The sequence below is a fragment of the Ruegeria sp. BHSA123 genome, from assembly GCF_059613425.1.
In genome coordinates, this window is sequence record NZ_JBXWSL010000024.1 from 1 (window position 1) to 42,605 (window position 42,605).

Annotated in this window: 47 protein-coding genes and 3 pseudogenes; 22 read left to right on the forward strand and 28 right to left on the reverse strand. The window is 57.2% G+C overall.

Annotated elements, in window-relative coordinates; genetic code table 11:
- The 3 genes and pseudogenes from AC2FNC_RS12950 to AC2FNC_RS12960 all read left to right on the forward strand — a co-directional run.
- A pseudogene (locus tag AC2FNC_RS12950) lies at positions 1-98 on the forward strand (IS5/IS1182 family transposase); the annotation flags it as partial.
- Positions 99-126: 28 nt separating this feature from the next.
- Positions 127-342 (forward strand): hypothetical protein, encoded by a 216-nt coding sequence (locus AC2FNC_RS12955; protein WP_480519976.1) that lies wholly within the window; start codon positions 127-129, stop codon positions 340-342.
- Positions 335-736, forward strand: coding sequence for a hypothetical protein (locus AC2FNC_RS12960; RefSeq protein ID WP_496715546.1), 402 nt, complete (start codon positions 335-337; stop codon positions 734-736). The genes AC2FNC_RS12955 and AC2FNC_RS12960 overlap by 8 nt, the downstream gene beginning before the upstream one ends.
- Here AC2FNC_RS12960 and gyrB read toward each other — a convergent pair.
- Together gyrB and AC2FNC_RS12970 are read right to left on the reverse strand one after the other, a co-directional pair.
- Positions 659-3,076 (reverse strand): DNA topoisomerase (ATP-hydrolyzing) subunit B, encoded by a 2,418-nt coding sequence (gyrB, locus tag AC2FNC_RS12965; RefSeq protein WP_480474814.1) that lies wholly within the window; start codon positions 3,074-3,076, stop codon positions 659-661. The two genes, AC2FNC_RS12960 and gyrB, sit on opposite strands and share 78 nt — an antisense overlap.
- Before the next feature lie 114 nt (positions 3,077-3,190).
- Positions 3,191-3,763: a TetR/AcrR family transcriptional regulator gene (locus AC2FNC_RS12970; RefSeq protein WP_480555246.1), complete on the reverse strand. Its 573-nt coding sequence runs from the start codon at positions 3,761-3,763 to the stop codon at positions 3,191-3,193.
- Positions 3,764-3,863: 100 nt separating this feature from the next.
- Between AC2FNC_RS12970 and AC2FNC_RS12975 the strand changes: the two genes are divergently transcribed.
- Positions 3,864-4,430, forward strand: a complete 567-nt coding sequence (locus tag AC2FNC_RS12975; protein ID WP_496715548.1) for a carboxymuconolactone decarboxylase family protein — start codon at positions 3,864-3,866, stop codon at positions 4,428-4,430.
- On the opposite strand, the gene recF is transcribed toward AC2FNC_RS12975, so the two are convergent.
- The 6 genes from recF to mutM all read right to left on the reverse strand — a co-directional run bounded on the left by recF (position 4,427) and on the right by mutM (position 11,054).
- On the reverse strand, positions 4,427-5,524 hold the full coding sequence (gene recF, locus AC2FNC_RS12980; protein ID WP_480483966.1) for a DNA replication/repair protein RecF: 1,098 nt from the start codon (positions 5,522-5,524) through the stop codon (positions 4,427-4,429). The genes AC2FNC_RS12975 and recF overlap by 4 nt on opposite strands.
- Positions 5,525-5,583: 59 nt before the next feature.
- Positions 5,584-6,705, reverse strand: a complete 1,122-nt coding sequence (gene dnaN / locus AC2FNC_RS12985) for a DNA polymerase III subunit beta (protein WP_480483945.1) — start codon at positions 6,703-6,705, stop codon at positions 5,584-5,586.
- A gap of 224 nt (positions 6,706-6,929) precedes the next feature.
- Entirely contained in the window at positions 6,930-8,315 is a 1,386-nt protein-coding gene (dnaA, locus tag AC2FNC_RS12990) for a chromosomal replication initiator protein DnaA (RefSeq protein WP_480488104.1), read from the reverse strand.
- Positions 8,316-8,870: 555 nt separating this feature from the next.
- Positions 8,871-9,134, reverse strand: coding sequence for a 30S ribosomal protein S20 (rpsT, locus tag AC2FNC_RS12995; RefSeq protein ID WP_039541017.1), 264 nt, complete (start codon positions 9,132-9,134; stop codon positions 8,871-8,873).
- 225 nt (positions 9,135-9,359) lie between these two features.
- Complete coding sequence (acuK, locus tag AC2FNC_RS13000) at positions 9,360-10,136, reverse strand: acryloyl-CoA hydratase (RefSeq protein ID WP_480474809.1); 777 nt, start codon at positions 10,134-10,136, stop codon at positions 9,360-9,362.
- 66 nt (positions 10,137-10,202) lie between these two features.
- The gene (gene mutM, locus AC2FNC_RS13005) at positions 10,203-11,054 is read right to left on the reverse strand and encodes a bifunctional DNA-formamidopyrimidine glycosylase/DNA-(apurinic or apyrimidinic site) lyase (protein ID WP_496715551.1); all 852 of its coding nucleotides are present in this window, start codon (positions 11,052-11,054) and stop codon (positions 10,203-10,205) included.
- A gap of 86 nt (positions 11,055-11,140) precedes the next feature.
- Here mutM and ubiE point away from each other — a divergent pair, with 86 nt between their 5' ends.
- Together ubiE and ubiB are read left to right on the forward strand one after the other, a co-directional pair.
- Positions 11,141-11,893: a bifunctional demethylmenaquinone methyltransferase/2-methoxy-6-polyprenyl-1,4-benzoquinol methylase UbiE gene (gene ubiE / locus AC2FNC_RS13010; protein ID WP_480474807.1), complete on the forward strand. Its 753-nt coding sequence runs from the start codon at positions 11,141-11,143 to the stop codon at positions 11,891-11,893.
- A 3-nt stretch (positions 11,894-11,896) separates the two neighbouring features.
- Entirely contained in the window at positions 11,897-13,432 is a 1,536-nt protein-coding gene (ubiB, locus tag AC2FNC_RS13015; RefSeq protein WP_480555252.1) for a 2-polyprenylphenol 6-hydroxylase, read from the forward strand.
- A 91-nt stretch (positions 13,433-13,523) separates the two neighbouring features.
- On the opposite strand, the gene AC2FNC_RS13020 is transcribed toward ubiB, so the two are convergent.
- Complete coding sequence (locus AC2FNC_RS13020) at positions 13,524-14,699, reverse strand: acetyl-CoA C-acyltransferase family protein (RefSeq protein WP_480474805.1); 1,176 nt, start codon at positions 14,697-14,699, stop codon at positions 13,524-13,526.
- A 116-nt stretch (positions 14,700-14,815) separates the two neighbouring features.
- On the opposite strand from AC2FNC_RS13020, the gene AC2FNC_RS13025 reads away from it, so the two are divergent.
- The 5 genes from AC2FNC_RS13025 to AC2FNC_RS13045 all read left to right on the forward strand — a co-directional run bounded on the left by AC2FNC_RS13025 (position 14,816) and on the right by AC2FNC_RS13045 (position 19,497).
- Positions 14,816-15,379 carry a helix-turn-helix domain-containing protein gene (locus tag AC2FNC_RS13025; protein ID WP_480474804.1) on the forward strand — a complete coding sequence of 188 codons (564 nt, stop codon included), beginning with the start codon at positions 14,816-14,818 and terminating at the stop codon, positions 15,377-15,379.
- A gap of 110 nt (positions 15,380-15,489) precedes the next feature.
- Entirely contained in the window at positions 15,490-16,674 is a 1,185-nt protein-coding gene (locus AC2FNC_RS13030; protein WP_480606558.1) for a glycine C-acetyltransferase, read from the forward strand.
- A gap of 14 nt (positions 16,675-16,688) precedes the next feature.
- Positions 16,689-17,717 (forward strand): L-threonine 3-dehydrogenase, encoded by a 1,029-nt coding sequence (tdh, locus tag AC2FNC_RS13035; RefSeq protein WP_480476882.1) that lies wholly within the window; start codon positions 16,689-16,691, stop codon positions 17,715-17,717.
- A gap of 64 nt (positions 17,718-17,781) precedes the next feature.
- Entirely contained in the window at positions 17,782-18,666 is an 885-nt protein-coding gene (locus tag AC2FNC_RS13040; protein WP_480494561.1) for a tryptophan 2,3-dioxygenase, read from the forward strand.
- Between the two features lie 3 nt (positions 18,667-18,669).
- A complete protein-coding gene (locus AC2FNC_RS13045) occupies positions 18,670-19,497 on the forward strand; it encodes an alpha/beta hydrolase (protein WP_480555260.1) in 828 nt (275 codons plus the stop codon).
- Positions 19,498-19,563: 66 nt separating this feature from the next.
- Here the strand turns inward: AC2FNC_RS13045 and infB are convergent, their stop codons facing one another.
- The 6 genes from infB to pip form a co-directional block, all read right to left on the reverse strand.
- Positions 19,564-22,050 (reverse strand): translation initiation factor IF-2, encoded by a 2,487-nt coding sequence (infB, locus tag AC2FNC_RS13050; protein WP_480555262.1) that lies wholly within the window; start codon positions 22,048-22,050, stop codon positions 19,564-19,566.
- Positions 22,051-22,058: 8 nt separating this feature from the next.
- Positions 22,059-22,682: an RNA-binding protein gene (locus tag AC2FNC_RS13055; RefSeq protein ID WP_480474799.1), complete on the reverse strand. Its 624-nt coding sequence runs from the start codon at positions 22,680-22,682 to the stop codon at positions 22,059-22,061.
- 22 nt (positions 22,683-22,704) lie between these two features.
- A complete protein-coding gene (nusA, locus tag AC2FNC_RS13060; protein WP_496715552.1) occupies positions 22,705-24,324 on the reverse strand; it encodes a transcription termination factor NusA in 1,620 nt (539 codons plus the stop codon).
- Positions 24,324-24,914: a ribosome maturation factor RimP gene (gene rimP, locus AC2FNC_RS13065; protein WP_480606548.1), complete on the reverse strand. Its 591-nt coding sequence runs from the start codon at positions 24,912-24,914 to the stop codon at positions 24,324-24,326. Before rimP ends, nusA begins: the two co-directional genes overlap by 1 nt.
- Before the next feature lie 160 nt (positions 24,915-25,074).
- Entirely contained in the window at positions 25,075-25,896 is an 822-nt protein-coding gene (locus tag AC2FNC_RS13070) for an ABC transporter substrate-binding protein (protein ID WP_480555267.1), read from the reverse strand.
- On the reverse strand, positions 25,893-26,870 hold the full coding sequence (gene pip / locus AC2FNC_RS13075) for a prolyl aminopeptidase (protein WP_480474792.1): 978 nt from the start codon (positions 26,868-26,870) through the stop codon (positions 25,893-25,895). Before pip ends, AC2FNC_RS13070 begins: the two co-directional genes overlap by 4 nt.
- A gap of 48 nt (positions 26,871-26,918) precedes the next feature.
- On the opposite strand from pip, the gene ubiG reads away from it, so the two are divergent.
- Together ubiG and AC2FNC_RS13085 are read left to right on the forward strand one after the other, a co-directional pair.
- Positions 26,919-27,665 (forward strand): bifunctional 2-polyprenyl-6-hydroxyphenol methylase/3-demethylubiquinol 3-O-methyltransferase UbiG, encoded by a 747-nt coding sequence (ubiG, locus tag AC2FNC_RS13080; RefSeq protein ID WP_496715553.1) that lies wholly within the window; start codon positions 26,919-26,921, stop codon positions 27,663-27,665.
- Positions 27,666-27,701: 36 nt separating this feature from the next.
- Positions 27,702-28,196: a hypothetical protein gene (locus AC2FNC_RS13085; RefSeq protein WP_480474790.1), complete on the forward strand. Its 495-nt coding sequence runs from the start codon at positions 27,702-27,704 to the stop codon at positions 28,194-28,196.
- A 23-nt stretch (positions 28,197-28,219) separates the two neighbouring features.
- Here AC2FNC_RS13085 and AC2FNC_RS13090 read toward each other — a convergent pair whose 3' ends face one another.
- Genes AC2FNC_RS13090 through AC2FNC_RS13105 form a run of 4 tightly spaced genes read right to left on the reverse strand, consistent with a single transcriptional unit; the run spans position 28,220 to position 30,563 of the window.
- Positions 28,220-28,660 (reverse strand): MarR family winged helix-turn-helix transcriptional regulator, encoded by a 441-nt coding sequence (locus AC2FNC_RS13090; RefSeq protein WP_480474789.1) that lies wholly within the window; start codon positions 28,658-28,660, stop codon positions 28,220-28,222.
- A 12-nt stretch (positions 28,661-28,672) separates the two neighbouring features.
- On the reverse strand, positions 28,673-29,503 hold the full coding sequence (locus AC2FNC_RS13095; RefSeq protein ID WP_496715554.1) for a carbon-nitrogen hydrolase family protein: 831 nt from the start codon (positions 29,501-29,503) through the stop codon (positions 28,673-28,675).
- Entirely contained in the window at positions 29,503-29,760 is a 258-nt protein-coding gene (gene grxC / locus AC2FNC_RS13100; RefSeq protein ID WP_480474786.1) for a glutaredoxin 3, read from the reverse strand. Before grxC ends, AC2FNC_RS13095 begins: the two co-directional genes overlap by 1 nt.
- A 38-nt stretch (positions 29,761-29,798) precedes the next feature.
- On the reverse strand, positions 29,799-30,563 hold the full coding sequence (locus tag AC2FNC_RS13105) for a double zinc ribbon domain-containing protein (protein WP_496715555.1): 765 nt from the start codon (positions 30,561-30,563) through the stop codon (positions 29,799-29,801).
- Between AC2FNC_RS13105 and AC2FNC_RS13110 the strand changes: the two genes are divergently transcribed.
- Both AC2FNC_RS13110 and hemH read left to right on the forward strand, forming a co-directional pair.
- The gene (locus tag AC2FNC_RS13110) at positions 30,544-31,374 is read left to right on the forward strand and encodes a methyltransferase domain-containing protein (RefSeq protein WP_496715556.1); all 831 of its coding nucleotides are present in this window, start codon (positions 30,544-30,546) and stop codon (positions 31,372-31,374) included. The genes AC2FNC_RS13105 and AC2FNC_RS13110 overlap by 20 nt on opposite strands.
- A gap of 57 nt (positions 31,375-31,431) precedes the next feature.
- On the forward strand, positions 31,432-32,481 hold the full coding sequence (gene hemH, locus AC2FNC_RS13115; RefSeq protein ID WP_480555271.1) for a ferrochelatase: 1,050 nt from the start codon (positions 31,432-31,434) through the stop codon (positions 32,479-32,481).
- Positions 32,482-32,642: 161 nt separating this feature from the next.
- Here the strand turns inward: hemH and AC2FNC_RS13120 are convergent, their stop codons facing one another.
- Both AC2FNC_RS13120 and AC2FNC_RS13125 read right to left on the reverse strand, forming a co-directional pair.
- Positions 32,643-32,825, reverse strand: coding sequence for a hypothetical protein (locus AC2FNC_RS13120; RefSeq protein WP_480474781.1), 183 nt, complete (start codon positions 32,823-32,825; stop codon positions 32,643-32,645).
- 139 nt (positions 32,826-32,964) lie between these two features.
- Positions 32,965-33,564, reverse strand: a complete 600-nt coding sequence (locus tag AC2FNC_RS13125) for a L,D-transpeptidase (RefSeq protein ID WP_480474779.1) — start codon at positions 33,562-33,564, stop codon at positions 32,965-32,967.
- 169 nt (positions 33,565-33,733) lie between these two features.
- On the opposite strand from AC2FNC_RS13125, the gene dalA reads away from it, so the two are divergent.
- The gene (gene dalA / locus AC2FNC_RS13130) at positions 33,734-34,249 is read left to right on the forward strand and encodes a divisome-associated lipoprotein DalA (RefSeq protein WP_209507204.1); all 516 of its coding nucleotides are present in this window, start codon (positions 33,734-33,736) and stop codon (positions 34,247-34,249) included.
- Between the two features lie 53 nt (positions 34,250-34,302).
- Here dalA and AC2FNC_RS13135 read toward each other — a convergent pair whose 3' ends face one another.
- The 7 genes from AC2FNC_RS13135 to AC2FNC_RS13165 all read right to left on the reverse strand — a co-directional run bounded on the left by AC2FNC_RS13135 (position 34,303) and on the right by AC2FNC_RS13165 (position 39,084).
- Entirely contained in the window at positions 34,303-34,767 is a 465-nt protein-coding gene (locus AC2FNC_RS13135; protein ID WP_267363095.1) for a PTS sugar transporter subunit IIA, read from the reverse strand.
- 57 nt (positions 34,768-34,824) lie between these two features.
- Positions 34,825-35,388: a ribosome hibernation-promoting factor, HPF/YfiA family gene (gene hpf / locus AC2FNC_RS13140; protein WP_480474777.1), complete on the reverse strand. Its 564-nt coding sequence runs from the start codon at positions 35,386-35,388 to the stop codon at positions 34,825-34,827.
- A 252-nt stretch (positions 35,389-35,640) separates the two neighbouring features.
- On the reverse strand, positions 35,641-36,399 hold the full coding sequence (gene lptB, locus AC2FNC_RS13145) for an LPS export ABC transporter ATP-binding protein (protein ID WP_480474775.1): 759 nt from the start codon (positions 36,397-36,399) through the stop codon (positions 35,641-35,643).
- Complete coding sequence (locus AC2FNC_RS13150; RefSeq protein WP_480555273.1) at positions 36,399-36,890, reverse strand: LptA/OstA family protein; 492 nt, start codon at positions 36,888-36,890, stop codon at positions 36,399-36,401. The genes lptB and AC2FNC_RS13150 overlap by 1 nt, the downstream gene beginning before the upstream one ends.
- Positions 36,891-36,893: 3 nt before the next feature.
- Complete coding sequence (gene lptC, locus AC2FNC_RS13155; protein ID WP_480520011.1) at positions 36,894-37,493, reverse strand: LPS export ABC transporter periplasmic protein LptC; 600 nt, start codon at positions 37,491-37,493, stop codon at positions 36,894-36,896.
- Between the two features lie 11 nt (positions 37,494-37,504).
- Positions 37,505-38,473 carry a KpsF/GutQ family sugar-phosphate isomerase gene (locus AC2FNC_RS13160; protein WP_480474771.1) on the reverse strand — a complete coding sequence of 323 codons (969 nt, stop codon included), beginning with the start codon at positions 38,471-38,473 and terminating at the stop codon, positions 37,505-37,507.
- Positions 38,470-39,084 carry a ribonuclease D gene (locus AC2FNC_RS13165; RefSeq protein ID WP_480520013.1) on the reverse strand — a complete coding sequence of 205 codons (615 nt, stop codon included), beginning with the start codon at positions 39,082-39,084 and terminating at the stop codon, positions 38,470-38,472. Before AC2FNC_RS13165 ends, AC2FNC_RS13160 begins: the two co-directional genes overlap by 4 nt.
- Positions 39,085-39,217: 133 nt before the next feature.
- Here AC2FNC_RS13165 and AC2FNC_RS13170 point away from each other — a divergent pair, with 133 nt between their 5' ends.
- The 6 genes and pseudogenes from AC2FNC_RS13170 to AC2FNC_RS13195 form a co-directional block, all read left to right on the forward strand.
- The gene (locus AC2FNC_RS13170; RefSeq protein ID WP_480474768.1) at positions 39,218-39,475 is read left to right on the forward strand and encodes a metal-sensing transcriptional repressor; all 258 of its coding nucleotides are present in this window, start codon (positions 39,218-39,220) and stop codon (positions 39,473-39,475) included.
- 3 nt (positions 39,476-39,478) lie between these two features.
- A complete protein-coding gene (locus AC2FNC_RS13175) occupies positions 39,479-40,798 on the forward strand; it encodes an MFS transporter (protein WP_480474767.1) in 1,320 nt (439 codons plus the stop codon).
- A 52-nt stretch (positions 40,799-40,850) separates the two neighbouring features.
- Positions 40,851-41,279 carry an Lrp/AsnC family transcriptional regulator gene (locus AC2FNC_RS13180; RefSeq protein WP_480474766.1) on the forward strand — a complete coding sequence of 143 codons (429 nt, stop codon included), beginning with the start codon at positions 40,851-40,853 and terminating at the stop codon, positions 41,277-41,279.
- A gap of 72 nt (positions 41,280-41,351) precedes the next feature.
- Positions 41,352-42,050 (forward strand): transglycosylase SLT domain-containing protein, encoded by a 699-nt coding sequence (locus tag AC2FNC_RS13185; RefSeq protein ID WP_496715557.1) that lies wholly within the window; start codon positions 41,352-41,354, stop codon positions 42,048-42,050.
- 69 nt (positions 42,051-42,119) lie between these two features.
- A pseudogene (locus tag AC2FNC_RS13190) lies at positions 42,120-42,368 on the forward strand (FHIPEP family type III secretion protein); the annotation flags it as partial.
- An 81-nt stretch (positions 42,369-42,449) separates the two neighbouring features.
- Positions 42,450-42,605: pseudogene (locus AC2FNC_RS13195) on the forward strand (IS3 family transposase); the annotation flags it as partial.

The following is a 42,605-nucleotide window of genomic DNA, read 5'->3' on the forward strand; positions in this document are numbered from 1 at the left end:
TCAAAGACTGGAGACGCGTGGCAACCCGCTACGACAGGTGTCCCAAGGTCTTCCTCTCGGCCATCGCGCTCGCAGCCGTCGTCATCTACTGGTTATGAATCCTGACCCTAGTAGGGATAAGCATCTGTGGCCAATGAAAAAATCAAGACGGCTACCGAAGTTGTCACCGGGTTCATCGACGAGCAAGCGAAGGACGAAGACCTTGATCCTGACACTGTAAAATCGGTCGGCGCACTGCTTCATGAAGGCAAGCTGACCAAGGTCAATCTGCTTCGGCAGCTCGAAGTTCTGCGCAAGGCAGCGATCAATACTCAGGCAGATGAAGGCGGTGCAGATGACTAAGCTGCGTTCCCTCAAAGCCACCGGTTTCCGTGGCGCCCGGTTTGAGTTGCCGCAGAAATTCACCAAGAAACATCGAAGCCTTGCGATCTATGGAGAAAACGCCGCTGGCAAAAGCACGATCACCGACGCGCTGGAATGGTTCATCCGTGACCGGATCATCTTGCGGCATGCCGATATCGTCGGTTTTCTGGACGAAACCAAGGGACGAAAGCGCGAAGCGATAGCGCGTATTATCGGTTTTGACGAGACCATTCAGTTTCGATCAGTCATCCAGCAGTCGCGCAACACCCTGCAAAAAGACGGTTCCTACAAACCGTCAGAAATCCAGATTCTCGACGCTCAGTGCGTTTTTCTGGATAAATTCTCGACGAGGTTCGACAACATCACCCATTAGCTTGGTGAACAGATCGTCAGCTTCCACCATATCGTCAACGCGCACTTGCAGCAGCGTGCGTGCATCCGGGTCCAAAGTCGTTTCCCAAAGCTGGCCGGGGTTCATCTCTCCCAGACCTTTGTAGCGCTGCAAGGACAGGCCCTTTTCCCCTTCTTCCAGAATGGCGCGCAACAGGTCCAGCGGACCGTGGATCAATTGGCTACGATCACGGCGGATCAACGTGGCCGAAGTGTTGTAGACCTCTTGCAGGCTTTGCGTGAAGTTGCCTGTTTTGCGCGCTTCTCCCGACCGCAACATCGGGCCGTCCAAGGTGCGAACCTCTTCGACACCACGCAGAATGCGGGCCAGCCGAATTCCGTGATCCTGTGTGATCCGGCCCTGCCAGCCACGCTCATACTCCAGCGCGATCAGGTCCAGACGGGCGGCAACCTTGTCAGCCACCCCTTGCAGGTCTGCGTCCACCGCACCCGGCACAAAGGCACCTGCAACGGCGGCCTGTTCCAGGATGTGGCGCGGGTAGTGCGTCGGGAAGGCGTCCAGAACGCGTTTCAACTGGCGCGCTTCGTCCACCACGCGGGCCAGGTCCTGCCCGGTGATCTCTTCACCCGAACCCAGTTTCAGCACGGCGCCCTCGATCCCCTGGTTGACCAGATAATCGTCCAGAGCCGCCTGATCTTTCAGATAAACCTCTGATTTTCCACGCGAAACTTTATAAAGCGGCGGCTGCGCAATATAAAGATACCCACCTTCGATCAGCTCAGGCATTTGCCGGTAGAAGAACGTCAGCAGCAGAGTCCGGATGTGCGCACCGTCCACATCCGCATCGGTCATGATGACAATCTTGTGGTAACGCAACTTTTCAATATTGAACTCATCACGGCCGATACCCGTGCCCAGAGCCATGACAAGATTACCGATCTCTTGCGAGGACAACATCCTGTCAAACCGCGCGCGTTCCACGTTCAGGATCTTACCGCGCAGAGGCAGAACCGCTTGTGTCAGCCGGTCACGGCCCGTTTGCGCCGACCCTCCGGCTGAATCACCCTCGACAAGGAAGACTTCGGTTTTGGACGGGTCTTTTTCGGAACAATCCTTCAGCTTCCCCGCCAGATAGTTCACATCCATTGCCGTTTTGCGGCGGGTCAGTTCACGCGCCTTGCGCGCGGCCTCGCGCGCCAGTGCAGCTTCGATGATCTTGCCGACGATCGCCTTGGCCTCGGTCGGGTTTTCTTCGAACCACTCGGCAAGTTTTTCGTTCATCAGACCCTCGACCGCTGGGCGAACCTCGGAACTGACCAGCTTGTCTTTGGTTTGCGACGAGAATTTCGGATCAGGCACTTTGACCGACAGCACACAGGTCAGACCTTCGCGCGCGTCATCACCGGTAAAGCTGACCTTTTCCTTTTTCGCGATCCCGCTGGACTGCGCGTAGTTGTTGATCGTCCGGGTTAGGGCACCACGGAAACCCGCCACATGGGAACCGCCATCGCGCTGAGGAATATTGTTGGTAAAGGGCAGTACAGACTCGTGATAGCTGTCATTCCACCACATTGCGATTTCCACACCGATATCGTCGCGCTCGCCCTTGATATAGATCGGCTCGGACATGGCAGGGGTTTTGGACCGGTCGAGGTACTTGACGAACTCCTTGACCCCACCTTCATAGAACAGCTCGGTTTCCAGCCGTTCCGCCGGACGCTCGTCAATCAGGATGATCCGAACGCCCGAATTCAGGAAAGCCAGTTCGCGCAGGCGTTTTTCCAATGTCTCGAATGAGTATTCAAGGTTCGAGAATGTGTCGGTCGAAGCCAGAAACCGCACCTCTGTTCCTGTCCGGTCCCCGCATTCGCCAACAACCTTCAGGTGCTCAACGGTTTCGCCACCTTCAAATCGCGCGATGTGCTCTTTGCCATTGCGCCAGACGCGCAGTTCCAGCCAATCCGAAAGCGCGTTCACCACGGAAACACCCACACCGTGCAGGCCGCCCGACACCTTGTACGAGTTGCTGTCGAATTTCCCACCGGCGTGCAGCTGGGTCATGATGACCTCGGCCGCCGACACGCCTTCTTCCGGGTGGATGTCCACCGGAATACCGCGTCCATTGTCGCTGACCGAAACACTGGAATCGGCGTGAATTTTCACCGTCACATGGTCGGCATGACCCGCCAAAGCCTCGTCAATCCCGTTGTCGACAACTTCATACACCATATGGTGCAGACCCGAGCCATCATCCGTGTCCCCGATATACATGCCGGGGCGTTTGCGAACTGCCTCCAAGCCCTTAAGAACCTTGATAGAATCTGCGCCGTATTCTTGGGGGGCCTGTGCGTCTTCGGACATTCAGTCAGTACCTATATTATTTTGGTAACTTATACGTTTTCTGGTAGGGATTGTCACGCCATCCCCCAATATTTTGTGTTGTTCCGGATCGTTTTTTGCCGCCCGAAAAAGGGATCACAAACGATCGATATCAGAAGCGATATCCGCGGCAATTTCCAACGCGTCGACATCCTTGCGCTCGGCCGACAATCGCAGCCCGAGAATGTCCGACTGATACCGTGCCGCCAGTCGATCCGGATCATGTCCCGCCCCGATTTCACCGGCATCCTGAGCCCTGCGAAACAGATCAGCGAAACAGCCTTTCATTTCCGCCATGTGATGCGCCGCCTGATCCGCAAGGTCATGATCCTTCGCCTTCAACTCGGCATATGTCTTTGCCAACATGCAGGCCTTTGCCGGGGTCTCGACCGCTTCGATCACCAATCGGGGCTGCGCTTTCAGCGCCTCCTTCGGACCCAGTCTCTCTGCCAGGGCCTTTAAGCGCGCCACACCTTCTTGCGTATAACTCTCCAGCGTCAGCGCATAGAGCGCATCTTTCGACCCGAACGCCGCATAAAAACTGCCAGGCTTCAGCTTCAGTTCCCGCTCCAGATCCTTCAGCGATGTACCAGCCCAGCCCTGACGCCAGAAGATATCCTTCGCCTTCGCGATCAACACGTCACGATCGTATGCGGGTTTGCGGGGCATCAGCATCACCAATTTTTGAACGTTCACTCAAGTATATTCTTGAGCGTTCACTCAAGAAACCCTAAATACGACCCATCGCGCCAGAAACAGGAGTTCCGACATGGCCAATTTCCCGTCTCACGACCTCGAAACCGCGCCTGAAGCGTCCAAACCGCTGCTGCAAAAGTCTCAGGCCGCTTTTGGTCGCTTGCCCGGCCTGCATAAGGTCATGGCCGAAAGCCCTCAGCATCTGGAAGGCTATCAGGTTCTGCACGGCCTGTTCCTGCAAACTGATTTCGACAATGATGAGAAAACCGTCGTCTGGCAGACCATCAATGTGGAAAACGAATGCCACTACTGCGTGCCCGCCCACACCGGGATCGCCAAGATGATGAAGATCTCGGACGAGATATCGGACGCCCTGCGTAACGAAACTCCGTTGCCTTCAGCCAAACTCGAAGCACTGCGCACCTTCACCCTGCAAGTGATGGAAACCCGCGGCAACCCGACCGGCGACCAGCTTCAGGCGTTCTTTGACGCGGGCTATTCACACCGCGCGGTTCTGGATGTCGTGCTGGGTCTGGCCCAGAAAACCATGTCGAACTACGTCAACCACATGGCCAAAACCCCGGTGGACGAGGTTATGCGCGGCTTTCTGTGGGAACGCAAAGTCAGCGAACCGGCCTAAGCGGTCACGACCGAGCCCTGATCGCTATCGGTAACGATCAGCGTCTGGGCCCGGTCGCCCATTTCCGCAAACAGTTCGGGCCCGGTACCCGTCATCCAGGCCTGAGCGCCCAGCGCGCAAATCTCGTCATAAAGCGCTGCGCGCCGCCCAGCATCCAGATGCGCGGCCACCTCATCCAGCAGAACGATCGGAGGTGCGCCCAGCATCGCCGCCAGCGCCCGCGCATTGGACAGGATCAGCGACACCAAGAGCGCTTTCTGCTCACCAGTGGAACACTCCCGTGCCGGCACGCCCTTGGCCGCGAACACACCGTACAGGTCGGACCGATGCGGCCCCACCAGGGTCCGGCCCGCTGCCAGATCCCTGAACCGGCTCTCGCTCAACGCGTCTCGCAAATCTTCCGCTGTCTCGGGCATTGCGCCTTCGGTTTGCACCAACTCCAGTTCGGCAGAAGGAAAGACTGTTTCCGCCCGGTCCTGCGCCGCCCGCAGAAGATCCAGCGACCTCAACCGCGCGGTATGGATGCGGTGCCCCGTCTCGGCCAACTGCCCTTCAAGCGCCGCGTACCAATGCGCGTCCCTGATCTGCTCTTTCAGCAGACGGTTACGTTCGCGCATCGCTTTTTCATAAATCAGCGATGTTTCAGCGTGGGCCGGGTCAAAACTCAGCGCGATACGGTCCAGGAACCGACGGCGTCCCTCAGCCCCTTCAATCCACAGTCGGTCCATGGACGGGGTCAGCCAGACAACCCGCGCAAGTTTCCCCAGATCGATCTGGGTCGCCGACTTGCCATCAATTCTCACCTGTCGCGCTGCGCCGCCCTCGGACCAGGTTTCAATTTCAAACCGCTGCCCCTGAGCGTCCAGCAACCCGGACAGTTTCCAACCCAACGCCTCGGGCCGACGGGTCATCACGGCCGCGCTCGCCCGCCGCATCCCGCGACCGGGCGAAAACAACGACACCGCTTCAAGAATATTGGTCTTCCCGGCCCCGTTCGGCCCGTGAATGGCAACCGGCCGGCCGTCCAGAGTCAACCGCGCCAGCTTATGAGATCGAAAATGCGAGACCGTTAGCTCGGTCAGGGCCAATCCCATGACCCCTCCCTTCATCTTTTCAAAAATACTCCCGCCGGAGGCATCGCGCGTCCGCGCGATCAGACGCGCATCGGCATGACGACGTATACAGCGCTCAGGTCGTTGCCTTCACGCATCAATGTCGGGTCACCAGCCGAGTTGAACAGGAAAACTGCATTCTCACGATCCACCTGAGACGCAATCTCCAACAGGTATTTGGCGTTGAAACCGATCTCCAACCGCTCATCCCCGTAAGCGACGGCCAATTCCTCCTCGGCCGCGCCGCTGTCAGGAGCATTCACCGACAAGATCAGCTTGTCGCCTTCCAATTGCAACTTCACTGCCCGCGACCGTTCCGACGAAACAGTCGCCACGCGATCTACGGCCTGCGCGAATTCAGCAGCATCCACTTCAAGCTTGCGGGTATTTCCTTGTGGGATAACACGTGTGTAGTCGGGGAAGGTGCCGTCAATAACCTTCGACGTCAGCGTGATATCCGGCGTGGCAAAGCGTACCTTGGTTTCACTGACCGAAACGGCGATATCCATCTCGTCGTCATCCAACAGCTTGCGCAACTCGCCCACTGTTTTGCGAGGCACGATCACGCCCGGCATATCCGCCGCGCCATCCGGCAAATCTGCGTCAATTCTCGCTAGCCGGTGGCCATCGGTGGCCACACAACGCAACACTTTTCCACCCTCGGACCCATCCGCCACATGCATGTACACACCGTTCAGATAGTACCGGGTCTCTTCGGTCGAGATGGCGAATTTGGACTTGTCGAACAACCGGCGCAGCAATGCTGCCGACGCGCTGAAATTCGATTGATATTCCGAGGACGCCATCACCGGAAAATCTTCTTTTGGCAGTGTCGCCAGCGAAAAATTCGACCGACCCGCTTCAACTGTCAGCCGTCCTGCGGCGCTGTCAGCAGTCAATGTCACCAGCGCACCGTCCGGCAGTTTGCGCACAATCTCATGCAGGGTTGTTGCCGCGACGGTCGTCGCGCCCGCCTTTTCGACCTGTGCGGGTGCCTTATCGACCACTTCGATATCCAGATCGGTGGCACGGAACTGGACCTGATCGCCTTCGGCCTCGATCAGGACATTGGCAAGTATAGGAATGGTATTGCGACGTTCTACAACGGACTGAGCCTGCGAAACGGCTTTAAGAAGGGTGCCGCGTTCAATGCTGATCTTCATACCCTCAATTCCTCTGACTTGCGTACCGACATGGGCGGGACTGGCACGTTAGCGGTTCCACCCCGAGGCACAAGGATTTTTTACGGATTTCTGGGTTGGAATGCACCAACCGTCAAGTGCGGCGTGCCCCACACGCCTCAGTTCTGGTGCAACCGTGGATTCTTACGCACAAAAAACGCCCCGGCACAGAAGTCCGGAGCGTTTCTTAGCACTACTGGCCCGGTTCAGGCTTCGAGAGAACGGCGCAGCATTTCCACGTCTTCAGCGATCTGACCATCGGTCAGTTTCAGCTCTTCAATGCGCTTGACGCCATGCATGACCGTGGTGTGGTCGCGCCCGCCGAACCGGCGGCCGATCTCTGGCAGCGACCGGCTGGTCAGCTGCTTGCACAGATACATCGCCACCTGACGAGGGCGCGCGTAGGATCGCAGGCGCTTGGGACCGATGATATCAGACATGCGGATGTTGTAGTATTCGGATACTTTCCGCTGAATCTCTTCAACCGTGATCTTACGCTCGGATGCGCGCAGGACATCTGCCAGACAATCCTGCGTCAGCTCCATGTCGATCTCGCGTCCAACCAACGAGGCAAAGGCAAACAGACGTGTCAGAGCACCTTCCAGCACGCGGACATTGGTCGAGATACGATGAGCCAAAAATTCAAGGACGCCATCTGCAATCGTCAGGTCGGGATAGGAACTGCTATATTGCTGGACCTTGTTCTGAAGAATGCCCAGACGCAATTCATAGTCGGTCGGATGCAGGTCAACGACCAAACCACATTGAAGGCGGGACTTTACACGATCTTCCAGATCCTTGATTTCGCCCGGGGCGCGGTCGGCCGAGATGATGATCTGCTTGTTCTGATCCACCAGCGCATTGAACGTATGGAAAAACTCTTCCTGAGTAGAATCCTTTCCGGCAATGAACTGCACGTCATCGACCATCAACACATCGACCGAACGGAACAAATGTTTGAAATCCATCATCCGGCGTTCCCGCAGGGCCTGCACGAAGCGATACATGAACTGTTCGGCTGACAGGTACAGGACATTCAGTTCCGGATGCTTGGTTTTCAGCTCCCAGGCAATTGCGTGCATCAGGTGGGTCTTACCCAGACCCACTCCACCATACAGAACAAGCGGGTTGAATGTTACCGGGCCACCTTCGGACACACGGCGCGCGGCAGCATGGGCCAGCTCGTTGGGTTTGCCCACCACAAAACTGTCAAAGGTGAAACGTGAATCGAGCGGCGCGGCCTGCAACGACTCCAAAGCGTTCTGCGCACTATCCGTCGCCGCTAAGGGTACCGGCTCTGGCTGAGTTTCGGTGACCACCTTGGCTGCGGGCTTGGGACGCGCGGGAGAGTTGGCAGCAACACGGAAGTCCAGACGCTGAACGGTTTCCCCAGCCGTATTCAGCTCGTACAAGATGAGGTCCGCAAAATTCTGGCTGACGTAGTTCCCCATAAAGTTCGTTGGCACGGAAAAAACCGCCACACCATCCTGCAGCTCTTTAAATTCCAGAGGCTCGATCCATGTGGTGTAATTATTCCGACCGACAGCCTTCAGCAATTTGTTACGCAGTAGTCCCCATTTCTCTTGTGTCATTCAGCGCCTCACGCATCCCATTCTTATTGGCCTGTCGGCCTTATCATACGAAGCCGGTTGCCCGGTCTTGCATTCACACGCCCAAAGGGAACCTGTCGCCAAACCTAACGGCTTGGCGGGATTGCCCCTGAAAGTTCGGTGCACCCGGATTTTCGACGCTCAACAATAAATGAGCGTCCCGAAACTCGGGCTGCACGTCACAATCTCAATTTTCAGACAGGGCCGAGAATCCCGGATAATCCGGACTTCGCGGCAGATCGGCAGCCCAGCTTGCGCCAGTCGTCGACGAATGTTTCCTGATCGATCTGATGCCCGTCAGTCCGATCGAGTAAACAGCCTGTCCCCCCAAGCGAGTGAATCGCTGACATCAGTGGTAGCAACTTGAAATGGGGCGCGGCAACGAAACTCTGATATTGACTCGGGTCTTTGGTCGAAAGAATCTCTCGGTTTCGTGAAGGCGCGGTATTCCGGCAACACGAAAAAAGGCGCCGCAATGCGCAGCGCCTTTGACATTAGTTCAGCCTTGCTGACTTGACCTAGGGTAACCCGCAGGCTTCAACCCAGAGCTTTGACCCGGGCCGACAGGCGCGACATTTTACGCGCAGCAGTGTTCTTGTGGAACACGCCTTTGGTGACGCCGCGCATCAGCTCGGGCTGGGCGGCGCGCAGTGCTGCGGTTGCCGCATCTTTGTCACCGGATGCAATCGCTTCTTCGACTTTACGCAGGTAGGTGCGGATGCGCGAACGACGCGCTTTGTTAACAGCGAAACGCTTTTCGTTCTGACGGGCGCGTTTCTTTGCCTGGGGCGAATTTGCCATGTGTCTCTGACCTTCGTTCGGTACGGTTATCAAGGGTTGCGCGCCACGGATATATCCGCACCGGATCAGAAATCACGAGTGTGAGTCGGGCCAAGCGGGCCGCACGCGCATGTATTGCGGCGCTCATTACCGAACATTTTAAGGATTGCCAAGCCGATTCTTGGATCTCACAGACCCGGCAAAGAAAAGGCGGGCAACACCCGCCTTTCATTAATCTCTTGCGATTTACTTGTCGCGAAACTGCGCAGCCCGCTTTTCAAGAAACGCCGCCATGCCCTCTTTCTGGTCTTCGGTGGCAAACATGGAATGGAAGACCCGACGCTCAAACAGCATACCTTCACTCAGCGGAAGCTCGTAACTGCGATTGACCGCTTCTTTTGCCGCCGCTGCCGTAAGTGCCGATTTCTCGGCTATTTTTTGCGCCGCGCCGACGGCTTCTTCGATCAGCTTCTTAGCCGGTACGACCCGGCTGACCAAACCAGAGCGCTCAGCTTCGTCCGCGTCCATGAACCGCCCAGTCAGGTTCATGTCCATCGCCTTGGACTTGCCGACAAAGCGCGTCAAACGCTGGGTGCCGCCCAACCCGGCTATGACGCCAAGGTTGATTTCAGGCTGGCCGAATTTTGCAGTGTCCGCAGCAATGATGAAATCGCAAAGCATTGCCAACTCGCATCCCCCACCCAGAGCATAGCCCGCGACCGCGGCGATGATCGGTTTGCGAATAGCGGAAACCCGATCGTTTGCATCAGCAAAAAGGTTGGTTGTGTAGACATCGACAAAGCTCATCTCGGACATTTCCCTGATGTCCGCGCCTGCGGCAAAGGCCTTGTCCGATCCGGTGATGACGATGCAACGCACCTTGTCGTTGCTGTCCGCCTCTTCCAGCGCGGTACACAACTCACCCAGCAACTGGGAGTTCAGCGCATTCAACGCATCTGGTCTGTCGAGTTTGATTAGGGCGACGTGGTCTTCGATTTCGACGATGATCGTCTCAAAAGCCATGAGAAAAAAGCTTCCGGTTGTTCCGTTCAGTTACGAGTCCTTACCACGCGAATTCTCTGGATCAAGCTATCTTTGGCATTGCGCACAGTAGAAGGATGAGCGACCGGACTGGGTGATTCTCTGGATCAGACCATTGCAACCCTCGGTTCGGCAGGGCTTTCCTTCACGACCGTAGACATCAAAACTGTGCTGAAAATATCCAAGTTCTCCATCAGCTTGCCGGAAATCCCGCAGGGATGATCCGCCTGCTTGGATCGCGTCCTGCAACACCTTCCGAATGATGGGAACCAGCGATGCGACACGCGTCGCAGAAATTTGCCCTGCTTTGCGACGTGGCGACACCTTGCCGCGATAAAGCGCTTCGCAAACATAGATATTCCCCAATCCGGCAACGATTCCCTGATCCAGCAGGGCTGATTTGACTGGGGTATTCCTGCCTTTGAGCGCCTCAATCAGGTGTTGCTCGTGGAAATCATTGCCCAAGGGCTCTGGTCCCAGAACCGCCAGAAGCTTGTGATCCTCGGCTGTGGCTGTGGGCAGCAGGTCCATCGCTCCGAACCGGCGTGGATCGTTAAAGGTGATACGCGTCCCGTTGGCCATGTGAAAAACAACATGGTCATGTTTCTCAGCGGCAGGATGTTCGCGCAGGAAATGACCTAGTGGATCCCCTGACACCGTCATTCGCCCGGACATCCCCAGATGGATCAACAATGTCTCGCCGCTGCTGAGATCGGCCAGGATATATTTTGATCGCCGCCGTAACCGATCCACGCGCTGCCCGGTCAGCCGTTCTGCCATGCGTTCGGGAAATGGCCAGCGCAGATCCGGGCGATTCACATCGGCGCGTTCGATCTCGACCCCCTCCATCGCAAGGCTCAGGCCGCGTCTTACGGTCTCGACCTCGGGCAATTCTGGCATTACAGGGCTCCTATTCCAAAGGGCCGCATTGTGCCCCGCTTCCAGAGCCCTATAACAGAAGCGAAATTCGACAAACGGCAAGGCTTATGTCCGACAACAGCGACAACACCACTCATTTCGGGTTCGAAACCGTACGCGAGGCTGACAAGGCCGGGCGCGTGCAGGGCGTGTTCAACTCGGTCGCCTCGAAATATGACGTGATGAACGATGTCATGTCGATGGGTATCCACCGGGTCTGGAAAGACGCGATGATGGACTGGCTAGCTCCGCGTCCCGGTCAGCGTTTGCTGGATGTTGCGGGCGGAACCGGTGACATTTCCTTTCGCTTTCTGAAACGTGCAGGCTATGGCCATGCCACGGTTCTTGATCTGACGGAACCCATGCTGGTCGAAGGCCGGCAACGCGCCGAAGCCGACCAGATGGCCGACAGCCTGAACTGGGTGGTGGGCGATGCCATGGCCCTGCCGTTCGAGGACAACACCTTTGACGTCTACACGATCTCGTTCGGCATCCGGAACGTGACCCGCCCGCAAGAGGCCCTGAACGAAGCCTTTCGCGTGCTGAAACCCGGTGGCCGCCTGATGGTGCTGGAGTTCAGTCAGCTTCCCAATGACGGGTTGCAAAAGCTCTATGACCTCTACAGTTTCAATGTCATTCCACGCATGGGGAAGCTGATCGCGAATGATTACGACAGCTATCAGTATCTGGTGGAGTCGATCCGTAAGTTTCCTGATCAGGAAACCTTCCTGAACATGGTCCGAACTGCTGGCTTCGAAAACGCCAAATACCGCAATCTCAGCATGGGTATCGCCGCGCTGCATTCCGGCTGGAAAATCTGACACATGCGTGGCCCACATAATATCATCCGCCTGATCCGAACGGGTGCCACGCTTGAGCGCACCGGTGCCATGAATGTCGTGCTGGATGCATTCGAAGCCCCGCGCCCGCTTCGCGTCATCGCTCATGCTTTGGGCAAACCGTTTCAGTGGCTGGGCTACAAAGGCGACCCGCAGATGCCACCCGCAACCCGTGCCCTGACCGCTTTGGGTCCGGCATATATCAAATTCGGGCAGGTGCTTTCCACCCGCCCTGATGTCGTCGGCAACGAACTGGCAGAACAATTACGTGTCCTACAGGACAAACTCCCGCCTTTTTCCCGGACAAAAGCCATGGCCGAGGTTGAAAAGGAACTTGGACAGCCAGTGGCGGACGTGTTCTCTGAGTTCAGTGAACCTATTGCAGCCGCGTCCATCGCTCAGGTCCACAAAGCCAAACTGGTTAGCACAGGCGAAGATGTCGCCGTCAAAGTTCTGCGCCCGGGGATCGAGCGCGCATTTCGCAAGGATGTGGATGCATTTTATTTCGCCGCTCGCATCGTGCAGCTTTTCGCCCCCGGTGCCCGCCGTCTGAGGCCCATGGAGGTCATTGAACATTTCGACGGCGTTGTTCGGGGCGAACTGGATCTGCGTCTGGAAAGCGCTGCCGCCTCGGAATACGCGGCCAACACAAAAGACGACACAGGGTTCTGGCTGCCGCCCGTCTTGTGGTCACTGTCGGCACGGCGCGTGATGACACTCCGCTGGGCCGACGGTGTTGCATTGGGTGAAAATGACGCACTGGACGCCGCAGGCCACGATCGCCGCGACCTGGCTGAACGTGTGCTGCGTCTATTCCTTCTTCACGCCTTGCGCGACGGCTATTTCCACGCCGATATGCATCAGGGCAACCTAAAGGTCGCCGCCAACGGTGACATCATCGCTTATGATTACGGTATCATGGGCCATATCGACGAATACACGCGCCGGGTCTATGCCGAGATCCTGTTCGGTTTCATCCGCCGCGACTACAAGCGCGTGGCCGAAGTGCATTTCGAAGCCGGTTACGTTCCTGCACATCAGGACGTCGATGAATTCGCCCGCGCCCTGCGTGCGGTTGGCGAACCGATCTTCGGTATGGATGCCTCGCATATTTCGATGGGCCGTTTGCTAAGCTATCTGTTCGAAGTGACAGAGCGTTTTGGCATGGAGACACGTACCGAGCTGATCCTCCTACAGCGCACGATGGTCGTGGTTGAAGGTGTTGCCCGGTCACTGGATGACCACATCAATATCTGGGAAGTCGCCCGCCCCGTGGTCGAAGATTACATTAAACAATCCATCGGCCCGCGCGCCGCGCTTCGTGACTTTGCCAAAACCGCTTTGGTTCTGGCACGCTTTGGTCCGCGCCTGCCGACATTGGTCGAAAACGCGTTGATTGCACAGACACACAAAGAAGAACCGGAAAACTCGGGTCTTTTGCCAAAAATCCTGCCAGCCGCTCTCGGTGCAGTTGCCGGCGCAGCCATAGTTTTGTTGATCACGACACTCGGCTGGTTGTGATCCACAGCTTCATCTGGCTGAAAACATCCTCGGGGGGAATCGCGCCTTGCGCGATGGGGGGGGCAGACAGCCCCCCTTGCCCAAACCTGGATCAGAGCCGCTCGATGGCAATGGCTATCCCCTGACCGCCACCAATACACATGGTGATCAACCCTTTTGATCCACCTGTACGCTCCAACTCGTAAAGTGTCTTCATGGTAATGATGGCACCCGTCGCACCGACAGGATGTCCCAGGGCAATCGCACCTCCATTCGGGTTCACTTTCGCTGCATCCAACCCAAGCTCCTGATTGACGGCCAGCGCCTGCGCGGCAAATGCTTCGTTGCTTTCGATCACATCGAAATCTTCCACCGAAAGACCCGTCTTCCTGAGCAGGTTTTGCACGGCCGGTACCGGGCCAATACCCATGACTTCGGGGCGCACGCCAGCATGTGCATAGCCGATTACACGCGCTTTTGGCTTCAACCCGGCCTTTTCCGCCGCATCCGCCGTTGCCAGAACCATCGCCGCCGCGCCATCGTTGATGCCCGAGGCATTGCCTGCCGTTACACGCCCATCTTTCTTGAACACAGGTCGCAACCCGGCCAGCGCTTCGGCGGTCGTCGCTTTGGGATGCTCATCAACTTTGAAATCCACCATGTCCCGCTTGACCTTCACCTGAACGGGCACGATCTGGCTTTCGAAATATCCGGCTTCAATTGCGGCGGCAGCGCGGGTCTGGCTGGCAAGGGCGAATTCGTCCATCTGTTCACGGCTGATCTGGTGTTCATCGGCAACGTTCTCGGCCGTCACACCCATGTGCCCTGTGCCAAAGGGGCAGTTCAACGCACCCAGCATCATGTCCAGTGATGTGACATCACCCATTTTCGCGCCCCAGCGTGCCTGTGGAACAATGTAAGGGCTTCGCGACATGCTTTCTGCCCCACCTGCCACGGCAAAATCGGCATCGCCAAGCATCAAGGACTGCATTGCCGACACGATCGCCTGTGCGCCTGAACCACACAGTCGGTTTACATTCATCGCAGGGGTGCCGTTCGGAATCCCGGCCTGCATCGCGGCAACGCGCGACAGGTACATGTCCCGAGGCTCGGTGTTGATGACATGACCAAACACAACATGCCCGATTTGAGCACCTTCTACCCCTGACCGCTCCAAGGCCGCTTCGGTGACCACCGTCGCCAGATCAATGGGCGCGGTTGACGCAAGTGCGCCACCAAAAGTTCCAATCGCGGTGCGCGCACCATCCAACAATACGATGTCTGTCATGTCTTTCTCCTCTTGGAATCGTCGTCAGTATGCACATGCAGCATGATCCTGTCCTATAGGACGTGCCGTCACGGATGGAATTGACAAGCGGGGTCCCAACACGCATGGATTCCGTCATGACGGAGAACACAGACGATATCCTGAACCTTTTGCCCGCCCGCCTGAAAGACGCACGCCGGGCCAAAGGACTGTCGCTGGAAGCAGTCGCAAACCTGAGTGGCGTGTCCAGATCCATGGTTAGCCAGATCGAACGCGGGGAAAGTAGCCCGACGATCTCGACCCTCTGGAACCTGACCCGTGCGCTACAGGTGGATTTTGCCGGTCTTCTGGAAGGTTCAAAAGCCAGTGATCAGATCGAGGTGCTGCGCGCGTCCGAAGTGCCCAGCATCGACAATATGGGGCAGAACTGCCGCATTCGCATCCTTTCCCCGCCGGAAGAGGCCGGAGGTCATGAGGTTTACGATATCGAGTTCGACAAAGGCGGGGCCTTGAACAGCCAGCCCCATGCGCGCGGCGCGCGTGAGCAGCTGACCGTGCTGGAAGGCGCCGTCAAGGTTACATCGGGCAGTGCCGTGTCGGAACTGAGCCGAGGGGATACCGCCCGCTATGCCGCGGATATCGTGCATTCCATCTCGGCCAAAGAACCAGCGCGGGTGTTTCTGATCGTAAAGAACGCCTAACATCAGCAGATTTCCGCCTTCACGGAAAATTTTCCTGTATATTGAAATTCCCCTATTTGGGAAATCCATCCGCTATGTTAGACGTGCGACTCAGTTGAACGGAGGTCGCCATGGCAGATGCATTCCTGTCCCACATCACGGACACACTCGCGCAGATCGAATCCGAGGGGCTGTATAAGCGCGAACGAATGATCACCTCGCCTCAGGGCGGTGAGATTACGGTTGGCGGCAAACGGGTGATCAACCTGTGCGCCAACAACTATCTGGGTCTTGCGGATCACCCCGCGCTGATCGAGGCCGCAACAAATGCGATGGGTCCGAAAGGATTCGGTATGGCCTCGGTCCGGTTCATCTGCGGGACGCAGGATATTCACCGTGAACTGGAACAGCGGTTGGCGAAGTTCCTGAACAAGGACGATGCGATCCTGTTTGCGGCCTGCTTTGATGCCAATGGCGGGCTGTTCGAACCGTTGCTGGGGCCTGAAGATGCCATCATTTCGGACAGTCTGAACCACGCCTCGATCATTGACGGGGTGCGGCTGTGCAAGGCCAAGCGCTATCGCTATCTGAACAATGACATGAACGACCTGGAAGCGTGGCTGAAGCAAGCGCGCGAGGATGGCGCGCGTCACATCATGATCGCAACCGATGGCGTGTTCTCGATGGATGGCTATCTGGCCAACCTGCCGAAAATTCGCGAACTGGCTGACAAATACGACGCCATCGTGATGGTCGATGATTGCCATGCAACGGGCTTCATGGGGCCGCGCGGTGCAGGAACACCGGATCACTTTGGTGTTGATGTCGACATTCTGACTGGAACTTTGGGCAAGGCACTTGGGGGGGCAATCGGCGGCTACATCGCCGGGCCGCAGCCAGTGATCGACCTGCTGCGGCAGCGGGCGCGGCCCTATCTTTTCTCGAACTCGCTGCCGCCATCCATCGTCGCCGCAGGGATTGAGGCGATCCGCCTGGTCGAAGAAGGCGACATTCTACGCGCGCAGTTGTTCGGAAACGCAAAGTACTGGCGTGCCGGTTTGGAAAAGCTTGGCTTTGACGTTTTGCCCGGCGAACATCCGATCATCCCTGTCATGCTGGGCGACGCGACGCTGGCACAAGAGATGGCCACCAAGCTGTTTGACGAGGGCGTGTATGTCTCGGGCTTCTTCTTTCCTGTTGTTCCCCGCGGGCAGGCGCGGATCAGAACACAGATGAACGCCGCCCTGACGCGGGACGAACTGGACCGCGCTCTGGCGGCCTTTGGCAAAGTCGGCAAGGAACTGGGGGTGATCTGATGCGACCCAACACGATGAAAGCGCTGGAAAAGTCGAAACCCGAAGAGGGGTTGTGGATGGTACAGGCCCCGGTCCCGGAAATCGGGCCGGATGAGGTGCTGATCAAGATCAACAAGACCGGAATTTGCGGTACCGACATTCACATCTGGAACTGGGATGAGTGGGCCTCTCACACCGTTCCGGTTCCGATGATCACTGGTCATGAGTTCGCTGGGGAAATCGTTGAGATTGGGCGCAACGTAACCGGCCTGAACGTTGGGCAGCGCTGTTCCGGCGAAGGGCATCTGATCGGCACTGAAAGCCGTCAAAGCCGCGCAGGCAAGTTTCACCTCGACCCCGGCACGCGCGGGATCGGGGTGAATGAACAGGGCGCGTTTGCGCAATACCTGAAACTGCCTGCCTTCAATGTTGTTCCCCTACCGGATGATATCCCGGATGAGATCGGGGCAATCCTTGATCCGCTGGGCAATGCGGTACACACCGCGTTAAGCTTCGATCTTCTGGGCGAAGATGTCCTGATCACCGGCGCAGGACCCATTGGCATCATGGCCGCCGCCGTTGCCCGCCATGCAGGTGCCCGTAACGTGGTGATTACCGACATAAACGCTGAACGATTGAAACTCTCGGAACATGTCGTGCCGTCGGTGCGGACCGTTGATGTTTCCAAACAAGATTTGCACGATGTCATCGCACAGCTAGGAATGAAAGAAGGCTTTGATGTGGGGCTTGAAATGTCCGGCTCACAAGCCGCGCTTGACCAGATGGTCGAAGCGCTTGTGATGGGTGGGAAAATCGCCTTGCTGGGGATACCGCCGGGGAAATCTCCAGTCGACTGGTCGCGTATCGTTTTCAAGGCGATCACAATCAAGGGTGTCTATGGTCGCGAAATGTTCGAGACCTGGTACAAGATGATCGCCATGCTGCAAAATGGCTTGGATGTGTCCCGCGTGATCACGCATCGCTTTGCGGTTGATGATTTCGCGGATGGTTTTGCCGCGATGAAATCCGGCCTCTCAGGCAAGGTTGTCCTTGACTGGACCTAACCCGCTGGAAAGTTACGAACTCAACGCCTAGACAGGTGCAAGGATCGCACAACGGAGGCATGAGATGGGCGAGAACAAAGACGATCGTCTGTTGCAAAGAGGTGTCGAAGACACTCTGATCACTGATTTCGCCGAGACACATCGCAAAAGCTATGGAGATTTTCTGCAACTCAAAACGCTGCTGAATCTGCAAAAGACCTTTCAGGACCCTGCGCAGCCGGACGAGATGCTGTTCATTATTATCCATCAGGTCAGCGAACTGTGGCTGAAACTGATGCACCACCAACTGGTCGAGGTGCGCCGTTTTCTGCAACAGGATGAATTTGGCCCAGCCATGAAAAACCTCGACCGAATCAAGGCCATTCAACGGCAGTTGATTGCGGCTTGGGAAACCCTGCTGACCATGACGCCTGCCGACTATATGACGTTTCGGCAGGCTCTTGGCAGCTCGTCAGGGTTTCAGAGCTACGGGTATCGGCAGATCGAATTCATTCTCGGCAACAAGGATGCCTCAACACTGAAGGTCCATACGCATGACCCAGAGGTGATGGAGATGCTGAATGCCGCACTGACCAAACCGTCGCTTTATGACGAGGTGTTGCACATGTTGGCCCGCCAAGGGTTCGATGTGCCCAAAGATCTGATCGAACGCGATTACGCCCAACCCTATTCCGGCGATTCGCGCGTGGTGCAAATTTGGGTGGAGGTGTTTCGAAACACTGAAAAATACTGGGATCTTTATGCTTTGGCCGAAAAGCTGATGGATGTGGAAAGTTTGTTTCAACGCTGGCGCTTTGACCATGCCACCGCGGTTGAGCGCGTGATCGGGATGCAACCTGGCACTGGTGGCTCAAGCGGCGTGGCCTTTTTGCGAAAGGCGCTAGAGCTGCGGTTTTTCCACGACCTTTACGACGTGCGTACGGAATTGATGTATAGCGGGCAGAACTAAGACATGTTGTATCGAGGATTTTCGCAATCCGATCTGGAGCGGGAGTACTCTCCCAGCACAATGATCGGCGGCGACCTGAGCCCCTATCTTGCCAGTTATCAGGCGCTGAGTGCTCAGGCGCGGGCCGACTTTCCGGTACGGGAAAGTCTGGCTTATGGTGACAGCCCCCTTCAAGTTTTGGATTTCTTTCCCGCTCGCGATGACAAGGCACCCCTGCACGTCTTCATTCACGGCGGGTACTGGCAGGCGCTCAGCCAGAATGAGTCGTCTCTGATGGCGCCGGGGCTGTTGGAACACGGGCAAGCTTTTGCGACTGTGAACTACACGCTGGCACCCGATGCCCGGATTGGCGACATGATCGACGAGTGCCGTGACGCGTTGTTGTGGCTGGCGGCCCAGGCTGAGGAGTTGGGGTTCGACCCGTCGCGGATCACCCTGTCAGGTCACAGTGCAGGCGCGCATCTGGCGGCGATGGTGATGGCAACCTCATCAGACGCCCTTGCCAAAGCGGGGCTCCGGGTGCGGGATGTGCTTCTGATCAGCGGCATATACGACCTGGAACCGATCAGCCTGATGTCGGTGAACGATCCGCTGCAATTGACACCGGTCGAGGTCAACGATCTGTCACCCATCCGCAATCTGCCCCGGCCCGGTCCTCGATACCATGTTTCGGTGGCCGAACGGGATACGGATGAGTTCATTCGCCAAAGCCGTGACTATGCCGAAAGGCTGCGAAAGTCCGGACACTCTGTCAGCTTTATGCTCGCGCAAGGAATGCATCATTTCGATATCATCATGCATTCAGCTACGTTTCTGCCCCAAACAAAATAAGCGCCTCGACAAATGAAAACAGCGGCCTAAGGGGGTCGCTGTTTTTCGTTTTCAACTTATGCCGGGTTAGTCCAGCGTGCGGGTGACTTCTTCGCGCTCGAAGATTTCGATCACGTCGCCTGCGCGAATGTCATCGTAGTTCTCGAATGCCATACCGCATTCCTGACCCGACTGAACCTCGGCCACTTCGTCCTTGAAACGCTTCAGTGTTTTCAGCGTGCCTTCGTGAATCACCACGTTGTCGCGCAGCAGGCGGACACCGGCGGAACGGCGCGCCACACCTTCGGTAACCAGACAGCCGGCAACCTTGCCAACGCCGGTGACCTTAAAGACTTCGCGGATTTCGGCGTAACCGATGAACTTCTCGCGAATCTCGGCGCTCAACAGACCCGATGCGGCAGCTTTCACGTCGTCCACCAGATCGTAGATAACCGAGTAATAGCGAATCTCGACACCTTTCTGGTTTGCCGTGTTCCGGGCAGACGCATTGGCCCGCACGTTGAAACCCAGGATCGGAGCACCCGAGGCCTCGGCAAGACCGACATCGGTTTCGGTGATTGCACCCACGCCCGAATGCAATACGCGCACGCGTACCTCGTCGTTGCCGATCTTCTCCATCGCCTGAACGATGGCCTCAGCCGAACCCTGCACGTCCGCTTTCATCAGAATCGGCAGTTCGGTGACGCTTTCGTCTTCCTTGGCCTTCTGCATCAGCTGCTCAAGGGTGGTAGCGGCACCGGCGGCAGCGCGTTTGTCCTTGGCGGCCTGCTCGCGGTAGGCGGCGATCTCGCGCGCCTGTGCTTCAGTCTCGGTCACGTTCAGAACGTCACCGGCTTCCGGTGTGCCATTGAGACCCAGAACCTCGACCGGAACCGAAGGACCCGCTTCCTGAACGCGTTCACCCTTGTCATTGATCAGCGCACGGACCTTACCGTACTGCTCACCCACAACAAAGATATCGCCCTGACGCAGCGTGCCGTTCTGAACCAGAACGGTCGCGACCGGACCACGGCCTACATCCAGCTGCGCCTCGATCACGGCACCCTGGGCTGCGCGATCGGGGTTGGCTTTCAGTTCCAGAATCTCGGCCTGCAATGCGATGGCTTCCAGCAGCTCGTCCAGACCCTGACCGGTGATGGCGGACACTTCTACGTCCTGAACCTCACCCGACATTTTCTCGACGATCACCTCGTGTTGCAACAGATCGGTGCGCACCTTGTCCGGATTTGCATCATGCTTGTCGATCTTGTTGATCGCCACGATCATCGGCACTTTGGCCGCCTTCGCGTGATTGATCGCCTCGATTGTCTGCGGCATGACCGCGTCATCGGCAGCGACAACCAGAACCACGATATCGGTCACCTGAGCACCGCGCGAGCGCATCGAGGTAAACGCCGCGTGGCCGGGTGTATCCAGGAATGTCAGCGTCGATCCACCATCGGTTTTCACCTGATAGGCACCGATATGCTGGGTGATGCCACCGGCCTCACCAGCCACAACGCGCGCATCGCGGATTGCATCCAGCAGCGATGTTTTCCCGTGGTCGACGTGACCCATGATGGTGATGACGGGCGGACGAGGCTTCAGATCGTCTTCGCTGTCTTCGACCTCTTTGATGACGTCCTCAACATCCGAATCAGAGACGCGTGTGACCTTATGGCCAAACTCTTCGATGATCAGTTCGGCAGTATCAGCGTCGATGGTCTGGTTTTGCGTGACCATCATACCCATCTGCATCAACGATTTGACCACGTCAGCCACACGCTCGGCCATACGGTTGGCCAGTTCTGAGACCATGATCGCCTCAGGCAGTTGTACGTCGCGGATCACCTTTTCACGCTCGACCGAACCGCCCATGGCTTTCTGACGGGCGCGTTCCTGCTTGCGCTTCATCGCTGCCATCGACCGCTGGCGGCTGCCTTCGTCACCAGTGGCCTGACCCAGTGTCAGCTTGCCTGAACGACGGTTGTCTTCGCGGCCCTTGCCACGACCGCGCTGTTCGCGTTCGCGATCCTGCTTGCGAGGCGCGGCTGCAGGCGCAGGTTTGCTGGCCGGGCTACGTGCAGCTTTGGCTTCTTCAGGGGCCGGCGAAGCGACAGCAGCAACAGCAGCACGCTTGGCTTCTTCTTCAGCCTCCACGCGCTTGCGCTCTTCATCTTCGGCTTTCTGACGGGCGCGCTCTTCGGCTTCACGCTGCTCGCGCTCTTTCGCTTCCTGTTCCGCACGGCGGCGCACACGTTCTTCTTCGCGTGCCTTTTCAGCGGCTTCGCGTTCAGCGGCCTCTTCGACCTCGCGGGCCTTGGCAGCCTGCAAAGCTTTCATACGGCGCGCCATTTCCGCGTCGGAAATACCTGCGGGACGACGCGACGGATCACCCGAAGGGGCGGCACCGCCACCCGGCTTTGCCGCGCCCGGCTTGGGGACCACCACGCGTTTGCGTTTGGTTTCCACCACGACATTCTTGGTGCGTCCGTGGCTGAAACTCTGTTTCACATTTCCGGGGCGTGCCCCGCCACGAAGACCCAATGTCTTTTTGCCGTCACTATCGCTCATAAAGCTTCTTACCCTTCCGCGCGGCCCTTGCCGCCGTCATCCGTTTCGCGCAAGCCACGCAGGCGCTGCGCTTCCTCTACAACACGTTTGGCGAGTCCGCCAGAGGCCAAGGCCGCATGAATCACCGTTTGGCGCCCAAATGCTTGCCCTAATTCGTCTGCCGTCAACCAACCGATGTATTTTCCTAAGTGCGGCGTACTGAGCTTCGACTTGCCGCGCCCCGATCCATCGGTGGCCTGAATCAGCACCTGAGCCTCTTCCCGGTCCAGCCACGACTTGACCTTTTCATACCCGGCAACCGCGTCGCCGGACTTGCGCGCCAGACTGAGCAACTCAATCACACGGCGCGCGATCTGTTTTTCAACCTCTGCCGTCAGGTCCTGAGGCACGGTCACCTGTGCCTTGAACCCCCGCGCAAACAGTTTCTTGCCAATGGCCTTGTCCAGCGCGGCACGATCCGCCGCCACATAAACGCCCCGCCCCGGCAACTTTGCCGCGACATCCGGAAAGACCTGACCATCCGGCCCCGTCACAAAGCGGATCAAGCCATATTTAGGCTGAACCTCGCCTGTGGCGATGCACTTGCGTTCGGGTCCGTCAGACCGATCCTTATGGACGCCACCGCGACCCATACGCGCCACCCGAGACCTGAGATCAGGCCTCGACCTCCTCGTCTGCTGCGTCGCCGTCTATGTCTTCTTCCGCCTGCTCCAGCTCGGCCGGATCAACCCAACCCAACAGGATACGCGCAGTCATGACCATGCCTTGTGCTTCTTCGAGCGTGACGCCAAAGGGCTCCAGAACGCCATCATCCTTGACGCGTTCACCGTCAACTGTGGTCCAGCCACCGGCCAGTTCCCAGTCTGCACAGGTTGCGAAGTCTTCCAGCGTCTTCACATCGTCCTTGGCCAGAGCCTCTACCATCTGGGGTGTCAGGCCTTCGAATTCAATGAGGCTATCCTCGGCACCCAATGCGCGCGCGGCATCCAGAGCGGCTTTGGCCTGGGCTTCCAGGAATTCACGCGCCCGGGTCTGAAGTTCCTGCGCGGTGCCTTCATCGACGCCGTCAATGACCAGAAGTTCATCAATCTCGACATAGGCAACTTCTTCGAGATTGGTGAAGCCTTCGGACACCAGCAGCTGCGCAAAGAATTCGTCCAGATCCAGACTGTCCATGAACAGCTTGGTACGAGATTCGAATTCCTTCTGACGGCGTGCTGATTCTTCAGCTTCGGTCATGATGTCGATGTCCAGGCCGGTCAGTTGGCTTGCCAGACGCACGTTCTGACCGCGACGACCGATTGCAAGAGACAGTTGCTCTTCAGGAACCACAACCTCGATCTTGCCTGCTTCTTCGTCCAGAACAACCTTCGAAACCTCGGCAGGTTGCAACGCGTTAACCAGGAAGGTCGGTTGGTCTTCATTCCACGGGATGATGTCAATCTTCTCACCCTGCAGTTCGTTCACAACGGCCTGTACGCGGCTGCCGCGCATACCAACGCAAGCGCCAACGGGATCAATCGAGCCGTCATAGGAAATTACGGCGATCTTGGCGCGTGAACCTGGGTCACGGGCCACGGCCTTGACCTCGATGATACCGTCATAGATTTCCGGTACTTCCATCTTGAACAGCTCGGCCATGAATTCCGGAGCGGTACGCGACAGGAAGATCTGGTGGCCACGCACTTCGCGGCGGACTTCCTTGATATACGCGCGCACACGATCATTCGGGCGATAGCTTTCGCGCCCAATCTTGTCGTTGCGGCGCAGAACGGCCTCGGCACCGCCCAGATCGACGATAACATTGCCGAATTCTTCGCGCTTGACGGCACCGTTGATGATGGTGCCCGCACGATCCTTGAATTCTTCATACTGACGATCACGCTCGGCTTCGCGGACCTTTTGCAGGATCACTTGCTTGGCGGACTGCGCCGCGATCCGACCCATTTCGACCGGCGGCACTTCTTCAACAAAAACGTCACCGACCTGCGGGTCTTCCATGTACTGTTTGGCCTGTTCGACGGTGAATTCGGCCTGATAGTTCTCAAGCTCGTCATCCTCGACCACGGTGCGCACACGGGTGAATGTCGCCTTGCCGGTCTTGCGGTCGATCGACACGCGAATGTCCATCTCGGCGCCGTAGCGGCTCTTGGCAGCGCGGGCGAGCGATTCCTCCATCGCTTCGACAACCAGACCGGGGTCGATCATCTTTTCGCGGGCCACGGCCTCGGCAGTCTGCAGCAGCTCCAGCTGGTTGGCTGAGGTAATTGCCATCAGTTCGTCTCCTCTTCGGACCCTTCGGTCTCAATCTCGTCGAAAGCTTTTTCGTTCAGGGCGCCCATATCTTTGCGCTGGCGCAGCATTTCTTTGATCAGATCATCGGTCAGGACCAGCTTGGCATCACTCAGCCAGTCGAATTGCAGGCCGATTGTGATCGTCTCGGACCCTTCGGGAATATTGATCAGAACCTCTTCCCCTTCGATCCCGGCCAGTTCCCCTTTGAACCGGCGGCGGCCATCGATCAGTTCAGAGGTTTCGATCTTGGCCTCATACCCCTCAAAAGTCTCAAAATCCTTGAGGCGCGTCAGGGGGCGGTCGATACCGGGGCTGGACACCTCAAGCGTATAGGCGTCGAGGATCGGGTCCTCCACATCCAGGGTGGCGCTGACCGCATTCGAAATCTCGGCGCAGTCATCCACTTCGATGCCGCCTTCAGGTTTGTCAGCCATGATTTGCAGCGTGGTCTGCTTGCCACTCATCAGCCGGACACGGACCAGCTCATACCCCAGGTCTTCGATCACCGGGGTGATGATCTCGGCAAGTCGCCGGTCGATGGCAGCTTTGGCTATCAGGTCGTTTGTCATCAGGTTCTCTACCCTGTCAATCGGGCACAAAAAAACGGGCGCGCGGCCCGTCGAATTTTCCGGTGGAGCCTTGGACCGGAAGTCCAACGCGCCGCTGTTGAAACTGCATATACGCAGGATGATCCGAGTCTGCAACCCCCGACAGAAGTATCACCCGGAATTACACGATCCACCACCGTTCAGCGATACGACCGTCGTCCAGAACCGTGCGTCCGGCAATCTGCCGCGGCAATCCCACCGTCCCAGAAACGGCCAGTGCCATATCGGTCTCGGAAGGATGGAAGCGAAGACCGCGCGTACTGCGGATCTCGGACGGATCTGGGAAAGCCGCAATATCGACGTAGCCATCGCGCAATGCCTCGGCGCGGACACGGGCATCGGGAATAACGATCACTTCGAATGCATCGACCCAACCGGCCTGACCGTCCTTGTAATGTCCCGAAACACGGCGACCCAGGAAATGTCGCCCGTCTTCGGCGCGCTCGACACGGTAGCAACCCGTACCGTTGGCCCTGTGTAGCGGCGTGACGCCTTCGCCATTGCGGGCAATGACAAAACGACTTTCCGCCAAAAGGAATGGAAGGCCCGGATTTGCCTCGGCCAGTTCCAGCCGCAAACGGTTGGCGGTCAATGCCTCGGTATACCCGACTTCGGCCAATACGGTCGCAACGTCTGAGATGTCCAAAGGCGCGCCGTCGTGGAACACCGCATCATTGCGCAGATCAAAGCTCCAGACCCTCGCATCGGCGTCGGTTTGCCAGCCCGTCGCAAGCTCGCCCCGCAAAGTGCCATCCGGGGCGATCTCGGTCAGCGTGTCGAAAACAGCACCGCGCGCCACCTGCTCAAGACTGTCGTCGCGCGGCACGGCCAATCGCAGCGTTCCACCTTTCTCGGGTCTGTCCGCCAGAGACGCGCCTGTCGCGGCAAGCAGCGCGGCGGCGGCACCCGAAGCAAACAAGGCACGGCGGTCGATGCGTGTCATGCCAAACCCTCCGCCACGCGATCCATGATCCGGATCAGTTCTGCGCTGATCCCAGGTTCAGAAAGCGCATGACCGGCCTGACGTACCATCTTGATCTCGGCATTCGGCCAGCGTTCGCTTAGCGACCAGGCGGCCTGCGGCGGGCAAATCATGTCGTATCGCCCCTGCACGATGTGACCCGGGATATGAGCGATCCGGTCCATTTGATCTAGGATCTGCCCATCCTTTTCCAGAAACACCTTATTGTAGAAATAGTGATTCTCGAGCCGCGCAAATGTACGGGCGTATTCGCCGGGACTTTCGCCCACTGATCCGTTCGTATGGATCGATGCCAGCGCATTTTCCCAGTGCGACCATGCCCGCGCATACAGGGTCTCGGTCGCGCGGTCCCCCGAGAACAGGCGTTTGTTATAGGCGGTGATGGTGTCCTTCAGCTCGGCCTCGGGCAAAAGCGCGGTGAATTTCTGCCACTGCTCCGGCCAGAAACGCCCCACTCCGCCGCCATAAAACCAGTCAAGTTCAGCCTGAGTTGCCAGAAACACGCCCCGCAGCACCAAACGGCTGACCCTGTCGGGATGCGACTGCGCGTAGATCAAGGCAAGGGTCGCGCCCCAGCTGCCGCCAAAAGCTATCCATTCATCAATCTCGAGCAGGTCGCGCAACCGTTCAATGTCGGCCACCAAATGCCATGTCGTGTTGTTTTCAACCGAAGCCGTGGGGCGAGACCGGCCACACCCACGCTGATCAAATAGAATCACCCGGTAGACACGCGGATCAAAGTAGCGGCGCATTGCAGGGCTGCAACCGCCACCCGGACCGCCATGCAGGATCAGCACCGGTATGCCTTCGGGATTACCGCATTGTTCCACATAGATACGGTGCCCGTCGCCCATATCGACCATACGCTGGTCGAACGGGTCGATCGGCGGGTACAGATATTGAACTGCGCGCTTTTGGTCCGGGTACTTGTCCATTATGGCCCTATATAGTCCTTAAGCGTAAAAGAGCATACGGAGACAGGAATGCAAGCGCATCCGAACACGGTGGATCCATCCGAGATCGCAAAATTCGAAGCGATGGCGGCGGAATGGTGGGATCCTCATGGGAAATTCAAACCCTTGCACATGCTGAATCCTTGCCGTTTGGATTATATCACACAGCAGATCGCCGGTGAATTCGACCGCTATCTGAAAGTGCGGAAACCGTTCGAAGGTCTGCGCCTGTTGGATATCGGTTGTGGCGGTGGTCTGCTGAGCGAACCGATGGCGCGTCTGGGGGCCGAGGTCGTCGGGGCCGATGCCGCCGGAGGCAACCTGCCTGTTGCGCGTATCCATGCCGAGCAGTCCGGTTTGCAGATCGACTATCGCCACACCACAGCCGAAGACATGGCCGCCGCGGGTGAGCAGTTCGACGTGGTCCTGAACATGGAAGTGGTCGAGCATGTGGCCGACCCGGCAGGTTTCCTGACCGCCTCGCAGCAGTTGCTCAGGCCCGGCGGGCTGCTGATCTGCTCAACCATCAACCGCAACCCGAAATCTTATGCGATGGCTATTTTCGGGGCCGAGGTGGTAATGCGCTGGCTGCCGCGCGGCACGCATGAGTGGAACAAGTTCATCACCCCTGACGAGTTGTTCGACCTGCTGCGCCAAGCGGGGGTCGAGCCGGTGGACCGCAAGGGATTCGTGTTCAACCCGATCCTGTGGAGCTGGTCGATTTCGGACCGGGATTTAAGCGTGAACTATGTGACGGCAAGTGTGAAACCGGGGTAAAGGTAGTCACGAAAACCAAATTAGGAAAACCTGTCGATGTGGGGCAAAAGATTTTTTGATGTTCCGGTCTATCGCTTGAAAGAAGAAAAGTACCAGCAACAATTGAGCGCGAAGATTGATCGCGACATGAGAGAAATAGTAGGATCAGACATTCCTGAAGACATCCTTTCGCGGAATCGCAAAATGCGAGTCGAACATCAACGGCTGAAGTACGGAACGTGGGATTTCAACGAAATCATCGGCTACATCCGGCTTTATTTTCGCGGGTCACAAGTTCTTGGTGAATATTTTAGCGCTGAAAAGAAACGTGCGGTCTTAACCAGACGGAAAGTCTTTTTGTACAAGACTTATAAACTCGCCGCAGATCTCAACATTCCCGCGAACGCCACAAACGAAGAAGTGTTTAGCTTCATCAAGGAGTATCTAGAGCGATGCAAAAAGGAACTGAGGAAAGATAGATTTATCGACACCACATTCTTGGAACAGATTGGGCCACACGTCGATTGGAACACGCTTCGGCAAGAAGACTAAAATCACGGCCGTGATCTTGCGTCTCAACCTTGCTCCAACTGCAACCGCAAATCCCGCAGCACCGGCAGTGTCGAACGAACACGGTCGTCCCCCAACTCTCCGACCACGCGGTTGATCAACGGGGCAATCGAGGAAATCGCCTGATCCCGCGCGCGTTTACCGGCGGGGCTGATCGCCACCATCTTGCGGCGGGCATCGTCCCAATCGGGTCGGATGTGGATGTATCCGGCCCATTCCAGCTTGGCCAAGGTGTTGGTCATCGCGCCGCGGGTGACGTGGAACGTGTTGGCCAGCTGCGCCGGGCTGCGCTCATCCGCGACAAAAGCCAGGTGGTTCAGAACCGAGAAATGCGAGATTTCCATGCCCTTGGGCAGCACGCGGCTAAGCCGGTTCCGCAATAGCTGGTCGGCGGTCAGGATCTCGCTGAACAGCGTGACCGCAAGGGCATTGGTGTCGTCTGTCATTGTTCCGTTCTGTCAGGGTCCGTCGAAGGATCGGCGGTGGTGCAGTGAAGGGACACGTCGGCGTGCCTCAGTTACAGAACTATCATCCAAATCGAAAATGTGAATGCCTGGATCGGTCCCTGCGTCGATCAGCACCTTTCCCCACGGGTCGACGACCATGCTGTGACCGTGAGTATAGCGTGTTTTACCGCCGGTTTTTTGATGTTCCCCAGTTTGGGCCGGGGCCAGCACCCAGCACCCGGTTTCGATTGCACGTGCGCGCAGCAAGGCCTCCCAATGCGCGGCACCCGTGACCGGCGAGAACGCGGCCGGGACGGTCAGAATGCGCGCGCCCGCCTCCGCCAGTGCCGCGTGCAAATATGGAAAGCGGATATCGTAACAGATGGTCAGACCAACCTTGCCGAAATCCGTTTCGGCGATAACCGCTTTTTCGCCTGGGCGGTAATTCTTTGATTCGCGGAACGTCTCGGTCTCGGTGACCTGCACATCGAACATATGGATCTTGTCATACCGCGCCACGATCTGACCTTGCGGTCCGATCATAAAGCAGCGGTTGGCAAAACGACCGTCATTGTCATGAGTCTTGAGCCCCAACGAGCCGATCAGAAGCCATACACCCAGATCAGCAGCCTGTTCGCGCAGGCCCGCCAAGGTGATGTCATCTTCTTCATGTTGTAAAACCGCGCGCTGCCGTGTGGTGCTGGTCGAAACGCAATTCGTAACCTCTGGCGTCAGAACAAAGCGGGCGCCCTGTTCTGCCGCTTCAGCCATCAGGCCTCGTACCATCCCGAGGTTTTCAGCCGGATCGTCCGACGAGGTGACTTGCAGCAGCGCGGTTTTCATCAGGCCGCAAGCAGACGGTCAAGCTTGCCCTGACGCTCCAACTCGTACAAATCATCGCAACCGCCGACATGCGTGGTGCCGATGAAAATCTGCGGGACCGTGCGTTTGCCTCCGGCACGTTGAATCATTTCAGGTTTGCGTTTGGGGTGCATCAGCACGTCGATTTCCTTGAACTCAACACCTTTCTGCTTCAGAAGGCGTTTGGCTGCATGACAATACCCGCACAGTGGCGATGTATAGATCTCTACCGACTTCATTTTCCGTTCCCTTCGGATTTCGCGCAATCTTGGGCGAATTAGGCATTCTTAGCAACGCGCGCCAGAGCCAACACAAAAATATGATTTGCCCCCGCCGCCTGACAGACCCGAGTGCATGTGGCCAGTGTTGCCCCGGACGTCATCACGTCGTCTACCAGCAAGACGTTCCGGCCAGTTAGATGGCGGGCATTTCGGGGTTGAAGGCATATCGCGTCTTCCAATATCTGTGCCCGCTCGGCTGCTGTTTTGCCGTCCAGCACCGGCGTCTTTTTTTTGCGAATCAACAAATCGGGCACGCATTTCAATCCTGTCTCACGCCCCAGGTTCTGCGCCAAGAGAGCTGACTGGTTGTATCGCCTTTTGAGCAAGCGTGACCAATGCAGAGGAACCGGAGCAATCACCATACCCGCTCGCAGCAATGGGCGCCCTGCCTGCGCCATCCACTGCGCGGCAGGGCGGGCCAGTTCGGGCTGATCACCATGTTTCAACGCCAGGATCAGTGACCGCGCCTTGCCGTCATACAAAAGCGCGGCGCGGCCTGCCCTCCAGGGGCGCGCGGTCTTCAGGCAATCATCGCACTCGGTCCGAAACTCGTCCTGCCCTCCGATCAGGGGCAGACCGCAACTTTCACAGACCGTGCCGCCAATGAATGGCGTTTCCCGCCAGCACGGGCCACACAGGCCAAAATCGGACTCGGTCAGGTCGCCGCACCCCATGCAACGTGGTGGATAAATCAGCGCAAGTGCGGTTTGAATCCGTTGCGCGATACGATACTTGCCAGTTATGAAACTGCCCGAACCCACTGCATCCTCACTTTTTGACCGTGCCGCCATTCTGCGTCATCGCAACCGCGTGCAGGATGACGCCCTTTTTCTGCACCGCGTCGCGATGGACGAGGTTCAGGATCGGCTCTCCATGGTTAACAAAACCTTTACGGCGGCAGCGATCGTGACGGCCTACCCACAGCTTTGGACGGACGCTTTTCCCGAAGCCTCGATCGTTGCGGATAACGACGTGCTGGCACTGCAACCCGGCGCACATGATCTGGTGATCCACGCCATGACACTGCATTGTGCAAACGATCCGGTAGGTCAGTTGATCCAATGCCACCGCGCGCTTAAGCCCGATGGGTTGTTGCTGATTGTTTGTCTGGGCGGCGAAACGCTGCACGAATTGCGCGCGGCGTTGGGTCAGGCCGAGATTGACGTTACCGGTGGCCTCAGCCCCCGCATCGCTCCAATGGCCGAGCTGCGGGACATGGGCGGTTTGTTGCAGCGGGCCGGTCTGGCCTTGCCCGTCGCAGACTCGGTGACACTCACGGCTGAGTACCGTGACATCTGGCACCTGATGCACGATCTGCGGAATATGGGTGAGGCCAATGCGTTATCCGCGCGCCTGAAACACCCGACCAAACGCGCAGTATTTGAAACCGCGCAAAACGTCTACGCGACTCATTTCACCACGGGGTCCGGGCGCCTGGCAGCCACGTTCGAACTGATCTGCCTGACGGGATGGGCCCCCCACGACAGTCAACCAAAGCCACTGCGTCCCGGGTCGGCGCAAACACGTTTGGCTGACGCCTTGCGCACCGACGAGGGCAAACTGCCCGATTGACGCGCGACCAAATCCCCTTATTTCAGGCCCTAACGCAAGAAATTCAGGAAGCCTCATATGTTTGATGCCACGCGACCCGCTCATGCTCCTACGGATCACCCCAAGATCAGGATGGGGCGCGTCGGCATATTGCTGGCCAATCTGGGCACGCCGGACGATTACACCTATTGGCCGATGCGTCGGTATCTGAATGAGTTTTTGTCGGATCAGCGCGTCATCGATTATCCGAAGTGGAAATGGCAGCCGATTCTGCAGGCGATCATCCTGACTAAACGGCCATTCAGTTCCGGCGAGGCATACAAATCAATCTGGAATCAGGAAAAGGGCGAAAGCCCGCTGATGACCATCACCAAGGACCAGACTGCCAAGCTGAGCCAGGCCATGCACGCACGATACGGTGATCAGGTCATGGTCGATTTCTGTATGCGTTACGGCAACCCGTCGACCAAATCCAAAGTGCGCGAGATGGTAGCGGCAGGGTGCGATCGCATCTTGTTCTTTCCGCTTTACCCTCAATACGCTGGCGCAACGACGGCCACCGCCAACGACCAGTTCTTTCGCGCGCTGATGGACGAAGCCTGGCAGCCCGCCACGCGAACCGTTCCGGCCTATTTCGATGAACCTATTTATATCGATGCGCTGGCACAGTCAGTTGAACGTGCATACGAGGCTATGGAAACAAAACCCGACATTCTGGTCTGCTCATATCATGGGATGCCCGAGCGGTATTTGCAGCAGGGCGATCCCTATCACTGTCAGTGTGCTAAAACGACGAGGCTGTTAAAGGAGCGATTGGGCTGGGCGGATGATCAATTGGTATCGACCTTCCAGTCGCGCTTTGGCCCCGAAGAATGGTTGAAACCTTACACTGTGGATCACGTGGCCGACCTGGCGAAGCAAGGCAAAAAGAACATTGCTGTTATTGCCCCGGCGTTTTCTGCGGACTGCATCGAAACGCTGGAAGAGATTAACGAAGAAATCAAAGAGAGCTTCGAAGAAGCAGGCGGCGAGACGTTTACCTATATTCCATGCCTTAACGATGACGATGCCCATATCACAGCACTTGGAAAGGTGATCGAAGACAATCTGCGCGGGTGGCTGGCGTAAAGCGTTTCCAGAACACAAGCCAAATCTCTTATGAGAACGTCAGGCTCGGCTTGATACTGGCGCGTCAGTATCCCTTCGGCGCGCAACAGGCTTGAAGACCTGTTGGAATTAAAAAAGGCGGTGGATTGCTCCACCGCCTTTTTCATGAATTCCGTGTCGGATTAGCTTGCAGCAACAGCAGCAGCAACAACGACCAGCAGGATCAGCGGCAGCAGAATGCCCTGCGACGAACCCTGAGTTTCTTCAACAACAACTGGTGCTTCAACAACCGGCTCATTCAGGTTGCCAGCATATGCAGTCGAAGCTGCTGCAGTCAGAGCTGCGGCGAGAACGAGTTTCTTCATATTAACCTCCAGAATTTGCACGGTTCCAATATCCGGAGCCGCACATCTAAGACTTACCTCGTAGTTTTTTCTAATCAGCATTAGAGCGGGAATGCAATTGCAACTTGACCTGTAAGCGGCTTCGCACACAAAAATGTCGTCATATTAGCAACACTTGCGTGCCAACCTTTGCCATCGAAAACAGCTCGGCGATGTCTTCGTTGAAAAGGCCGATGCATCCATTCGACGATCTGCGACCAATTTTACGCGTATCATGGGTGCCGTGAATGCGATAGTACTTCCAGCTCAGGTATAAAGCGTGTGTTCCCAATGGGTTATCAGGACCCGGAGGAATATAGTCCGGCCATTCCGGATTTCGCTTTTTCATCGACGGCGTCGGAGACCAGCTCGGGCCTTCGACCTTGCGGATCACACTGGTGCGCCCGCGCCGGGTAAGGTCTTCGGTCAGCGGAACCGACGACGGGTACAATTTGTACACCGATTGATCATCCGACCAATAATGCAGCGCTCTTGAGACGGTATCGACCAATATGGCGCCATTTCTGGTGTTCGAGAAATACGGTTGCCAATCCAATGCCCGGAACCCGGATACGTTGCGGCGAACCGCTGGTTCACTCTCGGGCGCGGGACGTAGCGGGTCGCCTGGGATATACTGCGCCAGTGCCGGTGTCGCCAGAGTGGCGGTAGCCCCTGCTAGAAATCCCCTGCGGGTAGGCGAAAGAATGCGCTTTTTTACCATGACAACGGGTCCTGTGTTTTGGTGAAGTCTGAAATCAGAGGCATTCTATGGCCAGAATGCTTCAGTCGCAAACCAAACCGGCAGAATCACGCAAGTTGTGGCCATTGCGCGTTTGCTCAGAACAAGCAGGCACGCTATGCCCTGTTGTGATACAATAATCAGGTCGAACATGACGCGCATCGTTTCTTTACTGTTGATTTGCTTTGTCGCGCTTGCGGCATGTACCAACACTGGCTCAACCACCCTGGGATCTGATGGTCGCCCATTGCCGACCGTATATAAGATCCGCGGCAATCCGGAAAAGCTGCAGTTCCGCATGCTTGATTCGGTCAATGCCTTGCGTCAGGCCCAGGGATTGCAGCCCGTACAGCTGAACGCGCAGCTGAACGCAGCGGCGGCGACTCATTCGAAGGATATGTCGCGGCAGAACCGGCCCTGGCACTTTGGTTCAGACGGTTCATCACCGATCGACCGGGCAGCGCGTGTTGGCTATTTCGGCACGTTTCTGGGGGAAGCCATTTCCGAAACTTACGAGACCGAGACTGAAACGCTTGCCGCCTGGATGCAGGAACCCGGACCGAGGGCTGTCATAATGGACGCCAAGGCCACCCAAATGGGATTCGCCTGGCATCAGGAAGGCGGTGGTAAAATCTGGTGGACGCTGGAAATGGGAACCGGCGGCTGATCCGGCCAAACGGAAAGAAAAAAGCCCCCGGTTTTCGGGGGCTTTTTTGTTAATCAGGCGGCTTGCATAGACTGCGCCTCGGTCAGGATTGCATAGAGCTTTACCGGATCAGGGTTCGCCCGGAGCTTGGTGCAAACCGAAGTATCCCGTAATGTGCGAGACACTAGAGCCAGAGCTTTGAGGTGATCAACGCCCGCCTCTTCCGGTGCAAACAGCGCGAAGGCAATGTCCACAGGCTGGCGATCAACCGAACCGAAATCGATCGGCTTCTCAAGCATGACAAAAACACCTGACACCGAATCAAGATCGGGCAGGCGCGCATGTGGCAACGCCACACCATGGCCGACACCGGTCGGTCCAAGGCTTTCCCGCTCCAGCAGGAAATCAACCGCTTCCTGAGGATCGATACCCAGCGTCGCCGCGGCGACGTCACCGATTTCCTGAAACAGCCGCTTCTTGCTGGAAGCCGCGGACAAAACACGCACCGCTTCGGGCTTCAGTATGCTCGAAAGCTCCATGATCACGCTCCATGGCACGCACCCGCATCAGCGGGCGCGGCCCCGTATCCTTGCCTGTTACGGATCAATCCAGCCGATATTACCGTCATCGCGACGATAAACGACATTCAATCCGTCCTTGTTTTCATTTCTGAACACCAGTACTGGCGCACCGGCAAGTTCCATTTGCATAACGGCCTCTCCGACGCTCAAAGATGGGATTTTTGTTTCCATCTCGGCCACAATCATTGGCTGAAGCGATTCGGGTTCATCGGCCGACTCCGATTCGTTAGAAGCGAGGATATAAGAGGACGCCCCAAAGAGTTCAACCGGTTCGACCCGATCCTTGTGGTGGTCCTTCAGGCGACGCTTGTAACGACGCAACTGTTTTTCCATTTTATCACAGCATGCCTCAAATGCCGCGTAGATCTCGGTTGCATGGGCTTTGGCCTGAGCCGTCAGGCCAGTGGACAGGTGCACTGTTGTCTCGCATACATATTCATGCGCCGAACGGGAAAAGACGACGTTTGCATCCGTAGGCCGCTGCGCATATTTGCCCACGACCTCATTCAGTTCGGTCTGCACGTGTGTCTGCAACGCCGCACCGATGTCGATCTGTTTTCCGCTGATTTGGTAACGCATGTGATCTCCTTCACAATTCACACCCATTCTGACGCCGCGAAACGCGACGAGCTTGTTTTTATCGGGTGGGGGGTCGAGACATTTTCCGCGGTTGCCTTGTTTCCAGCCCTTCGAAGAAGGGACATCGAGATCCAGACTGGAGCCGGGTAAATGCCATAAGCCAATTGAGGCAAGAGACGAGGGAAGAGTCAATCAAAACAGATGTGTATATACGCGATTTCCGCCATGCAATTGGCACAACTCCGCGCAAGATTATGAAATGCGGAAATTCTCGCCCAGATAGACGCGGCGCACATTCTCGTTTTCGACAACCTCATCAGGTGTGCCGGACATCAAAACCTGACCGTCATGCAGGATATAGGCCCGGTCGACAATTTCCAGCGTTTCCCGGACGTTGTGATCGGTGATCAGCACACCAATACCGCGTTTTTTCAGATCCGCGACCAGATGGCGAATATCCCCGACACTGATCGGGTCAACGCCTGCAAATGGTTCATCCAGCAGCAGGTATTTGGGGTCTGCGGCCAAACAGCGCGCGATCTCGACCCGGCGGCGCTCGCCGCCTGACAACGCCAATGCCGGGGCCCGGCGCAAGTGTTCGATCGAGAAGTCCGACAGCAGCTCTTCCAAACGCTCTTTGCGCTTATGCGCATGAGAGACCGTGATATCCAGAACGGCAGCAATGTTGTCCTCGACGCTCATGCCGCGAAAGATCGACATCTCCTGCGGTAGATAGCCGATCCCCATCCGCGCCCGCCGGTACATCGGCAAAGTAGTCACATTCTGGCCGTCTATCGTGACTTTTCCCGCCTCGGGGAATACAAGTCCCGCAACTGAATAAAACGTTGTGGTCTTACCTGACCCGTTCGGCCCCAGCAGCGCTACCACTTCGGACCGGCCCAACGTCATCGAGACATCGCGGATCACCGTCTTTTTTTTGTAGGACTTCCGCAATTTCTCGATGCGCAGCCCGGAACTGCCCTCGGTCAGTTTCAGGTCGGGACGCGCCATCAGTTGTTTCCCTGCTGCAAGATCGTTTTGACCCGCCCGGTCATGGTCGCAGTGCCCGTAGTCAGGTTGGCGTTCATCTGATCGCCACTGATGATGCTGGGGCCCTGTGTCAGCAGGACATTGCCCTTCATGACAATCTCACCCGAACCGATCTTGTATTCAGCCCAGTCGCCTTCCGCTGCATCCGGCGGGCTGACCAGAACCACATTCTCGGTCGCTTCCATTCGCTCGATCGCCGAGCGTTCCTGATTGTAGATAACCAGCACGCGTTCGGCTGTCAGGCGCATTTCACCCTGCACGACGATAACGTTCCCGATGAACTCGGCCGATCCGTCCTCTTGATTGACGTTCAGGGTTTCCGATGTCACCTCGACCGGCAGGCTCGGATCGGCATTCGCGGACCCAAAAGCCACCTGCGCCTCCTGCGCGATCACGGGCGCGGCGCCCGCGATCAACGCGAGGCACAAAGGAACAAATCGAAAATCGAACACAAGTTATCTTTCTGCTTTTTCAGGCTCGTATACCAGCTTCACACCATCTGTAAAAACAATATGGACTGGCCCGTCCGTTTTTTCAGTGCCAAAGGTCATACGCCCCGCAGAAAAGTTACCGATCGGACCGGTTCCGTTCACCTGCCCCGGCGTGTCGCCCCGGACTTCATCCAACGAGGTATTGAGCAGATCCGTCGTAACCTTGAGACCATCCGCCGTGGTGATGACCACGTCACCAACAAAGGTTGCTGTTCCACTATCCGGACGGATCTGGCCGGAATTCGAATCCAGGGAAATTGTGCCACCATTGAGCAGCCCAAAGCGGCCGCGAAACTCGGACGCGGTCGGAACCGACGCCTCGGTGCCCTGCCTGGCTTGCACAGCCTCGATATGCACGGTCTCTCCCTTGCGGGTCGTTCCGCGGTAATCCGGCCGCGTTACCACCTGTTGTTCCAGTCTCTCATCAATGTCTTTCTGCGCGAAGGGCACGGATACGTTTGTTTCGATGCTGCGGGACAGCAAGAATACCGTGGACAACATCACAATAGCCGCGAGCGGCAACAGCACCTTAAGGAACTGCACCATGCGGGAATATCTGTCCACTTCAGCCTCCCTCAGCCCAGACCGACACGCAGGCAGTCGTGGATATGAAGCAGCCCCAAAGCCTGACCTGATGTAGCCTCGTCAACCACGAAGAGCGAGGTGATCTTACGGTCATTCATGATCGCGACCGCTTCTTCCGCCAACGCACCCGGGGATATGGTTGTGGGGTTGGGGGTCATTACCTGCTCGGTCGTTTTGTTCAGCAACCCATCCATGTGGCGCCGCAAGTCACCGTCTGTAATGATCCCGGCCAACTGACCCTGCGGGTCCGTTACACCAGCAACACCAAACCCCTTCTGGCTGATTTCGATCAGCGCATCGCTCATCGGAGTATGCGCCGCAACCAGAGGCAGGGCCTCTCCGACATGCATCAAATCCTGTACCGTACTCAATTGCGCACCCAGTTTGCCGCCGGGATGGAAGGCGCGGAAATCCTCGGGTCGGAAATCGCGGTATTTCATAAGGGCAATCGCCAATGCATCGCCCATGGCAAGGGTCAGCGTCGTGGAAATCGACGGCACCATACCATAGCCACAAGCCTCGCCCATCGACGGGATCAGAAGATGTACGTCGGCCTGTTTCATCAATGTGCTGTCAGGTTTGCTGGACAATCCGATCAGCGGAATGCCAAAGCGGCGCGTAAAGGCCAGCAGATTAGCAAGTTCCGGTGCCTCTCCCGAATTCGAGATCGCGAGAACCACATCACCTTTGGAGACCATGCCCAAATCCCCATGGCTGGCCTCTGCCGGATGCACGAAATAGGCAGGCGTTCCGGTGCTAGCCAGCGTGGCCGCAATCTTGTGACCTATGTGGCCTGACTTGCCGATACCGCTGATGATGATGCGCCCGGTGGCCTGAAGGATCAGTTGCACCGCTTCGGCAAAATGCTTGTCCAAACTGTCGGCAAGGACGTCCAGCGCGCGGGCTTCGTCTATGACCACCTGACGGGCGGTTCTCAGGAATGCTTCGGTATCGGTCATGAGTGCGCAAAGATATCCGTTTCGGGCCAACCGGCAAGGTCCAGTTTCGCACGCATCGGCAGGAAGTCAAAACAGGCCTGCGCCATTTCAGTCCGGTCCTCGCGAACCAGACGAATGTTTAGCGCATCGCGCAGCTGATGCAGATAGAGTACGTCTGACGCAGCATAATCCAATTGAGCGTCTGTAAGTGAGACTGCGCCCCAGTCGCTCATCTGTTGCTGTTTGGAAATATCGACACCGATGAGTTCCTGACACAGGTTCTTGAGCCCGTGCCGGTCGGTATAGGTCCGCACCAGGCGGCTGGCGATCTTGGTGCAGTACACCGGCGCGGCCAGAGCACCAAAGGTATGGTACATGGCGGCGATGTCGAAGCGCCCGAAATGGAACAGCTTCAGCACGTCAGGGTTTTCCAGCATGGCACATAGGTTCGGCGCCTCTGTCTGGCCTTTTTCCACCTGCACGATATGGCTGTTGCCGTCTCCACCCGACATCTGAATCACACACAAGCGGTCACGATGTGGGTTCAGACCCATGGTTTCACAGTCAATGGCCACAACGGGGCCCAGATCCAACCCGTCCGGCAGGTCGTTTTTGTACAAATGGTTCGCCACCCGATTATTCCTTTGTGCGATATCGCCTCCGAGATAGGCGGTTTGGTCCATAAACTCAACGCCGTCTAAAAGTCACGGGCAGATCCCCGCAACAGGATTGACAATATCCTCATGGGGGGGATAGGGATACATCATGACAAATTTACCCCGCGAGTCGCATCCGCATATCACGGCAAGGCTGAAACGGGCCCACGGGCATCTGGCAAAGGTCATTGCCATGCTTGAAGGTCAGGCGCCCTGTTCTGACATCGCCCAACAGCTGTTTGCCGTTGAAAAAGCGGTCACCAACGCCAAGCGCGCCTTGATCCATGATCACATCGACCATTGCCTGTCTTCCGATGGCGATAGCGGCGGGATCGAGGATTTTAAAGCCATCACGAAATACCTCTGAACCATGCTGAGCATTCTAAAAAACCGGACCTACCGCCACCTGTTTGCTGCCCAGATCGTCGCCCTGACCGGAACCGGGCTGGCCACAGTCGCGCTTGGGCTGCTGGCCTTTGATCTGGCCGGAGACGCTGCTGGCCTTGTGCTGGGCACCGCGCTGACAATCAAGATGGTGGCCTATGTCACCGTGGCCCCCCTGGCCGCCGCTTTTGCCGAACGGCTGGACCGTCGGAAAATGCTGGTTTTTCTGGACCTGATCCGCGCCGCAGTCGCCGTATGCCTGCCTTTCGTGACCGAGGTCTGGCAAATCTATGTGCTGATCTTCGTGCTCCAATCCGCCTCGGCCGGGTTCACGCCCGCCTTTCAGGCGACGATCCCGGACGTCTTACCAGATGAAAACGAGTATACCCGCGCTTTGTCTCTGTCACGTCTGGCCTACGACATGGAAAGCCTGCTGAGCCCGATGTTTGCCGCGGCACTTCTGTTGCTGGTCAGCTTCAACAGCCTGTTCTGGGGCACAGCGCTGGGGTTTGTTGCCTCGGCATTTCTGGTTGTCTCGGTCGCCCTGCCCTCGCCCAAGCCCAGCAAACCACGCGGAATCTATGACCGCACGACACGCGGAATTCGCATCTACCTGAAAACGCCCCGGCTGCGTGGGCTGCTTGCACTCAATTGGAGCGCGGCAGCGCTGAGTTCGATGGTGATCGTCAACACAGTGGTCATCGTGCGGGCCACGCTTGGCCTGTCCGAAAGCGCCGTGGCCATTGCACTGGCCGGATTTGGGGGCGGGTCGATGCTTGCGGCGTTCACTCTGCCCCGCCTGCTGGATCGGATCGAGGATCGCAAGGTTATGCTGTCCGGAGCCATTCTTGCGTCGGGCGCTATGGCCGTCGCCTCGGTTCTGACCGCGACGATCCCGCTTACGCTGGGTGTCCTTGCCGTTTTTTGGGCCTTTACCGGCTTTGGGTATTCTACAACCCTTACGCCTTCGGGTCGTTTGTTGACCCGTTCGGCCCATCCTGAAGACCGCCCCGCTGTCTTTGCTGCACAGTTCACTCTGTCGCATGGCTGCTGGTTGGTGCTTTATCCGCTGGCTGGGTGGATAATGACCGTCTATGGACCGACTGTCGCGCTCGGCAGTATGTCTATTCTGTCCATGACGGGTGTGATTGTAGCAGTCAGCCTTTGGCCGCGTGACGATCAGGAACCGGTTGTTCACAATCACCCCGATCTGCCGACCGATCATCCGCATCTGGCCGGGGTAGGCCCGCACGCGCACCCGATCATTATCGATGATCTGCACCCACGCATGCCGCGTGAGCCTTGAGAAAGGGCGTCAATCTGATCTAAACCCGGACTTGCCGCAAACCGGAGCCCCAATGGACCAGCTTGACCGTCGTATTATCGCCGCCCTGCAAGCCAATGCACGTGCCTCGACCACGCAGATCGCGGCCTCGCTGGGTGTGGCTCGCACGACTGTGCATGAACGGATCAGTCGGCTGGAACATCGCGGCGTAATCACGGGATACACCGTGCGCCTTGGGTCCACGGAAGACACGCCTAAAGTGCAGGTCATCGTTATGCTGGAAGTGCAGCAGAAGGAAACCAACCGAATCCTTAAACGGCTCGAGGCCTATCCCGAGGTCAAACTGTGCCTGTCGATCAATGGCGAATTCGATCTGATGCTGACCGCAGATGCCCCGAGGCTGGAGGATCTGGACATTCTGGTGGACGATCTGGCGAAGATCCCTGGCGTCCTGCGCACCAATACAAGCGTTGTTTTCGGGCGCAGGATCGACCGAAATTGAGGCCGCGATAACCCTCTGTAAACCGATCGGTGTCTAGCTTGGCCGGGAACACCAGAATCCCGGACCGGCAGAATGCCAATTCACAGAATACCGATTGCTTTCATGATACTGCATGTGCTGTTGGCGCAGGCGGGTACCGCCATGCACAATGTGCCAACAGGCGGGCTTTGTGATCAGGCCGCGCGCCGTGCATCACTGTCCGAAGATGTTCCGCTGGATGTACTGCGCGCCATAACACGCGTTGAAACCGGGCGAACAGTTGGCGGAATGTTGCAGCCCTGGCCCTGGACTATAAATGTCGAAGGCCAGGGGTATTGGTTCAAGTCCGAGGCCGAGGCCAAGGCCTATGTTTTCGATATTTTCAAAGCGGGCTCTCGTAGCTTTGACGTCGGGTGTTTTCAGGTCAATTATCGATGGCATGGCAATGCCTTCCGCTCGATCGATTCGATGTTCGATCCGGATGAAAATGCGACCTATGCTGCCCGCTTCCTGAAAGACCTTTATTTCGAGCTTGGTTCGTGGTCGGCTGCGGCCGGGGCCTACCATTCCCGCACGAATGCTCTGGCCAAGGCTTATCGTGGTCGGTTCCAGACAGTGATGGCCCAGTTGGACAACCCGTCCTCACACGGGTTTTCTCGTATGTCACTCGATCCGTTCACAAGGGCCGCAGCGCCCTTGATTCCGATGCTAGTGGCCACACCCGCCACCACTTCCCTGGGCTCTCTGGTCCCGACCAATAGCACAGCAACTGCTTTCATCCCTTTCAATTAGGATACCTGCGTGCCCCAGTTTGACATCCGGTCCCTGTTTTCACCTACTGTCCTGTTGGCAGTGGCGCTGATGACCGTCATCGTCATGATGATCCTGCCCATGCCCGCCTGGGTGCTGGACGTCGGGCTAGCCGCCTCTTTCGCGCTTGCCATCCTGATTTTCACACTGACGCTGTTCATCGAGCGTCCGTTGGATTTCTCATCCTTCCCAACGATTCTTCTGGCATCGCTGATGTTGCGCCTGTCGCTGAACGTCTCGTCAACCAAACTGATCATCGGTCAGGGGCATACCGGACCCAACGCAGCGGGTGACGTTGTCTGATGTCAGCACCAATGGGACAGTTTAGGTCGATTTGATAAGAGAGGGTTTCTGGCTCATCGTAACCGCCAAGGAGTGGAGATGAGAAAGAAACCCGGAACCAAACAGAGCTACGGTGAGAAGGTCGTAAAGGACATTCGCCGTGCGACCCGCAAGCAGTACTCCGCAGAAGAGAAGATCAGGATCGTGCTGGACGGCCTAAAAGGCGAGGACAGCATTGCAGAGCTGTGCCGTCGT

Bases quoted from the DNA above. Each gene is read 5' to 3' on its own strand.
- AC2FNC_RS13090 (WP_480474789.1), bottom strand. From the start codon at position 28,660: ATGACAGACGACACCAATGCCCTTGCGGTCACGCTGTTCAGCGAGATC.
- dnaA (WP_480488104.1), bottom strand. From the start codon at position 8,315: ATGACACAAGAGAAATGGGGACTACTGCGTAACAAATTGCTGAAGGCT.
- AC2FNC_RS13025 (WP_480474804.1), top strand. From the start codon at position 14,816: ATGACGGAGAACACAGACGATATCCTGAACCTTTTGCCCGCCCGCCTG.
- AC2FNC_RS13095 (WP_496715554.1), bottom strand. From the start codon at position 29,503: ATGAAAACCGCGCTGCTGCAAGTCACCTCGTCGGACGATCCGGCTGAA.
- ubiE (WP_480474807.1), top strand. From the start codon at position 11,141: ATGTCCGACAACAGCGACAACACCACTCATTTCGGGTTCGAAACCGTA.
- rimP (WP_480606548.1), bottom strand. From the start codon at position 24,914: ATGACAAACGACCTGATAGCCAAAGCTGCCATCGACCGGCGACTTGCC.
- AC2FNC_RS13020 (WP_480474805.1), bottom strand. From the start codon at position 14,699: ATGACAGACATCGTATTGTTGGATGGTGCGCGCACCGCGATTGGAACT.
- AC2FNC_RS13175 (WP_480474767.1), top strand. From the start codon at position 39,479: ATGCTGAGCATTCTAAAAAACCGGACCTACCGCCACCTGTTTGCTGCC.
- AC2FNC_RS13135 (WP_267363095.1), bottom strand. From the start codon at position 34,767: ATGGAGCTTTCGAGCATACTGAAGCCCGAAGCGGTGCGTGTTTTGTCC.
- lptB (WP_480474775.1), bottom strand. From the start codon at position 36,399: ATGGCGCGTCCCGACCTGAAACTGACCGAGGGCAGTTCCGGGCTGCGC.
- grxC (WP_480474786.1), bottom strand. From the start codon at position 29,760: ATGAAGTCGGTAGAGATCTATACATCGCCACTGTGCGGGTATTGTCAT.
- AC2FNC_RS13160 (WP_480474771.1), bottom strand. From the start codon at position 38,473: ATGACCGATACCGAAGCATTCCTGAGAACCGCCCGTCAGGTGGTCATA.
- ubiB (WP_480555252.1), top strand. From the start codon at position 11,897: ATGCGTGGCCCACATAATATCATCCGCCTGATCCGAACGGGTGCCACG.
- rpsT (WP_039541017.1), bottom strand. From the start codon at position 9,134: ATGGCAAATTCGCCCCAGGCAAAGAAACGCGCCCGTCAGAACGAAAAG.
- dnaN (WP_480483945.1), bottom strand. From the start codon at position 6,705: ATGAAGATCAGCATTGAACGCGGCACCCTTCTTAAAGCCGTTTCGCAG.
- AC2FNC_RS13040 (WP_480494561.1), top strand. From the start codon at position 17,782: ATGGGCGAGAACAAAGACGATCGTCTGTTGCAAAGAGGTGTCGAAGAC.
- AC2FNC_RS13110 (WP_496715556.1), top strand. From the start codon at position 30,544: ATGAAACTGCCCGAACCCACTGCATCCTCACTTTTTGACCGTGCCGCC.
- tdh (WP_480476882.1), top strand. From the start codon at position 16,689: ATGAAAGCGCTGGAAAAGTCGAAACCCGAAGAGGGGTTGTGGATGGTA.
- recF (WP_480483966.1), bottom strand. From the start codon at position 5,524: ATGGGATTGGCCCTGACCGAGCTAACGGTCTCGCATTTTCGATCTCAT.
- AC2FNC_RS13170 (WP_480474768.1), top strand. From the start codon at position 39,218: ATGACAAATTTACCCCGCGAGTCGCATCCGCATATCACGGCAAGGCTG.
- hemH (WP_480555271.1), top strand. From the start codon at position 31,432: ATGTTTGATGCCACGCGACCCGCTCATGCTCCTACGGATCACCCCAAG.
- AC2FNC_RS13030 (WP_480606558.1), top strand. From the start codon at position 15,490: ATGGCAGATGCATTCCTGTCCCACATCACGGACACACTCGCGCAGATC.
- AC2FNC_RS12975 (WP_496715548.1), top strand. From the start codon at position 3,864: ATGGCCAATTTCCCGTCTCACGACCTCGAAACCGCGCCTGAAGCGTCC.
- AC2FNC_RS13070 (WP_480555267.1), bottom strand. From the start codon at position 25,896: ATGACACGCATCGACCGCCGTGCCTTGTTTGCTTCGGGTGCCGCCGCC.
- pip (WP_480474792.1), bottom strand. From the start codon at position 26,870: ATGGACAAGTACCCGGACCAAAAGCGCGCAGTTCAATATCTGTACCCG.
- AC2FNC_RS13085 (WP_480474790.1), top strand. From the start codon at position 27,702: ATGTGGGGCAAAAGATTTTTTGATGTTCCGGTCTATCGCTTGAAAGAA.
- AC2FNC_RS13125 (WP_480474779.1), bottom strand. From the start codon at position 33,564: ATGGTAAAAAAGCGCATTCTTTCGCCTACCCGCAGGGGATTTCTAGCA.
- AC2FNC_RS12960 (WP_496715546.1), top strand. From the start codon at position 335: ATGACTAAGCTGCGTTCCCTCAAAGCCACCGGTTTCCGTGGCGCCCGG.
- AC2FNC_RS12970 (WP_480555246.1), bottom strand. From the start codon at position 3,763: ATGCCCCGCAAACCCGCATACGATCGTGACGTGTTGATCGCGAAGGCG.
- infB (WP_480555262.1), bottom strand. From the start codon at position 22,050: ATGAGCGATAGTGACGGCAAAAAGACATTGGGTCTTCGTGGCGGGGCA.
- AC2FNC_RS13045 (WP_480555260.1), top strand. From the start codon at position 18,670: ATGTTGTATCGAGGATTTTCGCAATCCGATCTGGAGCGGGAGTACTCT.
- hpf (WP_480474777.1), bottom strand. From the start codon at position 35,388: ATGCGTTACCAAATCAGCGGAAAACAGATCGACATCGGTGCGGCGTTG.
- acuK (WP_480474809.1), bottom strand. From the start codon at position 10,136: ATGGCTTTTGAGACGATCATCGTCGAAATCGAAGACCACGTCGCCCTA.
- ubiG (WP_496715553.1), top strand. From the start codon at position 26,919: ATGCAAGCGCATCCGAACACGGTGGATCCATCCGAGATCGCAAAATTC.
- mutM (WP_496715551.1), bottom strand. From the start codon at position 11,054: ATGCCAGAATTGCCCGAGGTCGAGACCGTAAGACGCGGCCTGAGCCTT.
- AC2FNC_RS13180 (WP_480474766.1), top strand. From the start codon at position 40,851: ATGGACCAGCTTGACCGTCGTATTATCGCCGCCCTGCAAGCCAATGCA.
- dalA (WP_209507204.1), top strand. From the start codon at position 33,734: ATGACGCGCATCGTTTCTTTACTGTTGATTTGCTTTGTCGCGCTTGCG.
- AC2FNC_RS13185 (WP_496715557.1), top strand. From the start codon at position 41,352: ATGCCAATTCACAGAATACCGATTGCTTTCATGATACTGCATGTGCTG.
- gyrB (WP_480474814.1), bottom strand. From the start codon at position 3,076: ATGTCCGAAGACGCACAGGCCCCCCAAGAATACGGCGCAGATTCTATC.
- AC2FNC_RS13120 (WP_480474781.1), bottom strand. From the start codon at position 32,825: ATGAAGAAACTCGTTCTCGCCGCAGCTCTGACTGCAGCAGCTTCGACT.
- nusA (WP_496715552.1), bottom strand. From the start codon at position 24,324: ATGGCAATTACCTCAGCCAACCAGCTGGAGCTGCTGCAGACTGCCGAG.
- AC2FNC_RS13055 (WP_480474799.1), bottom strand. From the start codon at position 22,682: ATGGGTCGCGGTGGCGTCCATAAGGATCGGTCTGACGGACCCGAACGC.